This window comes from Kitasatospora sp. NPDC002522 (genome assembly GCF_053595195.1).
The window spans coordinates 7,042-62,868 of record NZ_JBSFXE010000047.1; the positions used below are offsets into that span (position 1 = coordinate 7,042).

Consider the following 55,827-nt stretch of genomic DNA (forward strand, 5'->3'; position numbering starts at 1 on the left):
CGGCGGCCCCGGCCAAGAAGGCCGCTCCGGCCCCGGCGGCCCCGGCCAAGAAGGCCGCTCCGGCCCCGGCGGCCCCGGCCAAGAAGGCCGCTCCGGCCCCGGCGGCCCCGGCCAAGAAGGCCGCTCCGACCGCGAAGGCCGCCGAGCCCGTGAAGGCGTGACGGACGGCGGGCGGGCGGTCCAGGCCGCCCGCCCCGCCCCGATCGCAAGAGTCAGAGAATTCCTCGGAAATTCCGAGGAGCGCAATGGGGATGAAGCCCGTCGCCTCGGCGGCGGGCTTTTCTCCTCGGCTGAAAGGAAAGGCCAGCGAAGATGCAGGCAATCACTCTGTTCACCTCCAGGTTCCAGGGGTACCGGCCAGGGCAAGGCGTTCCCGTTCGCATCACCCGCGGTGCGCCGCGATTCCGGCTGCCCTACCAGATCACCCACACCGTGGCCGAGCTGGCTCCGGCAGCCGCCTACTTCCACCGGCCCCGGCCAGAGTTCACCGCCAGCTACCGGGCGGACCTCGCGGCACTCGGAGCGGCGCGCATCGCGGAGCGGCTGGGGCGCATCGCCCAGCAGGAAGGGGAGCAGCGCCTCGTGCTCCTGTGCTTCGAGGACCTGGCGAAGTCGGACGTGTGGTGCCACCGTCGGATCTTCGCCGACTGGTGGCAGGACGTCACCGGGGACCAGGTCCGCGAGCTCGGGCCGATGGCCGGCCCCAGCCCCTACGAACAGGGCACCCTCCTGTGAGTGGGCGTCGGAGCTGGCTGGAGTTCACCCCCGAGGAGTTCGGCCACGAGGCGAAGCCCGTGCAGCTCCTCTTCGTGGCGGACGACGAGCCTGATCCGATGGGTACCGCCTCGCTGATCGAAGCACCAGACGACCGTAAAATAGGGTGCACGACTCGAAGCTGAGCTAGACGAACTGTGCTAGGTTCCAGCACAACGCCCGGTCCGGACCTCACCCCTCCGGACCGGGCGTTTCCACGTTCACGTCCGGAGGAGGACCGATGTTCCAGGGCACGATCCCCGGTCCGATGCGCTCGATCGTCCGCGAGACCGCGCAGCAGTGGCCGACCGGCCCGGTCTACATCCCGTGCTGCGGGAACTTCACCATCGAGAGGTCCCTCTCCAGGATGGGCTTCGCCCTCCACTCCTCCGACGTCTCGATCTATACCACCGCCATCGGCCGCTGGCTCACCCGTCAGCCCGTCGGCATCCGTCTCCGCGACGAATCCCGAGACCAACTTGGCTGGCTCGCCGACTCGCTGGACGACGGGATCGGCACCGTCGCCACCCTCATGCTCGGCACCCGCTTCCTCGCCTCCGTCGACCGCGCCGGGCTCTGGCACCAGCGGGTCGTCCACTCCTACCGGGAGCAGTGGCAGGCCAAGCACGCCGAGACCACCGAGAAGCTGAGCCGCACCGACCTCCAGCTCGCCTCCTACCAGGCCGAAGACGTCCGCTCGTGGCTCCAGACGGTCCCCAGCGACGCCCCGGTGTGCAGCTTCCCTCCCTTCTACGGCGGTGGCTACGAGAAGCTGTACGAGCCCCTGAACACCCACTTCGACTGGGACGCCCCCGAGTACGCGCCTCTGTCGGACGACGACGTGGTCAGCGTCCTCGGCGCGATCACCGACCGGCCCTACTGGCTGACCGCCTCCAACCACGACGTCGAGGAGCTGCGCCCGCACCTGCGCGGCGTCATCAAGGCCACCCCGCGCGCCGCGCCCTTCTACGTCTACGCCTCCAAGGCACCGACCCGGATCGTCGCGCCCCGCCAGCCCATCGAGCCCGTCACCGCGCCCCGCCTCCGCAAGGGAGAGCAGATCGAAGGGCCCCTGACGCTGTCGCTCTTGAAGCCTGGCCAGTTCAACGCGCTGCGCTCCCGCTACCTCAACCCCCGCATCGCCCCCGGTGCCGCGAACCTCGCCGTCGCTGTGAAGGCCGGCGGCCGGATCGTCGGCGTGTTCGCGATGTCGCCCAGCAGCTACACCCCCGACGAGGCGTACCTCCTCTCGGACTTCGCGGTGGCCCCGACCAACTACCCCCGCCTGTCCAAGCTGGTCGTCCTCGCCGCGACCAGCACCGAGGCTCAGCTGCTCTGCCAGCGCGCCTTCTCCCGCCGCGTCCGCGCCGTCTCCACCACGGCGTTCAGCAACAACCCGGTGTCGATGAAGTACCGCGGGCTGCTGCGGCTGACGAAGCGCGGTCCCTCGGCCGACGACGCCTGGAAGTTCCAACTCCAGTACCAGGGACCGATGGGCGGGCACGACCTCGCCACCGCCTTCGCCACCTGGACCGAGCGGTGGGGCACCCCCACCCCCAACAACCCGGAGACCCAGCCATGACGGTCCTGCCCGGCCAGATCTACGCCGCCTGCCACCCGATGGACGAGGGGCGCCGCATCCGGATCGAGTCGCACATCCCCGGCCACGCCACCGCCACCGTGGTCGACGCCGACACCGGTAAGCGGCCCAGGTCGATCCGCGTCACCGTCCTCCACCCCACCCCCACCACCCGGACCGGCCGCGCCCGCCGCTCCGGCTACGCCCTGGAGAACACCCCGTGACCGAACAGCTCGCCCCGCCCCGCTACGTCGAAGGCGACCCCCGGGAGCTGACCCTCCTCGACATCAACGCCCGGTTCATGCCGCACGAGCAGTTCCGCCGCCTGGTCGAGAACATCACGCAGGACGGCTGCCTCACCTCCACCCCGCTCGTGTGGAACGACGTCGACACGGGCCGCCGCATCGTGCTGTCCGGCAACCACCGCACCCTGGCCAGCATCGAAGCCGGCCTGTCCACCATCGGCTGGCTGGAGATCACCGAGCCGCTGCCCCGTCAGCGACAGATCGCCCTCCAGCTCTCCCACAACGCGATCACGGGCCAGGACGACCCGGCGATCCTCAAGGAGCTGTACGAGGAGCTGGAGGCCGTCGAGTGGCGGCAGTACAGCGGCCTGGACGACAAGGCGTTGGACCTCCTGGAGAAGGTCGACGTCACCGGCCTCGGCGAGGCGAACCTCGACTTCGCCAGCGTCCAGATCATGTTCCTGCCGGACGAGCTGGAGCGTGCCGAAGCTGCCTTCGACGCGGCCCGGAGCGCAGCCAGCGCCGACCAGCGGTGGCTGGCCGGACTCTCCCAGTACGAGCCGATGCTCGACGCGCTGGAGACCGCCCGCGCCGCGTACAAGATCGGCAACTCGGCGACCGCCCTGGGCGTGATCCTCACCGTGTTCGAACGCCACCTGGCGGAGCTGGCCGACGGCTGGTTCGACGCGGACAGCGGAGAGCCGACCCGCGGGGGCAACGCCCCGGTGGAGAGCGTCCTCGGCGTCCGGGAGCTGCCGGTCGAGACCGCCGCCACGCTGCGCCGGGCCATCAACCGCCTGGTCCGCGACGGCAGCGTTCCCGAGACCGAGCCGTGGCGGGCCCTGGACATCCTGGCCGCCGACCCGAGCCCGGCCGACACCCAGTAGACCGACCCGGAGGTGAGCGGTGGCCGCGAACACGGCAGACCCCTGGGAGCGGCAGGAAGGCGAGCCCACCAAGGCGTACGAGGCGTTCACGGCGTACCGCGATCAGGGCCCTGCGCGCAGTATCACGAAGGTCGCACAGGAGTTGGACAAGTCCAGGGCCCTGATCGGCCGCTGGTCGCGCTCGTATGCCTGGGTCCTGCGCGCCGCCGCCTGGGACCGCGACCAGGACAGGCTGTTCCTCGCCGAGCAGCGCCAGGCCCGCCGTGACCTGGCGCGCCGGCATGCCCGCCTCGCGCAGGCGTTCCTGTCCAAAGCAGTCGCCCGCCTCCAGACCCTCGACCCCCGGGAGCTGACCCCCGGGGACCTGCTGCGCTACTTCCAGGTCGCCGCCGACATCGAGCGCCGGGCCATCGGTGACGAACCCTCCGCGCTCCCGGAGCAGCAGGACAGCGATGCGCTGGACGCCGCGGACCTCACCGACGAGGAGCGACGAGCCCGCATGGACCAGCTGCGCCGCGAGCTGGAACGCCGGATCGCCGCAGAGGAGGAAGGCGCGTGAGCCGCCGGAAGACGACCGGGCGTTCCAGCGGGTGGGCACGCCGCCGGGGAGTGGAGGCGATGGCCGACCCGGCGGTAATGAGCCTGCGTCAGCTCCAGGCCGAGGTCGCAGCCCTGACCCGCGCGGACGACGAGTCCCGGCGCCGCTGGGCCTGCGAGCGGGCAGACTGCGACGGCCTCCCGCACCCGGGCTGGCTCCACAACCACGCCCGCGCGTCCCAGCGGCGACCGGCGTGGGCGTGGACGGTGTGGATGCTGCTCACCGGCCGAGGCTGGGGCAAGACCCGCACCGCAGCCGAGGCCGTCCGGGACTGGGCGAAAACCCCGGGGCTGCAGATCGCGGTGATCGCGAAGAACGCCACCCTGGTCCGCGACATCTGCTTCGACTCCCCGAAGTCCGGGCTGCTCGCGGTCATCCCGCCCGAGGACATCGCCAAGTACAACTCCAGCTTGGGCGAGACCACGATCCGGTTGAAGAACGGCACGCTCATCCGTGGCTTCGGTGCCGAGACCCCGGACAACTTGCGCGGCTGGGCGTTCGACAAGGTGTGGTGCGACGAGTACGCGGCCTGGAGCAGGAACACCGCGCAGAGCGTCTACGACATGGCGTGGTTCTGCCTCCGCGAAGCGGACGCCCCGCAGATGCTGATCTCCACCACCCCGAAGCCGCTGCCGCACGTGAAGCGGCTGGTCGAGCGTGGCCGCCGCCAGGAGCAGAAGCACCGCGACGGCGGGCCCGAACCCCGGGTGGTCCTCACCCGGGGCCACATGAGCGAGAACGACGCCAACCTGTCCGCCGTCGCCCGGGACGAGCTGGAGGAGGAGTACGCCGGGACGCGCCTCGGCCGGCAGGAGCTGTCCGGCGAACTGCTGGAGGACGTCGAGGGCGCGCTGTGGCAGGGCTGGATGCTGGAGGTCGAAGGCTTCCGCCAGCACGCCGCGAACCTGCCCGAGATGCAGCGCCTCGTCGTCTCGGTCGACCCGGCCACGAAGAGCCACGAGAACGCCGACATGACCGCCTTCACTGTGGCCGGCCGAGGCTGGCCGCTCACCACGGCGTTCGGCGACAACCGGCCCCGCGGGTACGTTCTCCACGCCGAACAGGACCGCTTCACGCCGACCGCCGCGATGCGCCGCGCCGCCGAGCTGTACCACCAGCACGAGGCAGACTGCGTCGTCATCGAGGCCAACAACGGCGGCGACTACCTCCCGGCGCTGCTGATGGAGGTAGACCCGACGGTGAACTGGCGGATCGTCCACGCGACCAGGGGCAAGCGGGCCCGAGCCGCGCCCGTGGCGCAGCTGTACGAGCAGGCCCGCGTCCACCACGTCGGCCCGGCCCGGTTGTACGCCGAGCTGGAGGAGCAGATGACCACCTTCGTCGGCCAGGGCGAGACCGAGGACTCCCCGGACCTCCTCGACTCGATGGTCTGGGCGATCTGGGACCTGTTCCTCGACCCAGCGATGCCGCCACCGCGCAAGACCGACGACCAGCGCCTCGTCGGCCGACGGTGATTCCTTGTGCGCGGACGGGTAGTTGGTGGATAGCCTGCCATCCGAAGGTACGACGGACAACAGGTGGGGACATGGAAAAGAGTGGCCTGATCGCCTCGGCGCAACGTCAGATGAGCCGAGCTTTGAGTGCCTGGTGCACTGGTGATAATGACATGGCGGTGCTCCATGGAGGCATTGGCACCGAACACCTACTCAAAGCACTCCTTGCCGCTCGCCACCCGTCCCTCCTTGTTGACGGCCGAGATTTCAACAGTCTTCTTCACGCCACTGGCCAGAGTGCCTCCGCCGCCTCTCCTCAGACTAAGATCAAGACAATTGGGGCTCTTGACGCTTTCAAGCGCGCCGCCGCCCTAATCAATATGCCGATCAAGGAGCGCGACCTCGACCCGCTTCTGACGGCCCGCAATGGGGTGGCGCACCTTGGAGCACATGACGACGCCATCACCCATGAGGCTCTAGCTGTCGCGGTCACCGTGGCGGACGCCGTTCTGATGGACCTCCAGGAAGAGGTGTCGGCCTTCTGGGGCTCGCGGGCAGAACGCCGCCATGACCTTGAAGCAATGCAGCGGGATGCTCAGATGGCGGTGGAGCAGGCTCTGACACAGGAGGGAGTCGAGGCTGCAGATGAGCGCCTGATGGAGGCATGGGAGGACGGCCTCTTGGAACCCATGGCCGAAGATTTTCGGAGTGAAGGCTTTCAGGCGGCTCAACTGGCAGTTTCAGTGAAGATCAGGTGTGCCAAGAAGCTTTACCGCATGCTCTACTACGGGATGACGCAGCAGGAAATTTTGAACGCCGATCTTGTGGAGCCGGAGGCGGATAGGTGGAGTGAATATGGGGAATGCCTTTCCCGGGACGCAAAGTGCCCGGTGTGTGGCACGCCGGGCGATGTCAGGGCATCCATTAACAGGCGACCTCGACGCTCCAAAAAGGGCGGAAATGGGGGAAGGGGTCGGCGTGCAGAGAATGTTTTCCCCGATTACTTTGACTGCTATATCTGCGGGATCGAACTCGACAACCGCTATGAACTCGAAGTCCTAGGGATGGCCGAGCCCTCCTCGGATGGGTGGTACATCGGGTGAAAGAAAGCAGCTTGAAGTCGATTGAGTCGGCGAAGGGAGGAGGTGCGCCGCTGGCGTGGGGCCTCGTCGGGGACTGCCCGTCACACCATCTATGGCAGTGCGATTCTCGTAGGAAATCTGGACAATTCTGAACAAGTTGAAGGAGCGGCAGAGGGAGTGTCAGCTGCCGCAACCCAACATGTGTGGCTCAACCGCATAGGCTGAGCCCTGGCGTGGGGCCGACTGCCTGGAGGGCACTGTGGGCCTGCGCTCCGTCCTGATCGACGCCTGGAGCTGGCTGAACTACAAGGCTCCGATGAACGACCGGCGCCCAGGGGCCCAAGTGTTCCCGGAGCTGACCGCCACGTGGCTGCCGGAGGAAGACCTCCGGCGGCTCGCCGCGTACAAGCTGCTCGCTGCCTACGACTCGAACCAGGCTGGCCAGCTCGCAGCCGCGACAGGGGACGACTCCGGGCTGGAGCGCCGTGAACTGGGCGATGCGTCGCGGCTGGTGGAGGCTGCGCTCGGCTACCTGCTCGGTGCGGAGCAGCACATCGTCGTCACCGGGGCCGAGCACGCGGACGACGAGGTCCCACCCGAGGGCGCCGTCGAGGCGGCGGCTGCGCAAGGGCGACTCCGCCAGTGGGCCGAAGATGAGCTGCTGCCGCTGCGGATGCAGCAGACAGAGCGCACCGCCGTTCTCAGCGGCGACGGCGTGTACGTCCTGGCGTGGGACCCCGCCAAGCTCCGCCCGACCGTGCGGAGTTATGACCCGGGCTTCTACTTTCCGGAGTGGCCGGACGAGTACGACAACGAGTTCCCGGACCGGGTTCACCTGGCGTGGGAGCTGCCGGAGGACCCGGCCCGGGGGGTGAAGGCCCGGGTGCGGCGGATCACGTGGGAGATCGCGCCCATCGAGCCCGCCGAGGAAGCAGGCGGCTCGGTGCGGGCGGCGGACGGCGACCAGCTCGACTCCGCGGGGCGAGCGGTCCGGCGGTACCCGTGGCAGCCGGAGCGCCTGTCCGGGGTGACGTGCTACCTGACCGACGCGGAGTGGCAGCTCGACGACCTCCGCCGAGGCGAGACGGTCTACAACCTGCCGCCGGCTAAGGCCCGCTACCGGACGCGGCCGGACGGCGTGGAGCTGGACCGGCTGGACCTGCGCATCGACTTCATCCCGGTGATCCACCTCAGCAACACCATCCCGCACTCGGGAGACCGGTGGGGGCAGTCCATCCTCGCCAAGGTCCTCCAGGGACTGGACGAGCTGGCGGCAACTGACTCCGACGGCTCGTCGGCGAGCGCGACGACCGGCACGCCGATCATTGGCCTTGCCGGTGCGCAGCTTCCGCGCGACCGCGCCACCGGCCAGCCCGTGCCGGTGGAGGTGCGCGCCGGTGCAGTGTGGCAGCTCGGCGAGAGCGGCCGGATGGACGCGCTCGACACCTCGCCGCAGCTCGCCGAGCTGCGTGCCCGGAGCGAGCACCTGATGGACCGCATCGCCGCGTCGTCGCGGCTCACGGCCGCCGGCCTGGGCACGCTCGACCCGTCCAACGTGCCGTCGGGGTACACGCTCCAACTCGCCCTCGGCCCACTGGACTCGCTGGTGGCCAGCATGCGGCTGGCGCGGGAGCACAAGTACAAGCTGCTGCTGCGCTTCGTCCAGCGGCTGTTCCAGGCCGGGCACGCGGAGGGCTGGCCCACCGGCGAGAGCGTGACGGCCCGGGTCGCGTGGGGCCCGCACACGCCGCAGGACCGGGCGGCCGTCCTGGAGGAAGTCGTCAAGGGCGTTGGCGCGAGCGTGATCTCGCTGGAGACCGGTGTGAGGATGCTGATGGACGCCGGGTACCCGATCGAGGACGCGGCCGAGGAGGTACAGCGCATCCAGGCCCGCGCGTTCGACGCGGCGGCCCGGCTCGCCGATGCCACCGGCGACAACGCCGCCGTTCGTCAGTTCCTGGGACTGCCCGAGACAGGACCGGACATTCCCGCACTGCCGTTGGTGACCGCAGCTGGCGGGAACGATCACTGATCGCGGACGGGGTGGCGGGAATTCAGGTGAGGGGCTGGGAGCGAGGGAAGGCGAGCGGTGTGCGGAAATCCGGCGGCGAGACAGGGACAACACTCGCTCCCGCCTTCTCGGCCACCTGAAGGGCCTCTGCCAGGTCACCCTGCCCAAGAGCTGTCACCCAGCACTCACTGCACTCGCCGGAAGTGTCATGCTTCGGGGAGCCGTTGAGGTAGCGCGCATGTACGAAGGCGTCCGTCGGGTAGTCGGCGCGAAGGACATGCCAGACGCCGTCCTGCTCCTCTGCCGGAAGTCCTGCGGCTACCTCGGGCCGCATCGGCAGGAAGGCCCGGCCAGCGTGCTGCCGGACCAGGAAGATGCGGTCGAGGTAGTGGCAAGTGCTGTCCTCTGGGGACTCGTTGGCCAGCCAATCCACGGCTTCCGCCTTGGAGCCGGGACCCCAGAGCAGTTCGGTCGGGTACTGGGTCGCCTCGTACCACGAGTCGAACTCGAACAGGTGCGGATCGCTGATGCCACCGGGTTCGTGGACGGTTCGAAGCACGATGAACTCGAAGTCGGAGTCGTCGCGGAAGCCTTGCAGGTTCTCTGCGTCCCCCGCGGCGATGTTTCCTGTGCGCGGGTCCCAACCCAGCCAGCAGACACGTTGGGGCAGCCCGGCCGGGTAGAGACGCCCACCTGGGGTCTTGTGGCCCCACAAGTGATTGATGATCTCGGCCAGGTCCCAGATGCGCTGCGTCGCTTCAATGGGGCTGAGCAGGGTGAAGCCGTTCGGGTGGGCCACGGCGTTTCGCAGTTCGCTGAGCATCTTCTCCATGCCGCGATTGCGCTGTCCTTGCAGCAGCCCGACGTGCCGAGCCCAGGTCTTCAAGGAGTGCAGCATGCCTCCACCGAACTTGACCCACTCGCCGCTCGGACCGGTCTTGACCTCGTTCCCCTTCTCGGCCTTGTACCTGTCCAAGAAGTGGTTGTAGCGGTCTGCCGGCACCGTGTGTTCCACCCCCCGGGGAGTGCGGAAGGTGATCAGCCCGTTGTGAAACGAGACGAACCTGTCCCGAAGCGCCTGTTCGAGGACCAGGAGAGCGGCGTCGCTGGCAGCGGTGTAGAGGTCGTAGCAGAGCAGCCCGTACGAGTAGATCCGCTGGACCTGCTCGAAGCGTAGCCGTGTCTCCTCCGAGACGTCGGGCGCGAGTTCGAAGCGGGTAACCGCCTTGTGGCGGAACTCGGCAGCGGCTTCCGGGCTCATCGGCCCGCCGAGCCCGCGCGGGGTGAAGACGAGCCCCCGAGGGTCGGGGGCCTGCATGTCACTGAACGTCTCGAACTCCACCGCTCTGTACCTCCTGGGCTTGAATGAACCTTGCATCATCACGCTCTGTCTCGTGAATGAGCAAGCAGTTTCGCCGAGTTGGTGAGTTCGCTTGCGCAGGCGGCGCGCCGTGGTGGCTACACTGGGCCACTGGCGCGGGGGCGCTGCTCCGGAGGACGTCCGCATGGCCCACCGCTCCCTGCCGCCCGTCGTGCCCGTCGGCTACCGCCGCGATGGCCGCCCGATCTTCCCCATCCTCGGTGCCTCGCCGGACGACCCGTCCAACGACCCGAACCCGGGCGACCCGCAGCTGCCCGCGGTTACGCAGGCCGACCTGAGCAGGCTCCTCGCGCGGGAGAAGTCGCAGGGAGCGCGGACAGCCTTGAAGAAGCTCGCCACCGACCTCGGGTTCCCGGACACCGACACCCTCACCACGTACATCACCGAGCGGCGTGCAGCAGACGAAGCCGCGCTGACCGAGGTACAGCGGCGGGAGCAGGCCGCGGAGCAGGCGATCGCCGCCGCGAAGGCCCGCGAGGAGGCCGCCGAGGCCGCGCTCCGCTCGGCACGGCTGCGCGCCGTCCTCGCTGGTGCTGGTGCTACGGGCGATGACCTGGCGGACGCCGAACGCCTGATCAGCCTCCCGGACGACGCCGACGATCAGGCCGTGGTCGACGCGGTCGCCGCGCTGAAGGAGCGCCGCAAGGAGCTGTTCGGCCAGCCCGCCGCCGCCCCGCCCGCGCCCGGCGGCGCACCCGCCGGAGGCCCGCCGCCGCGGGGCACCGGCGCGAGCACGCTGGGGGCCGCAGGTCTGGCCATGGCCAAGCGGCGCGGCCACATCACGCAGTAACCCGCCCCTCTGACCCGGCAGTCACCGGGACAACGGGACCACGCCCCTCCTCGTGGACGGCACCACCGCCCGGGTGAGTGCGAGAGACCGCTCTCACCCGTCCCCGAAGGAGGGGCCCCGCATGACCATCCAGCCGATCACGTCGAGCACGACGCTGACCGCCGACAAGGCTTGGCTCGTCGGCCTGCACGGCACCGACACGACCGAGACCGTGACGCTCGACGTCACCAAGCTCACCCCCAACACCCACTACCAGGCGTCCGCCGACACCCGGCAGCCCTACAGCCGGGTCCTGTCCGGCGTCCCCGTCGGCCGCATCACCGCCAGCGGCCTGTACGGCGCGTTCGACCCGACGGCCGTCGACGGCCGCCAGGTCCTCGCCGGCGTCGTGTACGCGGAGGCCCTGTTCTCCCCGAACTCCACCCGCGTCCCGGCCGCGCTGCTGTGGCACGGCGTCGTGCGCGCCGCCCGGGTGCCCGGGGGCATCGACCCGACCAAGGTGACGCCGAGCAGCACCGGCGCCCAGATCCGCTTCGTCTGAGAGGAGAGACCCATGACGATCCAGGACCTCGTGAAGGACATCACGGTCAACGACCTGACGACCTTCGCGCGCTCGATCCAGACCCCGGACGACTACTTCCTGACCCGGTCCGTCCTCGCCGAGACCCACGTCAACGAGGTGATGTGGCGGATCAAGTCCACGTCCCGCCGCCGCAACGCCGCGAAGTACCGGTCGTTCTCCGCGAGCGTGCCGTTCGCGACCCGCAAGGTCGCGCAGACCGTCACGCAGGGCCTCTTCCCGCCGCTGGGGGAGAAGCTGCTCGTGGACGAGCAGGAGCTGATCCTCCAGGAGCAGGCCCGCGGAGCCGACCAGGAGCGGCTGATCGAGACGATGTACGACGACGTGGAGCAGCACGTCGGCGCGATCAAGGACCGGCTGGAGCTGGCGGCCGGTGACCTCCTGGTCGACGGCAAGCTGACGCTGGCGGAGAACGGTCTGGTCACCGAGGCGGACTTCCAGGTGCCGGCCGCGAACCTGCCGGTCGCCGCGAAGGTGTGGTCCGACCCGACCTCCGACCCGCTCGCGGACGAGCTGCGGTGGATCGAGCTGTTGCGCTCGACCGGCAGGCCGCTGCCGGAGATCGCCCTCACCTCGTACAAGGCGCAGACCTACCTCGCGGGCAACGCGGCGTACCGGGCCGCGTACTACGGCTCCGTGGTGGGCTCCAGCACGCCCACGGCGACGCTGACGCCGACCGAGGTCGCCTCCGTCCGGGCCCGGTACAACCTGCCGCAGATCGTCACCTACGACGTGCAGATCGACGTGGACGACGTCGCCACCCGCGTGCTGCCGGAGAACCGGTGGATTCTCCTGCCCCCGAACCGGGACCGTTTCGGGCAGACTCAGTACGGCACGACCGCGCAGGCCCTCGCCCTGTCGCGGGGGTCGAACCCGCAGATCGTCCGGGAGGACGCGCCTGGGATCGTGGTCACCCGAGGTGCCCAGGACGACCCGGTCCAGATCTGGACCGCGGGCCACGCCGCCGCGATGCCGGTGCTGTACACAGCGGACGCCTACGTCTGCGCGACGGTGCTGTGATGGGCGGCCGACTCGCCGCCGCGGTGCACATCGAGCACCCGGTGAGCCACGAGCGCCTGGTGCTGGAGCCCGGCACAGAACCGGAGGCTGAGGTGGCCGCGCTGATCACCAACCCGGCGGCGTGGGAGGGCGGCCAGCCGCCCGAGCCGGAAGGGGACGGTGACGCGGAGCCCGAACGGGAGGAAGAGCCCGAAGCCGAGCCGGAGTCCGAGCCCGAGCCGGAGCCGGAGCAGGAACCAGAACCGGAGCCGGAGTCCGAGCCGGAGCCGGCCCGCCGCTCCCGGAAGCCCCGAACCACTGCCTGACCCGACCGGCGCCCGCCCCGCGGGTGCCGGTCCTTCTTCTTGGAGCTCACCATGGACAGCGGCACCCTGGCGTGGCTGCTCGCCCAACTCGGTCCCAGCACCGACCAGACAGACCTGGCAGCCCGCTACACCCGGCTCGGGTCCGCCCGCGCAGTCGCGCTGGAGGTCCTGGCCGAGCGCCGGGCCCAGCTGCTCGCCGACCCGCTGCGCCTGACTGTCGACGGCGTGGTCACCATGGACAACACGGGGAACCTCACGGGCCTGGAGCGCCAGATCGCCTCCGTCCAGGATGGCCAGGCCCCGGACGACGCGCCCACCGAGGCAGCTACCTACCTCGTCACCGCGCCGCTGCGGCCCGCGAACCGGAGGCGGTGACCGTGCCCCACCCGTGGCCCCCGCTCGTGCCGGGCGACGCGGACGAAGTCGCCCGCCGCGTTGCGGCCGTACTCGAGGACGCCTGGCAGCGGCTGGCCGACCGGCAGACGGCGGTGGCGACCGCGTTCGCCCAGCACGAGCGGACGCCGCAGGTGCTGGCCACGATCGAGGAGTTCAAGGCGGCGATCGAGGTTTTCCACAAGGCTGTGGACGGCGAGGCGCGGGCGTTCGTCCAGCGGCAGTTGCCCAGCCTGTACGCCCGAGGCGCGGCGGAGGCCGCCGACGCGGTCGGGGCCAGCTTCACCTGGACGCTCATCCACCGGGAAGCACTCCAGTCCCTGGCGGCGGACTCCTACGCGGACTTCTTGCGGCGGTCCGAGGAAGCGGAGCGGATGGCCGGAGTCTTCTACCGGGCGGCCCGGCGTGCAGCCCGCCAGGAGCTGCCGCACCTGGCCGCCGGCAACACGACGGCCCGTCAGGCGGCCCGCCAGCTGGCGAATCGCCTCCTCGCCGAGCACCAGCTCGGGCACGTCGTCTACCGCGGCGGAGCGAGGGTGCCCGTGCGCGCGTGGGCAGAGGCGGCGACCCTCGCGAAGTCCGGCGTCGCGTACAACGCCGGGACGCTCAGCGTGGGGCGCGAAGCCGGGGTCCGGGTGGTCGAGGTCTTCGACGGGGCCGACTGCGGATGGACGTCGCACACCGACCCCGACAAGGCGACCCGCAGCCTGCGCTCCCTCGAAGAAGCCGCCCAGTGGCCGATCTCCCACCCGCGCTGCGGCCGGGCGTTCGGGCTACGCCCCGACGCCGGCCTTGACCCGGTGGCGTAAGGGGCAACGCTCGGGTCACGCCGGGGGCGGGGGGCTCTTGGCGGCCACCCGCACCCCCGCGTGGTTTTCCGACTGTGTTCCGGTCGGTCAGGCTTCCTGACGCGAGGCGAAGTAGTCGCCAAGCATGTCGGTGGTCCACTGGGCCTGATGAACATCGCCGCGTGGCCCGAAGTCGATGAACCAGGGCTTCACATCGAGGATCGGCGTCCCGTCGACGGCGTCGAGGTCTTCGACGTGGAGGTCCAAGCCGTCGACCTTGATAAGGCGGCAGCGGGAGACGCCGAGCCAGTTGAGGCGGCGCATGTTGCGGTGGCCGAAGATGCCGACCTCGGGCCAGTCGGGGTTGTCGCGTGGGCGTCGGGCACCGAGGTTGAGGTCAGTGGGGTCGGTGAGGTGGAACCGGAAAACGACCTCCAGATGGGAGAAGTCTTCGAGACCCTTGGTGGCGTCGGCGGTGAAGCGGGTGCTGTCGAGGCGGATGATTGCCCGCGTGCCGCCCCAGAAATCGTCCGTGGGCTCGGTTCGGCCGCCCACTACGTGGCCCAGCGCCTCGACTTCGAAAATCTCGCGGTCGGTCATGGTCGGTTCCCCTCCTGTGGATCGGTATGTGACGGTCCATCTGTTCAGCCGGTAGCTTCCAGGTAGGCGGCCGCCCTGCTGTCGACTCGGTCGATGCTCCGGATACCGCGGTGCCGGAACGGCGACAGCGTGGCCCGCATGTGCATCGCGGTCTGCCGGGTCCGGCCCGAGCGAACGGACTCCATGGCGTCGAGGGCTGCTGACCAGACCGTGCAGCCCTCTTCGATGTTCTTCAGCCGGACGTGGACGGCGCCCAGGTATCCCAGAGTGACGGCGTGGGTTCGGGCGAACGAAGTGGCCTTCCGGGTCTCGACGCTGTGCTCGAACTCCTTCACAGCTCCCGGGAGATCACCTATGTCGCGCAGGGCTGAGGCGGTCTCGTGCGCGAGGCTGGCCTCGCCGAAGAAGAAGACCCGGGCCGGTTCGTCGTCTCCCGGTCCGGCCGCGGCGAGGTCGCGCTGGGCCTTGAGCAGGGCACCGGTCGCCGCCGTGTGCTGACCGGTCGCTGCCAGGCCGCGGGCGTGGATCACTCCGAGCAGGGCGCGTTCGCGGTGGCAGGCGAGAGCGTATCGGTTGCCGCTGATCGACGCGGTGGCGATGTCGAGCGCCTGCTTGGCGTGTCCTAGGTCGAGCGCCTGGTGGGCCATCGCCCGTAGGACATGGCCAGCCATCGCCGGGTCGTCCGCCTCTGCGGCGAGCCGGACTGCCAGGCCGAAGTAGGTCTGGGCCGCTGCGTGGTCGGTGCTGTCGAAGGCCATCCAGCCAGCTACGTAGGCGAGTTCGGAAGCTGCCGAGAACATCTGCCGACGAGTGCGTTCAGATGCGAAGGTCCCACGCAGGAACCGCGCAACGTCGCTGGTGAGGTATTGGACAACAGCAGTGCGGGCATGGCCCCCGCCGCGCCGCTGGTCGACCTGGGAGAACAAGCTGGTCATGTCGCGTACTGCTTCGACATCAGCTTCGCCCACCCGCCGAGTGCCAGCGCCACCGCGTGTTGTTCCGGTGCGCGCCATGGCGCTCCACCACTTCTCTCCCGGAAGGGCGAGCGCGCCGAGGGAGTAGGCCATCAGCTGTAGGGCGGTGCTGCGATCCACTTCCACGTCGTCCACGTCGATTCGTCGGAGATCGGCCAGGACGCTCAGCGTATCCAAGCTCCAGTCGCGGAGATCGACTGCCGCCTCAGCCAGGCCGAGATCGGCGAGGGTGACCGTGCGTCCAAGCCGGGCGGAGAGGACTGTGGCGAGGTAGTGCGGCATGTTGCCCGACGGCACCACGCTGTAGCGCACCCAGTGGCTGATCAGCGACTTGCCGGGACGTGCAGGATCTCCATTGCGACCTGCGATGATGCCCAGCTCCAACGCCAGGCGATCGTACGTCATACGAGACTCTTTGATGATCTTCTGCAGGCTCTCGTTCACGCGAACTAGCTTTGCCATCACAGTCCCTGACTGCCCGTTAAACCGGTTAAACCGCTGGGGGTGGCCAACACCTTACTCCCAGTCGCCAACCACGGTTGTCTAGATCGGGCGGGCGGTACCGCCCGAGCATCGACTCTCCCAGCCAGGGTTACGGCTCGGGATTCAACACCTGTGGTGGCGAAAGGAGCGGGCGTGGGCGCGGTAGAGCAGGAGCTCCAGGATCAGGAGTGGAAGTTCCCCGCAACACCGGACTCGGTCAGGCTCGCCCGACGCGATGTTGACCGAGCTGTCCAGGAGTGTGACTGGGAGACGGACAGTTCAGGGGCGGAAGACCTCGTGGTGATCGTGTCCGAGCTGGTCACCAACGTGTTGCGGCATGCAGCTGTACCTAACAAGAACGTGGTGGTGCGCTTGCGGTGGACGGAGGACCGCTGCCGGATCGAGGTGGTGGACGGTCGGCCGGACTTGCTGCTGCCTGCGGTTTTCCGCCCTTCTGAGGAGAGCGGCCGGGGCCTGTTGCTGGTGCAGAGGCTGTCGGCGGCCATGGGCGTCGAGAGATCGGGAGGGGACAAGATCGTGTGGGCCGAGGTGCCTTACCGGGAGCAGTTGGGGGCGGCGGCATGACGGCGCGATGGCCAGAGACAGTGAGGCGTGCCTTACGTCGCGTTCTGCGGCTTCGCCGGTCGAGCCCGCCCGCGCCGGTCGCGCCGGCGTTCTCCGGCACCGGACTGCTGCCCCGCTGGGCGACACCTCCGGTGGATCACAGCGGCACGACCCTCGTTGAGGCGGAGAGGGCGGGTGGGGCGTACTGGTGCGAGGTGACCGCGCTGACGCCAGGGGCGGGTCGCCGGATGGTGCTCGCCACGTTCGAGGCGTCCTCCGCGCGGATCGCCGTGTTGTGGATCAGGGCGCGGTTGAACGCGATGGCGGAGCACTTCGACGCGACGGACGCGCACTGGCCCCGCCTCGCCTTCTCGACTCGCGAGGAGTACGAGGCCGCGATGGCTGCCGTGGTGTTCGGCGAGGACTTCACGCTGACGCTGCTCGTTGACCAGACGGTGTACGTGCTTTCGGCCGGGGCCAGCACCGGTGCGGAGCCCCGCATGCCGGGCCGGTTGCGGACGCCCGTGGCCGTCTGACCCAGCACATAGTCTCCCGGGTCGCGCCGACTGCACTGGCCCGGAGCAGGGACGCCCCGACGTCCCCGGCACAGAAGCGCCGCGCTTGCCGCGGCAGACGAGTAGGAGTTGTGATGACCGCCACGGCGGAAACGACCAGCCAAGCGTCTCCCGACCAGCTGCGCACCGCGATGGTCGAGGCGCTGCGCTCCAGCGGCGCGATCTCTACGGACCGGGTAGCGGCCGCGCTGCTCGCCGTGCCCCGGCACGTGTTTGCCCCCGAGGTGCCGCTCGCTGAGGCGTACGAGCCGGAGCGGGCGCTGGTGACAAAGCGGAACGAGTACGGGCTGGCGGTCAGCTCGGTGTCGGCCGCGCGCATCCAGGCGCAGATGCTGGAGCAGGCGGACGTGCTGCCGGGCATGCGGGTTCTGGAGGTCGGGTCGGGCGGCTACAACGCGGCGCTGATCGCTGAACTCGTTGGCCCTGCGGGCGAGGTGGTGACGGTCGACATCGACTCGTTCGTCACCGAGCGCGCGGAGAAGTACCTCGCCGAGGCCGGATACGGGCGAGTGCGGGTGGTGCTGGCGGACGGCTCCGGGCCGGTGGAGGGCCGCCCGTTCGACCGGATCATCGTGACGGTCGGGGCGTGGGACCTGCCGCCGGCGTGGACCGGTGCTCTGGTCGAGGGCGGCACGATCACCGTGCCGCTGCGGATGCACGGGCTGACCCGCTCGATCACCTTCCGCCGGAAGGGCGAGCGGCTGGTGAGCGTGTCCGCCACGGTCTCCGGCTTCGTCAAGATCCAGGGCTCCGACGCGCACGACGAGTTCCTGGTGCTGCCGCGCGGCACGAAGGAGATCGGTCTGCGCTTCGATGAGCTGGAGCGGCCGGACACCAGCCGTCTGGGCGGCGTGCTGGAGACGCCCCGCGCGGAGTGGTGGAGCGGGGTGACGATCGGCAACCAGGAGCCTTTCGACTCGCTGTACCTGTGGCTGGCGTCCTCGCTGCCCGGCTTCGGCCTGATGTCCGTGGACCCGGAACTGGACACCAAGACGGTCGCCCCGGCGAACCGGATGGCGTGCCCGGTGATCGTGGACGGCGGCAGCCTCGCCTACCTCGCGCTGCGCAAGATCAGCGAGGACCCGGTGATGTTCGAGTTCGGCGCGCACGGCTTCGGCCCCGAAGGGGGACCCCTGGCCGCCCTGATCAACACCGAGGTGCGCACGTGGCACTGCGACCACCGCACCAGCGACGGTCCGGTCTTCACCGCCCAGCCGATCGGCACCCCCAACGACCAGCTCCCGGACGGGCTGGTCATCGACAAGACCCACGTCCGGCTCACGATCTCCTGGCCGTAGTCCGCGACCAGGTCTTGCACCACCGACTCAAGGAGGAAGCACCATGACCCAGGCCCTCACCGGCACCGCCGCCGCGAGCGACTTCGAGCTCGACGTGACGATCGTCGAGGGCGCCGACCCGGTGGCCGCGCTGCTGCGCTCCACCGACGACGGCTGCGGCAGCACCTGCTCGGGCACCGCCTGCACCTCGTTCGGCGGCAACGTCTGACAGCCCCCCTCCCCGTGTGACCGGGGCCCGGTGTGCGGCCGTCAAGCCGCCGCACGCCGGGCCCCGGCGTTTCCGAAATCTCCTTAAATCTCCCGGAATCGAGGCGAATACCCGTGTATGCCGTTGCAGGACCGGCCCTGCTGCGGGCCGCCGCCCGTCCGGCCGGGGCCGGACCGGGGTGGTGGCCCGACCTGGCCGACACTGGCCCCCACGCCACCGGGAACTGGCGGGCCTGGCTCCAGCACGTCTGGTCGGACGCCGTGTTTGCGGCGGCCGTCGAGGTCGCCGCGGGCCCGCAGCTGGCCGCCCGGGTGCGTGAGGTGGTCTTCAACTTCGACCACGTACCTCGGCGGCGGCTACGCCGGCTGACGGCCTCGGTGATGCAGTACGCGCTGCGCCAGCAGCGGGCCACGCCCTTCGGGCTGTTCGCCGGGGTGACCGCGGTCCCCTTCGGCGACTTCCCCGACGCGCCCCGCTGGGGCACGTCCCGGGCGGTGGCGCGGCCCGAGGCGCGCTGGCTGTCGTCCGTGGTTCGGGAGTTGGAGGAGGTGGTCGGGGACCTGCTGCCGGTGACGGCCAACCAGCTGCGGGTGCGCCGAGGGGGGCGCGTCGTCCTGCCGGTGACCCGGAACCCGCAGGACGGCGAACCGGCGGAGGTGTCCGTCCGCGCGACCGGCCCGGTGCTGGCCGTGTTGGAGGCGGCCGATGGCCCAATGTCGGTGACGCTCGGCGAACTCGCCGACCTGTTCGCGGCCGCCCCGCCGGACACGGTGCACGCGATGCTCGGCGAGCTGGTGCGCCAGGGCTTCCTGATCAGCATCCTGCGGCTGCCGACGACCGCGACCGACCCGCTCGGCCACCTGCTCGCCATCGCCCACACCACCGGCCTCGACCAGATCCCCGCAGCCGACGCCTCCTGGAACACCCTGCGAACGGTCCGCGAGCAGCTGACCCGGCACAACGAGCTTGACGATCCGACGGCGCAGCGGACGCTACGTTCCCGGTTGACCCGGCAGCTGACCCGCCAACAGGGCAGAGCCCCGGACGGGCCGTCGCCGCTGATGGTGGATCTGCGGCTGGACGCGGGTCCGGCGGTCCTGCCTCGGCGGGTGGCGTCGCTGGTGGCCGGCGCGGCCGAGGTGCTGACGCGGCTGTCGCCGTTCCCGGACGGCCATCCGGCGTGGGTGGACTACCATGGCCGGTTCGCGGAGCGGTTCGGACCGGGCGCGGTGGTGCCGCTGGTCGAGCTGGTGAACCCGGACACCGGGATGGGCTTCCCCGCCCGCTACCGGGACGCGGTCCTGCCCGACGTGCCGCCGCAGTTCGGACGGCGCGACGCCCAGCTGATGGCGCTGGCGCAGAAGGCCGCTGTCGAGTGCCTGGACGAGGTCAACCTTGACGGCCCCCTGCTGGAGGGCCTTGCCCCGGTGTTGGAGGGAGCGGTGCAGCCGCACGCCGAGATGACCGTGCGGCTGGCTGCGGACGGCGCCGTGGCGTTCACCCCGGTGGTGCAGGCGGTGCCGCGCGCAGCGGGCACGACCGCGGGCCGGTTCCTGTACCTGCTGGAGCCCGAACGCCGCCGCGAGCTGGAGGCGGCGATCGCCGTCGCGCCGCCGCTGCGGGCGGACGCACTGGTGGTGCAGGTCTCCGCGCCCCCGCTGTACGCCCGCGCGGAGAACGTCTCCCGCGCCCCGGCGCTGCTGCCCGTACTGACGCTGGGGGAGTACCCGCAGATCGGATCGGTGTTGCGGCTGGAGGAGTTGGGGGTGTGTGCGGACGAGCGGCGGATGTGGCTGGTGCGGCTCGCCGACCGCCGCCCGGTGGAAGTGCGGGCGCTCAACGCGGTGGACTTCCGGGCGAACACCGACCCGCTGGTGCGGTTCCTGTGCGAGATCACCCACGCCCACACCCCGTGGCTGACCGCGTTCAACTGGGGCGCGGCCGGGCAGCTGCCCTACCTGCCGCGGGTGCGCTACGGGGAGGTGGTGCTGTCGGCGGCGCGCTGGCACCTGCCCGCCGCCGACCTACCGGGCAAGGACGCCGAGTGGGAGCAGTGGCGGGCGGCGGCGGGTGAGTGGATCGCCCGCTACAACGTCCGGGCGGCGGTGTACCTGTCGCAGAACGACCTGCGGCTGCCGCTGGACGTGCGCCTGCCGGAGCACCTGGTGCTGCTGCGCGAGCACCTGCTGCGGGAGCCGACCGCCATCCTGATCGAGGCCCCCCGGGCAGACGACAACCGGTGGTGCGGCCGGGCACACGAGATCACCGTGCAGCTGCACACCACCTGCACTCCGCTGCCCGCCACCCGCCCCCGGCCCGGGAGCCCGGCCACCGTCCGGTCCGGGCACCTGCCCGGAGCGTCCGGGTGGCTGTCGGCCCGCCTGTTCGGCAACCCGCGCCGCGCCGACGAACTCCTCGCGCGCGTCCCGGGGTTGGCCGCTGGCTGGGCGGTCCCGCCGCAGTGGTGGTTCCTGCGGCACACCGACCCCGAGCCGCATCTGCGCCTGCGCATCCCCGTCTCCGCCGTCGCCGCGTGGTCACTGGCATCCGAGCGCATCGGCCGGTGGGCCGAGCAGATGCGGGAGGAGGGCCTGCTGACGCGGATGGAACTCGACACCTACCTGCCGGAGTCCGGCCGGTACGGGCGCGGGGCGGCGCTGCGGGCGGCAGAGGAGTTCTTCGCGCTCGACTCCCGGGCGGCGCTGGCCCAAATCGCCTACCAGCGCGCCACCTCCACCGACCCGGCCACCGTCACTGCGGCGAGCATGCTCGACCTCGCCACGGGCCTGCTTGGCCCCGAGGCCGGCCACGCCTGGCTTCTGGAGCGGGTGCCCAGGCGCAGCGAGATCGCGCTGCCGCGCTCCGCGTCGCGGCTGGCCGCCGAACTCGCTGCCAGGCCCGATCGGTTGGCGCTCACCGAGGAGGGCCGCGCCCTCGCCTCGGAGTGGGAGGTGCGGGCCAAGAAGCTGGCCGACTACCGCAGGGCGCTCGGCCGGGACGGGGAGTTGGAGCCCGCCGACGTCCTCGGTTCGCTGCTGCACCTGCACCACGCCCGCGCCGTCGGCCTCAACCCGGCCAGCGAGCGCACCTGCCACCGCCTGGCCCGCGCCGCCGCACTCACCCTCACCGCCCGAACCGCTCGCGCCGAGGAAGGACAACCGGCATGACCGCCGACCTGCTCGCACCGCCCACCGATGCCTCCGCCCAGTGGGGCCAGTCCCTGGCCAAGGGCGGCCTCGCCACCGCCCTGCTGCACATCGAGCGCGCCACCACCGGCCGAGGTGACTGGGACACCGCACACGAGTGGATCACCGCGTGCGTGCGCCAGCCCGTGAACTCCTTCGCCGAGGCCGGCGTGTTCTACGGCGCGCCCGCCGTCGCCCACGTCCTGCATCTCGCCGCGATTCACGGGCCGCGCGCCTACAAGCAGCCGCGCATGGGCCTGAATGCCGTGGTGGAGGACGTGGTGGAGCAGCGCCTGGCCGCCGCCCACCACCGCATCGACGCCGGGCAGCGCCCCGCCTTCCACGAGTTCGACCTCCTCGGCGGCCTGACTGGTCTCGGTGTGCACCTGCGAGCCCGGGGACGGCAGGAACTGCTGCGGGAAGTGCTGGCCTACCTGGTGCGGCTGACCGTGCCGGTGGGCGGGCGCTCGGGCTGGTGGACGCACCTCGCGCCCACCGGCGAGCGGGACGAGCGGTACCCCGACGGCCACGGCAACTTCGGCATCGCGCACGGCATCCCCGGCCCGCTCGCCCTATTGGCCCTCACCTACCTCGATGGCACCCGCGTGCCCGGCCAGCTGGAGGCGATCGAGCGCATCCTCGACTGGCTGGACGCCTGGCAGCAGAACGGCGCCGCCCGCGCCTGGTGGCCCGAGGCGCTGACCATCGCCGAGGCCGACAGCGGCCGCGCCCGGCAGTCGAAGCCGCTGCGCCCGTCCTGGTGCTACGGCACCCCCGGCATTGCCACCGCCCTGCACCACGCCGCCCGCGCCACCGGCGACCCCGACCGTGCCCGCACCGCCGAGGCCGCCTTCCTCGACGCCCTCGAAGACCCCGACCAAGCTCACAGCCTCACCGACGGCACCGTCTGCCACGGCACCGCCGGGGTCCGGCTGGCCGCCCGGCGCTTCGCAGAGCGCACCGATGACCACGCCACCGCCATGCGCATCCTCGCCGCAGCCAGCAACCTGCCCGACCCCGGCACCGACGCCACTGGCCCCGGCCTGCTCGAAGGCAGCGCCGGCATCTCCCTCACCCGCTGCTCCCTGGGCGCCAACACTCCCGGCACTGGCTGGGACGCCCTGCTGCTGCTCGTCTGACCCGAAGAAGGAGAACCCGTGCTCGCCACCGGCGACCGAGTCTGGACGCAGGTCCACCTGCACCTGGCCACCGACACCCCCGAGGAGCACGCCGTCCGGCTCCTCGGCCCCGCCCTGATAGCCCTGGAGGACCAGGGGCTGCTGGACGCCTGGCACTTCCTGCGCAAGGGCGACCGCTGGCGGCTGCGCTACCGGGAGAGTGCCGCTGGCACCCTGGAGCCCGCGGCCACTGCGTTCGCGGTCAACGAGGCCCTGGACATGTGCCGCGAGGCGGGCATGATCAGCGACTGGACCCCGGCCGTCTACGAGCCGGAGACCTACGCTTTCGGCGGCCATGCCGCGCTGCCCGCAGCCCATCGCCTCTTCCACCAGGACAGCCGCCACGCCCTCACCTACCTGGGAGCCGTTCACCGCGACGAAGTCCCCGACCAGCGGGCCGAGTTGTGGCTGCTTCTCGGCACGACCGCGATGCGCGGTGCCGGATTCGACTGGTACGAGATCGGCGACACCTGGGCGCAGGTCGCCGAGAACCGGCCCGCAGACGGTTTTCAGCTGGTCGTCCCGAACCGTCGTCTGGTCGACGCCACCCGCACCTTGCTCAAGGCCGACACCACCCCAGGCTCCGCGCTCCTGGAAGGCCGACTCGCGCACGTCGCATCCTGGTTCGGCGCGTTCGCCGTCTACGGCCTGACCCTGCGAGCCCTGGTCGACGAGGGCCAGCTGTGGCGGGGGCAGCGTGCCGTCCTCGCCCACCACCAGCTGTTCACCGCCAACCGCCTCGGCCTGCCCCACCAGCAGCAGGCCGCCCTCGCCTCAGCAGCCGCCGGCGCGGTCCTGGACCTGGTCGACGCCAACGAGGCGGTGCTGCGATGAGCGCACAGCCCACCGGCCCGCTCGGCGACGCCCTCGCCCGCCTGCCCCTCGTCCCCCGCAGGCACGCCCTTGCCGCACCGCTGGATCAGCGGGTGCACCAGCTCACCGATCTCGCCCGGCAGGCCGCCGACACCGACAACCCGGCCACCGCCACCAGCGTCCATAACCGCGCCGCGCTGCTCGCCTCCGACCGCGGCCTGCCCGGCCTGGCCCGCGTGCTGTGCCTCAACCACGCCGGCTTCTACCTCGCCCACCCGCCGCTGCCCGCCGAACTGGCTCGCCTCGCCCTCGAACCCCTCGTCAACCTCGCCCACCTCGAACTCCGCGCGGGCAACGGCACCGCCGCACTCGCCGTCCTGGACGAGCTGCTGCGCGCGGTCGCCGAAAACGACGACGCAACCTTCGGCGGTCTGATCGTTCCGCTCGCCGGGCTGACCGCCAGCAGCGCCGACCGCGCCGACGTCCACCAGTGGCTCACAGGCATCCAAGTCTTCGACGGTGCCCGTGCCCTGGTCCGCGCCGGGCGTTGGACCGAGGCACACTTCCACCTCAGACAGTCCACCGACCGCAGCCCCCGCCTGTTCGAGGCCCGCCAGGTCGCCGCCGTCGCCATGGCCCTCGACGGCCGCACCGCCCTTGCCCGGGCCCTGGTCCACGACACCCCCACCGAGGAGCCGTGGGAGAGGGCGGTCGCTGCCGCCCTGACCGTGGCGTGCACGCTGCTCGACGGCGACCCGGCCACCGATCAGGCCGAGGCGATGCTTCGCGCCCACGCCGCTGTCACCCCGCAGGAGGGCACCGGGGTGTTCGACACCCGGCTCACCCTCGCCGTCGCCGACCTCGCCACCGCCGCCGGGCGACTCCCCGATGCCGCCCGCCTGTATGTCGCCGCCGTCGGCCGGACGCTCGCTGCACCCGAGGGCTATAGCGCCCGCGATCTGGAACGCCACCGTCTCGCCGACGGTCTGCCCGCCGAACAGCGCCAGCGACTGGCAGCCATCGCCGCCGAGTGTGGCGTCGGCGGCCCGGCCACCCTGACGACCGACCACGACGACCGGATCACTGCCGCTCTCGCGCTGGCCACCGCCGTCATTACCAACGCGGCCGCCAAGTCCCTCTCCCCGTCGCAGCCGTGACCCGCCCGCCCGTACGGCTACCGGCGCGGGCACCCCCCCGCTGGTCGGTCCGGCGCAACTCCCCGGCGCCTTCCACCAGGACCCGACACCGAGAGGCATCCGCATGAGCACCGCACCACTCCCCAGCGACGTCATCGAGCACGTCAACGGGAACATCCAGCACGGCCAGAAGGTCCGAGAGTTCCTGGAGCTGATTGAGAAGCGCACCCAGGACAGCGGTATCCGCCCGCACCTGCTGACGCTCCAGGAACTCCAGGAAGGCCAGGCGCAACAGGTCGCCGACCGGCTCGGCCTGGCCTTCGTGGAGGAACCCAACGTCCGTCCCGGGTCGCGCAACGCCCTCTTCTACGACACCGCCGTCTTCCGGCGCAACGAGGAGTGGGTGCCGTACGTGGAGGGCATCCGGCACCGCCCCGCCACGGCGCGGCTGTTCATGGTCGACCCGGCCGCTGGCGACCTCAGCCACCGGAAGCTGTCGGTCGCCTCCATCCACGGGAACTTCGGCAACCCCGAGGCCCGGAGCGACCAACTCCGCTGGCTGCTCTCCAACATGGTCAAGGACAAGCGGCTCGCCCTCATCAGCGGCGACTGGAACGCCTGGCCGGAGGGACGCGCCCCGCTCACCATGAACAACGTCGCCGACCGCGCCTACGCCCTCGACCGCTCCGTCCTGGGCGACGACGGCGTCTTCCGCCCCGACGACCAGGCCGACCGGATGCTCGCCTACCGCGGCATGGTGTGGGTGGGCGGACACGCGGCCACCGTCCTCCAGCAGGCCGGCGCGGACCGGCCCAGCACCGGACACGGTCTCGACAAGGAGCGCCAGCGCATCCCGGAGGAGGACCTGCCGCCCGCGGGCCTCGGCCCCATCGACCGAACCTACGTCACCGAGGAACTGCTGACCGCGCTCGTCAGCGCCGAGATCCTGGCGTCACCGGAGGTGCAGGCGATCTCCGACCACCTCCCGGAGGTCACCCGCTGGGACCGCAGCGCGCTGTGGAACGTGATGAACGCCAAGGTCAAGACCGTCCGCCACTGATTCGAGAGGTGCCGCCCCTCCTGGTGCGGGGCGGCACCCGTCGTCGGCCGAGGCTAGCCGGGGCTGTCTTGCAAGGCTCGTAGGGTCGGCGGTATGACGACCCCTACAACCGGTTCCGTCCCGGGCCTTGACGGTGTGGCGGCCATTGTCGCGAAGAAGCTGCTCAAGGACGTCGTCCGGATCTTCCGCGCCGGACCGCTGGTGCTTGACCCGGAGAGCGGCCAGATGGTGCCTGGCCCCGACACTGTGATCTGGGAGGGGCCGGGAGCTCACAGGCCGGCCGGAGGGCCGGGGGTGGTGCTGCGGCTGGAAGGGCAGCCCTACCGCGACGACGGCGACGCGAGGTACTTGCTGTTCACCCCCCTGTCGGCGGCGGTCGCCGAGCTCGATGACCTGGTGACTGTGGTGGAGAGTGAGGACAGTGCGGCGATCGGCCGGGTCTGGCGCGTCCTCGACCCGGGGGAGACCTCGACCCTCCAGGTGGTTCGGGCCACGTACATGCGCATCGAGCGAACTCCCGGCGGTGCGGCATGACCGCCCCGGTGGACCTGGATGCAGTGCGCCAGCACCTGGAAGCGACCGTCATGGTGGACCTGGTGCGGATCTCCCGCCCGACCGGCACCGCCGTACTGGACGTGGCCACCGGCGAGGTCGGTCCGGTGCCGACCACTCCGGTGTGGGAAGGGATGGGGGCGGTGCTGTCTGCGCACGGGCTCGCCACGGTGGAGCAGCTGGTCGGCGGGAAGTGGCTGGAGGACGGCACCAGTTGGTACGGGCTGCTGACGCCACTCGCCGCTCCGATCCCGCAGAGGTACGACCTGGTGGAGGTCGTGCAGGCCGCTTCGCCGACCGCCGGGACCGCGGGCCGGATCTGGCAGGTCCTGGACCCCGGTGAGGCGAGCACCGTGCAGGTCGTCCGAGCGACACGGCTGGACGAGATGGTGGCACCGTAGGGCTCTGAACAGGTGTCTTGCACAGTTCCTAGGGTCAAGGCATGGATCAGAACAGCGATGCCGGCGGCAGCAGCGTCCGGATCAGCACCGACGGACCGACCGCCCGGGTCGAGGTGGACGGCCGTGATGTGGGCCCTGACGTCCGCGCCTACAGCCTTCAGCACGAGGCTGGGCAGCTCCCCGAGCTGACCCTCCTGCTCGCACCCCACCGCTTCGGCGGCTGGGACGGTACGGCCCGGGTCGCCATCGGCGAGGAGCCCGATCCGGGTCCGGCCGCTGCGGCGTTTCTCGCGGCGATCGATGCGGGGGAGCTGGAGCGTGCCGTCCTCAACCGGCACGACCTGATGGACGGTGGCCAGTACGAGTTCACGAGGGCGCTTCTCGTGCAGCTCGCGCAGTGGGCGCTCGGTGAGCAGATCGTCCTCGAGGACGAGAGCTGATGGCGTCGCCGGTGAACCCTAGCGGCCGCTCGGGTGCGTACAGCAACGGCGCGCAGGTCGCGGCCGCGCTGGAGGGGCGGGCGGCGGCGCTGCTTCCGGCAGCCACTGCGGTGGTGCGCCACTACGCAATGCTGCTGGAGACTGCGGTCAAGGCCGGTGCCTCTGGACGTCCCGGGCCCGAAGTCCAGACCGGTGACTACCGCCGGTCCTGGACGCATGAACTCCGGCGAACCGCGACCGGCGTTGAAGCGGTGGTCGGCACGAACAAGCCGCAGGCGCGCCGGTTGGAGTTCGGCTTCGTCGGTCGGGACGTCCTCGGCAGGGTCTTCAACCAGCCCCCCTACCCCCACGTGGGACCGGCGGTGGAACGCATCCGACCGGAGTTCCTGGCAGCCCTGGGCAGGGTCGCGGATGGTGGCCGATGACCCAGTTCGTCAAGGACCTCCACGACGCGGTGGCCGGGGTTCTGCGCTCCCATGGGGTCGGGATGATCTCGCGGGCTGTCTTCCTCATCGAGGTCCTCGATGAGGAAGACGGCGGGCTTGGCCTGTTTGTGGAGACCTCGCCCCACGACATGAGCCCCTGGGACCGGGAGGGCATGGTGCGCTACGCCTCCCTCGACCTGGCGGGGAACCTCACGGCCTCCCGCGTCGTCGCCGCACAGGACGAGGGGGAGTAGTAGTGGCTGTTCAGGCACGAGTTGTCTCCCTCGGGGTCCAGGCCGCGCTGGTCGCCAGCACCGGACGCAGCTGCGGCTATGGGGCCGCGCCGCTGGCCGCCGACAAACCGACCGGCAACACGATCCCGTACTGCGTGCTCTACCCCCTCGGCGGCACCAGCGGCGACGGACCTCCGTTCGGCGACGCCGACGGTGACGCCCGGATGATCTACCAGGTGACGAGCATCGGCACGACAGCGGAGCAAGCCGAGTGGATGGCCGACAAGGTCCGTACCGCCCTGCTCGGCAGGACCTCAGTTGGGGCCTTCGTCACCCCGATCACCGCCGTCGGACATGTGATCATCGGGCGGGAACTCGACAAGGACGAGGGGATCAGCGTCGCGTCGGGTGTATACAGTTACGTACAGCGGTTCGTCCTGCACGTCACTACGCCGGGCAGCTGAATTGCTGCCGTTGCACCAACTCACCGTGGAGACCCACACGGACGCCCGGCCACCGGCACGGGCTGACTCCTGAACGCCCAGTTGGGCGCTTCCCCAGGGGACGGGTCTCCGGTGATCTCTCCGGGCGCCCCTATCCCCGGATTGAGAGTCGAGCGTGGCGAGCACGCAGCAGCGTTTCATGCGCCGGGGCATCACCCGGATCTTCTTCCTCAAGGCCATCGCGGCGGCTACCAACGTGCCGACCCGGGCGGAACTCACCGGCGGTCCCGGCTCCACCGACCTGTCGAAGCTCATCTCCGACGTCGAAGGCTGGGCGCTGGAGAACACCCCCCTGGAAACCCCCGACCTCGGAAACACCTTCGCTTCGAGCATCCCCGGCGAGGACAAGGCGGCCACCAGCTCGCTGACGTTCTACGAGGACCTGTCGAGCGAGGTCGTGGAGACCCTGCTCGCCAAGGGAGTCGAGGGCTTCATCGTCATCCTGCGCAAGGGAGACGTCGCCGGGTCCAAGAGCCTGGACTCCTTCCCCGTCCGGGTGGCCAGCCGGGCCGCCGCGTACAGCACCGGAACGGAGCCGGCGAAGTTCAAGGTCGTCTTCGCCGTGACGGACAGCCCGACCCTGGACGCTGCGGTCCCGGCCGCCGCTGCGGGCTGAGGGGGCGGGCGATGACCACCATCATCGAGCCGCCGGCGGCGGCGGTCGCGGCGGACGCGCACTGGCGGGCGAAGATGGCCCGGCTGCGGGCCCGGAAGCTGCCGGAGCGAACCGTGCGGATCTGCGACGACGACGAGGCCAAGTTGGCCGTCACCGACGCGCAGCTCAAGCTCGCCAAGGCGCTCGCCGAAGCACGAACCACTGCCGCCGCCAACGACGTTGACGCCGGACAGGTCGACTCCTACGTGGAGTCGCAGCCCTTGGTCGTCATCGCCCGCTCCCTCCTCGCCACGGCCGAGCAGCGCCTCTCGGACGCCACGATCGCGGTGACGTTCCGGGCGCTGCCCCGGCCGGTGTGGGAGGCGCTGCTTGCCGAGCACCCGCCGACCGAGGAGCAGGCCGAGCAGAACATGGACTACAACGTGCTCACGTTCCCGGCGGCGCTGATCGCCGCCAGCCACGTCGAGCGGGACGAGGCCGGCACCGAGGTGGACGGTATGAGCGTGGAGGACGCACAGCTGCTCCTGGACGAGTGGGCGGACGCCGACGCCAAGGTGCTGTTCACCGGCGCGATGCTCGTCAACCAACACACCCGGGCTGACCTGGGAAAAGGCTGATCTCCGACCCGGCATTCAGGGCGGAGATGGAGCTGTGCGAGACGTACCGCATCCCGCACTCGCAGCTGATGGGCGCTGTGGGCGGCCGGTGGACGGCACTCGACCGGGAGAAGGCGCTGGCGTGGGCGGCGTACCAGCGGGACGTCTGCGAGGGCTGCGGTACCCGGCCGCAGGAGTGGGACCCGGACCGAGGCGGTGACCGGCAGGCGTACGTCGCGCAGACGCACCGCTGCCTGGGCTGCGAGGTCCTGGAGATGGAGATGGAGCAGGTCCCGGAAGGGGCCGACGGTCGAGGGGTGAAGATCGGGCTGCTGGCGCGGCCCAGATAAGGAGCTAGTCCGGTGGCGGGCGCCTACACCCTGTACGTCCAGCTTCAGGCGGAACTGGGCGGGTTGACGTCCGGGCTGCGCGGCGGCGGGCAGCAACTCAGGCAATTCGACGGCCAGTTGGCCTCGACCCGGGCTGAGATGGGGCGGTTGGAAGCTGCGGCGGTGCGCCTCGGCCGGGCTCAGGCCGCGGCCGCCGAGCAAGCCGCGGCATCCCAGCAGGCAGTGCGCGCGGCGGCGGAGCGGTCCGCCGCCGCGCAGCAGGCCGCGACCGCCGCTGCAGAGAAGGCCAGTCGGGCACAGGCTGTTGCGGCGCAGTCAGCCGCCCGGGCGCAGGCGGAGCAGACCGCCGCGATCGAGGCGACCACCCGCGCCACACGGGCGCAGGAGATCGCCCAGACGATGGCTGCTCGCGCCCAGGCCACCGCTGGCGCGGGGGCAGTCGCAGCGCAGCGAACCGCGGCCGCCGCCGCCGAGGCCGCGACCCGGGCCAGTGAGGCGCAGGTCGCACAAGCTGCCCGCGCTGCCGCCGCGCAGGAGGCCGCCGGTCGAGCCGCCGTCCTGGCGCAGCGCACCAGCACCGGAGCGGCACAGGCCGCCGCGGCGGCGAGCACCGCCCGCGCGACGCTGGCGACGACGGAGGAGCAGGCCGCCCGGCGAGCGGGCGCGGCGGCGATCGAACTCGGCCGGGCGCAAACCGAGGCTGCTGCGGCGGCGCAGGCCGCGACCACCGCCCGCCTGTCGAGCCTGGTCAAGGGCGGGCTGGTACTCGGTGCGATCCTCGCTGCCGGGATCGCCGGGGCGATCTCCCTGGAGCGGGAGATGGCGAACGTCCTGACCATCTCCAACCAGATCGACGGGCGCAACGTTGGCGCATTCACCGACCAGATCGTCCGGCTCTCGACTGAACTGCCACAGACCGCCAAGCAGTTGGCGGAGGGGCTGTACCAGGTCGTCAGTACCGGATTCGACGGCGCGGAGGCCCTGGGGATCGTGGAGGTGGCCGCGAAGGGCGCCTCTGCCGGTCTGACGACCACCGAGATATCGGCGACGGCGCTGCTGGGCGTCCTCAAGGCGTACGGCCTGCCCGCCAGCCAGGCCAGCGACGTGATGGACATCATGTTCCAGACCGTCAACAAGGGCGTCATCAGCTTCGAGGAGCTGGCACAGCAGCTCGGCGACGTGGTGCCGATGGCCTCCGCCGCCGGCATCAGCTTCGCCGACCTGTCGTCCGCCCTGGCGGCGATCACCCTGTCCGGCATCCCCGCGGCCGAGGCCGCCACCAGCCTCAACATGCTGATGTCCAGGCTGATGAAGCCCACCGGCGACCTGGCCGCCCTGATCAGCGACCTCGGGTACGAGAGCGCGGCCACCGCGCTCGCCCAGGACGGCCTGTACGTCGTGATGGGCAAGATCGAGAAGGCGACCGGCGGCCAGGCCGAGGCAACGGTCAATCTTTTCAAGGACATCAGGGCGGTCAGGGCCGCCTTGGCGCTGGCTGCCGCCGACGGCAAGAACTACGCCGACACCTACGGCGCGATCAGCAACGCGGTGGAGCGTGCCCAAGCCACCGAGAGGGCGTACGCCCTCCAGATGAACACGGTCGGCGGCCAGTGGGACCTGTTCCGCAACAAGGCGTCGGCCGCTGGCATGGACATCGCTCGGATTCTGCTGCCCGTCCTCCAGGAACTCGCCCGGGACGCCTCCCTGGTGGCCGGTGCCATCAACGACCTGCCGCCGGGCGTGAAGTCGGCGATCGGCGTGCTCATCGCCCTCGGTGCGGTCGCCCTCGTCACCCGCGCCGGGATCGCCCAGCTCTCCACTCAGCTCGTCGCGTTCCGTGCGGCTGTCACCGAGGCACAGGCCGGCGGGGCGGTCCTGCCTGCGCTGCTGCGCGGCACCAGCCTCGCCGTGTCCGGCCTGACCGGCATCCTCGCCCTCGGTGTCCTCGGCTACGCGGCCTACTCGGCGTCGAAGCAGAAAGCGAAGGCCGTCACCGACGACCTGACTGCGGCGCTGCGCGCCGAGCGCGAGCAGCACGACGTCGGCGCCGGCATGCGGGCGCTCGCCGAGTCGCTTGCCAACAGCGACGACATGAAGAAGCTCAAGGACGCGGGCCTCCAGATGGAGGAGGTCATCGACGGCCTGATGGACGGGGGCGAAAAGCTCGCCGCGCTGAACGACAAGCTCGACATAGGCAAGGCCGCCTCCTGGACTCCCGAACTCCAAGGATTCGACCAGAAGTTCGACGTGGCGAAGAAGATCCTCTCGGAGCGCCGGAAGTCGTGGGATGCCGCGGTCAAGGCCGACGCGGAGAGCGCCGCAGCGATGGACATCGTCACCGCCAAGGTGAAGGGTTCGGTGCAGGCCAACCTCGCCGCGTGGACGCCCGACATGGCACTGCCCGTCGACAAGAACGGCAACCCCAAGTACACGGAGCAGATGAAGGCCCTCGCGAAGGCGCTGGGCGACGTCGTCCAGCCTGCCGATGCGTGGAAGGCCGCGCAGGACAGGATCGCCTCGTCCAGCCGCGCCGGTGCGGCTCAGCTCGACGTGTCGAAGCTGTCGGTCGGCGGCTACATCGAGGCGCTCACAGACCAGGGCAAGGCCGCCCGGCAGTTCCAGTCTGACCTGGACGAGCTGACGGCCCACGGGTATGGGCCGCTCGCCGAGCACTTCGCCAAGCTGGGCGACGCCTCCGCGAACATGGCCCGCGACCTCGTCAACAACCTCAAGAAGGGCAAGACGGGGGCAGCTGATCAGCTCGCCGATCTCACCAAGGTCACCCGCGCCGGACTCGACGACTACATGGCCGAGCTGCGCCGCCAGCTCCAGGCCCAGCGCGACTTCCAGCACAACCTGAGCGAACTCGCTGTGACTGGCCGCACCGAGCTGGTCGACCACTTCGCGCAGCTCGGGGTGAGCTCGGCCGGGATGCTCGATGAGCTGGTGAAACAGCTCCAGTCCGGCAACAGCAAGGTCGCTGACGAGCTGACCTCGGTCATCGATGAGAGCACCAGCCGGTCGACGGCTGCGTACCGGGCCGGGCTGGAGCAGGTTCCGCAGATCGCGGCCAAGTACGGGCAGGCGACGGCCAGGGCGTGGGCAACTGCGGCCGAGACCAACGACATCGCGGCGTTCGGAAAGATCATGCAGCAGATGGCGGTGACCGACATGTCGACGGCCGTCACCGCCGCCAGCGACACCGCACGGCGCGACCTCGGCCGTGGCCTCGACCTGATCAACCAGCTCGCCAAGGCGCGCGGCCTCGACGCAGCGAACGCACTCGCGTCGGCCCTCCTCTCGGGTGACGTGGACAAGGCCATGGTGCAGCTCAAGACGTTGTGGGGCGACACCCCGGCGATGGATGCGCCCGATCTGACCAACGTGGTCAGCGCGTTCCGCAACGCCGGCATCACCTCCAAGGACGAGTGGAGCGGCATGCTCACCCTCATCGCCCAGGTCTCCCAGGCGAAGGGCAGCGAGGCCGCGACCAACCTCACCAAGGCCCTCATGTCCGGCGACATGAAGGCCGTCAACGACCTGCTCGGCCAGATCGGCATGTCGGTGAAGGAGATCCCGGGGCAGAAGACGATCAACGTGTCGGTGAACGCCCCGTCCAGCGTCGACATCCCCGTGCACTTCTCCTACGACGGCCTCAACTCCGACGGCTCCCGGCACATCGCGGGCATGGGCAGTTGGAAGGACGGCGGCGTCGTGGACTTCTTCGCCGACGGTGCGCTGCGGCCCCCGCGTGGGGAGCGCCACGTCGCCCAGATCGCCCGGGCCGGGGACTGGCGGGTGTGGGCGGAGCCGGAGACCGGCGGCGAAGGCTACATTCCGCTCGCCGAGTCCAAGCGCGCCCGTTCGAAGGAGATCCTGGGCCAGATCGCGCACCGGTTCGGCGGGACCGTCCTGTACGGCACCCCCGGGCAGCTGCACTTCGCTGACGGTGGAGTAGTCAGCGCCCGTGCCGCACAGCCGAACCGGGCTGTCGCCAAGCTCGTCCCCGGCCGCAGCACCTCAACGACGACCGTGATCGTGCGCGAGAGCGCCCCGCCAGGCCCCCTGGTCGGTTCGATGCCGATCACCGTGACTGGCTCCGCCGTCACCGGCGAGCAGGTCGCCGACGCCGTGATGCGCCGCCTCCGCCACCTCCAGCGGGGAGGGCGGGCCTGATGACCACCACCCTTGCCGACTGGCAGATCGACGTGGCAGGTGTGCTCATCGGCCATGGCACCGACGTCCTGATCGGCGACATCGACGGCATCGGCACGCCCGACAAGCACGTCGGGGACCGGGCGATCCCGGGGGAGGACGGCTCCTACCCGGGCCGCGACACCCTCGCGCCGCGCTCGATCCGGATCACCGCAGGCATCCGCACGCCCGGCGACCCGGGCGCAGCGTTCGACCGGCTCGCGCAGCTGGAGGAGGCCGCCGACACGCAGGTGCGCTTCACCCCCGGGGCGACGGACGTCCTGCGGGTCCAGCGACCTGGGCAGCCGACCCGCCGCCAGTACGGGCGGCTGATCAGTGCCCGCGCGATCAGCCTCGCCGACGCCGCGCACGGCTGGATCCCGGTCGAGATCACCTTCGCCGGGTTCGACCCGGCCTGGTACGCGGACACCACCTCTGGTTTGACCCTGTCCCTGGACACCTCCGCCCACAGCGGCGGAGGGTTCACCGCGCCGCTGCGCGCCCCGATCACCACCGGCACCCCCGGCGCGGCGGCCCGGCCCGGCTGGGCCGTCAACACCGGTAACCGCCCGGCGTGGCCGACACTGCGGATCACCGGACCCGTCATCAACCCGCGGATCTGGGTCGACGGCCAGCCCGACGCGGTCTTGGAGTTCACCGTCGCCCTCGGCCCGGGGGAAACCCTCGACGTCGAGACCCGGCCCGGTCTGCGCAACATCGTCCGCAACGGGCAGGGCACCTACGCCGGCGCCCTGGCCAGGACGAGCCGCCTGGACCTGTTCCGGCTCCCGGCGGGCCGCTCCGAGATCCGCTGGTCCGCGCAGGACGCCACCGGCACCTCCCGCCTCGCCATCACCTGGCGCGATGCGCACTCCGCCCTCTGACCCCCACCCCACCGGAGAACACCATGACGCTCATCCAGCCGCCGCTGATGGTCACCGGCGGCACCCACCCGGCCCGCAGCATGCGGATGATGATCCGGGATCTGTCCCACGGCTCCCAGGGCATCACCGAGGGCGGCGACCTTCGGGTCTCCCCGACGACCACCCCCGGCCCGGGGGTCCGCGTCGGCACCGGCTCGGCCGTCGTCGCTGGAGCGACCTGGGGACAGGGTTCCTACACCCAGGCCAACTCCGGCGACCAGGTCGTGCCGATCGCCCCGACGGGCGGCACCGGCCGCACCGACTTGCTGTGCCTGAGGGTCGAAGACCCGGAGTTCGAGGGCAGCCGCGACCCGGCCCGCGACGACATCGGGTACTTCCACGTCATCCCCGGCGTCTCGGCCACCACGGTCGCGCCGCCGGCGGGCATGAGCGCGATCCCGCTCGCGCGGATCACCCAGCCGCCGAACTGCGCCACCGTCACGGCGGCGATGATCACCGACCTGCGGAAAATCGCCAACCCCCGCCGTGACCGGCAGCTGAACACCATCATCGGGTTCCCCTACAGCGCGCTGCCCGAGCAGTCCGGCGTGTGGCAGGACAACTGGCCGCCGAACGCCGTGGTGCAGACCGACGTGCCTGCCTGGGCGACGCGGGCCAACCTGGTCGCGACCCTGACCGGCGCCCAGGTCAGCGGCGAGACCTTCTTCGGCCTGCGTCTCAGGTGGGGGGCGTCGTGGATCAGCAACGAGTACCCGGTCGACACGGACACCATCACGTGGGCCTCGCGGATCACGGCCGTGGTCGCCGACAGTCCTGCCCTTTCCCCGGACTTCCGAGGCAAGCGGCAGGAGTTGCGCCTCCAGGGCGGCCGCTACAACAACGTGCAGGGCGGCGCGAACGTCAACAGTTCCACCGCGGTGGTCTTCGACGTCGAGTTCGTAGAAGGCACGTACTGATGGCGGCGGTCTACCGGTACTTCACGACGCACGCGCTGACCGGCGAGGTCCTGGCCCACGACCTGCCGCTGTCGGGTGTCGCGTTCGGGCCGGAGCTCAACGGGCCGGGGCGGATGAGCGGCACCCTGGCCCCGCGGTTCGCTCACCTTGCGCCAGCCCAGGCGGACGCCGGGTCGGTGCTGCTGTGGGCGGAGCGCAACCGGAAGCTGATGTGGGGCGGCCTGATCTGGTCGGCCGAGCCGCAGGACGACGAACTCCCGATCGAGGCAGCCGGGTTCGGGTCGTACCCGACCCGGCGGTACGCCCTGCACGACAACCTGGGCGGGCGCGGCCCGTACACCGGGGTCGACCCGTGCCAGGTCATCGCGGACACGTGGGCGTACCTCCAGGAGCAGCCGGACGGCGACCTCGGCGTGCGCGTCAAGGTGCTGTCCGGCGGCTGCCCGGCCCGCCTGGGCACCGCTGAGCAGCCCTACACCGTCAACTCGTGGGAGGCCACCGCGCTGTCGAGCGTGATCCGCGACGCCACGACGATCGACAACGGCCCGGAGTGGACGGAGACCGTCGCCTGGGACGGGGAGCAGCCGACCCGGACCATCGCCCTGAACTGGCCCAGGCTCGGCACCCGCCGCGACGACCTGTGGATCGCCACCGGCATCAACGTTGCTGAGAAGCCGAAGATCACCTCCAGCGCCGACGAGTACGCGCAGGTCGTCATCGCCCTCGGCGCGGGCACCGGCTCGGTGAAGATCCGAACCGTGGACGCGGTGCGCAACGGTCGGCTCCGCCTGGAGAGCGTTCTCGACCGGCCGTCCGTCACCAGCATGCCGACCCTCGCCGCCCTGGCCCGCACCGAGCGGGCCCGCCGCCAGCAGCCCGCGCTGGTCGAGGAGATCACCGTCTACGACCACCCGGCCGCGCCGATCGGCTCGTGGCAGGTCGGGGACGACGTGCGGCTCTCCATCCACGACCAATGGGCGGACTACGAGGGCTGGGCGCGCATCACCGGCTGGACCCTGCACCCCCCGGAGGGGGAGCAGCCCGAGACCGCCACCCTGCGCCTCGCCCGCGCCTACACCACCGGAGCCTGACCGTGCCCAACGCCCTGGACGAACTCGCGCGGCGCATCGCCGCCCTGGAAGCAGCTCTGCCCGAGCTGTCCCGCGCGTCCCCGCTCGCCTACTCCTCCGTGGACGACGGCGCGCTGACCGTCACCGCCGACGGGAAGCTGCGCGCCATCATCGGGCAGCAGCCCGACGGCACCACCGCAGTCAACGTCGTCAACGGGCCGCCGCCGCCGACCCCGACCACCCCGACGGCCGCCGGCGTACTCGGCGGTGTCCGTGCGTCCTGGGACGGACAGTTCGATGGTGGCGAGCCGACGCCGCTGGACTTCACCCGGGTCGAGGTCCACGCCTCCACGACGGGGACCGACTTCACGCCCGGCCCCGAAACGCTGGCCGGCACCATCGAGTCCCCGCAGGGCGGCAGCGTCCTGGTGCCCACGACGGTGCCGGTCACGGTGCTCCTGGTGGCCCGCTCCAGTTCCGGCAAGCCGTCCGAGCCGTCGGGCCCGGCGAGCGCGGCCCCGGCCAAGGTCGTCGCGGACGAGGTCCTGGCCGGGATCGTCACCGAACTCGCCCTCGCCGACGACGCGGTGACCGCCGCGAAGGTCGCCGTCGGCGCGATCGACGCCAACGCCATCGCCGACGCTGCCATCATCGCCAGCAAGCTCGGAGCGGCAGCCGTCCAAGCCGCCGCCCTCGCCCCGGGCGCGGTCACCGGGCCCGCTATCGCCGCCGACTCGATCACCTCCCGCGAGATCGCCGCCGGCGCGGTGACGGCAGCGGAACTCGCCGCAGGCTCGGTGAGCACCACGAAGCTCGCGGCCGGGGCCGTCACGGCGAGCCAGATCGCGGCGGGGGCGGTCACCGCCACGGCGCTGGCCGCCAACTCCGTCAGCGCCGGGAAGATCGCAACGGATGCGATCACGGCCGGGAAGCTCGCCGCAGACGCGGTGACCGCGCGCGAGATCAAGGCCCTGTCCATCACCGGCGACCGGCTCGCCGCGAATTCGATCACGGCGGCGCAGCTTGCCGCCGGAGCGATCACGACCAACGCCCTCGCCGTCGGCTCTGTCGGCCCGGCCCAGTTGAACACCGGCACCGGCAACAACCTGATCCCCGACCCGTCGTTCGAGGGCCCGCAGGCCGCCGCGCTCGTAGGCGGGGGCTGGGACCGCACCGCACCCGGCAACAACTCCGGCTGGGCGCTGACGCTGACCGTGCCCGCCGGGACGACGGTAGCCACCAGCTTCGCCAAGCAGCTGACCACCGTGCCGGTCGTGCCGGGGGAGCGGCTGTGGCTGGCCGTCGACATGAAGACCGACGCGGCGTGGCCTGCCGGGCAGCAGGCCAAGTTCTTCTGCCGGTGGGAGGACTCGAAGGGGGCGGTCCTCAAGTACGAGGGCCCGACCGCCACCCCGGGCCCGTCCTCGCCGTGGACCCGCTACGCCAGCAAGTGCACTGCCCCCGCCCAGGCCGTCCGCGCCACGGTGTGGGTGCAGGCGTACCAGGCTCTCGCCGGCGCGCTGTCCTTCGACAACGCCGAGATCAGGCCGATCCTGTCCACCCCCGGCACCGGCCAGCGCGCCGAACTGTCCCCGGAGGGCCTGCGGCTGTTCGACAACGACGGTCAGGAGGCGGTCAGCCTGGTCACCGGGCAGCCGACGTACCTGTCCATCTCGGACGGCACCAGCCGCGTCGCCTCGATCAGCGAGCGCGGCGACGCGGGTTTCCAGCAGGTCTCCGTCGCTGGGCTGAGCGTGGCCGGCGAGGGCCTGGACCGCATCCTCGACCGGCGTCCGCGCGGCGTCGTCGCCTGGGCGTCCGGTGCGAAGGACGTCTCCACCAGCGGCGGCGTCGAGATCGGTATCTACGAGCTGCCGTTCGTCGCTGAGGCCGGTCGGCACTACCGCATCACTTGGGACCCGATCCTGTGGGCGTCCGCGACCGGCGGGTCCGTCGTCACCGCTGTCCGCAACGGCGGCGCCGGTGCGCCGCTGGTCTCCTCGCCGATGCTGCGTTCCCATGCCAGCCCCGCCGCCTCTCCCGTCGGGCACGGCTTCCAGGTGCCGGTGCGGGCCTCCGCCGCCGTCGGCCGGGGCCTCGCCGTTGGACTCAACCGGCTGCTGTTCACCATCGCCCAGGTCGGCGCGCCCTCGGGTGCGGTCCTGCACCACGACGCCAACCAGCCCACGATCGCGGTAGTGGAGGACATCGGCGCGGAGAAGCCCGCGTCCGGGGTGTGGAACACCGGCGGCGCGTCCGCCCCGCCGCCGCTCGTCACCTACTCCACCATCTACCAGGCCACCTGGTCCGGCACCTACAAGACCCGCAGCGCCTTCAACTCGTATTACAACAACGAGATGCTGCAAGGGAACTACCCCGATGCCGGGTGGGGCATCCAGGCGTCCCTGGTCGGATTCGATAGCAACGCCATCGGCAGCGACCTCAACGGCGCGACCCTCAACAGGGCCGAGGTCTACCTGTACCCGACGCACTGGTACTACAACTCGGGTGGCAACGCGGCTATCCGCGTCCACGGCTGGACCGCCCGACCCGGCTCGTTCTCCGCCGACGGCGACACCCTGTGGCAGAACGGTTGGCCCCCCAACCAGGGTCGCTGGGTCGACATCAGCTCGATCTTCCCGACTTGGGGCCGCGGCATCGCCCTCGACCCCAACTCGAACGACCTCACGTGCTACGGCCGGTTCAACGGAGCCGGCATGGCCAACCCGCCGCTGCTGCGCCTCACCTACACCAAGTAGCCAACCCGGAAGGGAAGATCCATGGCCGACCTCCCCCTTATCGCCGAGCACCGCCTTGGCGGGGACGCCGACTTCGCCGCCCGCGTGCAGGCCGCCGTCCGTCGCGTCGCCCGCGACGTCCTCGGCGAAGACCCCTCAACTCCCGGCCAGCCGATGCGGATTCAGCTGGCCGTCCGCTCCCTCGGCCCCCAGGTCGGAGGCGACCCAGGCTACGGACCGGCCGCCGCCGGAGACCCCGAGATTCGCGCCGCCGCCAGCACCGCCACCGGCACCGACGTGCAGGCCGCCATCGGCGACGACCTGATCCTCGATGCGGTCCGCCGCCTCTGGAACCCGTTGTGCGGCTGGACTGGCTGACCCGGGGCGACGGCATGAAGCGGGTCAACGGTGACTTACATCTCGTGTCGTCCCTGAGTGCCCGTAGGATGGGCTGCGGCGCGGGGGCGCAGTTCAGGAGCAGTCCGTGAGCGTCCCGCCGACCGCCGAGCCCACCCTGTGGGAACTCCAGCGATCCCTGACACAGCTCCGCGAGGACCAGCGCGATTCGATCGCCGGTCTTCGGGAGGATCTTCGTGGTGACCTCCGGGCACTCACGATCAGGCTGGAGCAGTCGGTGTCCAAGGACGTGTATCTCGCAGACCAGCGGCTCATGGCGCAGCGCATCGACATGGTCGAGCGCGACATCGCCAGTGAGCGCCAGGCCCGGGAGGACGCTGAAACGGCGGCGGCCGTCAGCCGTCGGTGGCTGATCGGGGCGTTCGTCGCGCCGGTCGTCGTCGCGATCCTCCAACTCTGGCTCCTGGCACAGGGGAGGAGCACGTAGCCCGTTCGCGGGCCAGCAGTACCCAGGCAGGCGCGGGGGAGAACAGTGCGCACGCCATGCAGCTCATCACCCGGGACCAGTGGGGCGCTCGCCCTCCGAAGGCCCAGTTCACCCAGATCTCCGGCACCCAGGGAGTCAAGATCCACTACGAGGGCACGGCCGTGCCCTCCACCCTCGCGGACCCCGACCAGCACGGCCGGTGCGCCGCCCGGATGCGCGACCTCCAGGCGTCACACCAGGCCAATACACAGGAGAAGTACATCGATCTCGCGTACAGCGCGGTCGTGTGCCCGCACGGCTTCGTGTTCGAGGGGCGCGGGCCGGGGCACCTTCAGGCGGCCAACGGGCCGGGACTCAACAGCGCGCACTACTCGGTGTGCGCGATGCTCGGCGACGAGGGCCTGACCGCGCCGACCACCGCGCAGCTCGGCGGCCTGCGCGACGCGATCGAGTGGCTGCGCTCCGCCGGAGGCGCGGGCAGCGAGATCAAGGGCCACCGGGACGGGTACGCCACCGACTGCCCGGGGGAGCCGCTGTACCGGTGGGTGCAGGCCGGCGCGCCGCGCCCCGACGGCACCTCGACGGCCCCGGCGCCGGTGACGCCGCCCCCGGCTGCGGGCTGGGCCCCGGCCTGGCCCGGCCGCTACCTGCGCAACGGCAGCTCCGGGTCGGACGTGCGGACCTGGCAGCAGCAGATGGCCCAGCGCGGTTGGGCGATCAGCGTCGACGGCCAGTTCGGGCCGCAGTCCGAGCGGATCGCCCGCGCCTTCCAGCAGGAGAAGGGTCTCCAGGTGGACGGCGTGATCGGCCCCGTGACGTGGGCGGCGGCCTGGACCGCGCCCGTCACCTGAGCCCCGGCCGCCCGTCGAGTGAAGGGAGTTCGCGATGCGCCTGATCCGACGCCTCGTGGAAACCGCCCTACGGCGTCTGGCCGAAGCCAGCGTCGACCATCAACCCCCCACCCCGTAGCAAGGACTGCCCGTGAACCTGTTCGTGTCCCTCATCCGGACGGGCGTGCCGGCCCTCGCTGGCTGGCTCGTCGCGCTCGCCGCCAAGTACGGCCTCGGCCTCGATCCGGCGGCACTGTCCGGCCTGCTGACCGCGGTCGTCGGCTTCGTCTACTTCGCGGTGTTCCGCGTGGCCGAGGAGCACCTGAGCTCTAAGTTCGGCTGGCTCCTCGGCTACGCGCGGCCGCCGAAGTACGACACCGGCAAGGCGCAGCTGCCCGATACCCGCTGATCCCGGTCAGCGCCTGAACAAGTGAGGCCCCCGTCCCTGCACAGGACGGGGGCCTCAGGGCTCTTGGAAACCCGTCGATCACGATAGCAGCGGGCCCGGGCCGGTAAGACGCCTAGAGTGGCCTCCTCGCCAACAACGCGGAGGGACGACGGTGGTGGGTCGCGGGAAGCCGTACCTGGTCGGCACGCAGGAGTTCGCTGCGCTGTACGGGGTGGAGAAGCAGATGCCGCGCCAGTGGATCAGCCGCGGCGCGCTCGACCGGGAGACCGCGGTAGTGATCTCCGGGCAGATGTACTGGCCGCTGGGCGTCGCCGTCGAGTTCGGCAAGCAGGGGCGCGGCAAGGCGCTGGACGAAGAGGTGCTGGCGCGGTTGCGGGAGTCCCAGGGGCCTGGGTGGACGCCGGCTGCGAAGGCCGAGCTGCCGCCGATCGTCGGCCAGCAGGAGCTCGTGGAGGTGTTCCGCCTGCCGTCGCAGCCGACGCTGGTGACGGCGATCGACAGCGGACGGTTCCCACCGGCGGACTGGCAGCTCGGTGGATCGGGGGGGCTGTGGCTGCTGGACACGGTGCTGGGCGAAGAGGCGTTGGCCCGGTTGCGGGAGACTGCTCGGAGCCTGCCGTGGGTGCCGGACGAGGAGGTCGTCCGTGCGCTGCGGGAGGGGCGCTACGACGGCCCGGGTGCGGTGGTTCTTCCGCGCGGCCGCATGGCGTCAAAATAGGACATTAGTGTACCTAGGGGCCATCTGCGACTAAGATATAAGCAACCCCACAGGGGGGTTTGTATCCGAGTCGAGGAGGCTCTGCGCATGATGGAGTACAGGATCGAGGGGGACCGTGCGATCCTCGCCGTGGATCGCTGGGAGAAGCTGCCGGTCGAGTCGCACCACTGCGGCAAGGTGCACCGTCCGGACGTCGACTGCTGATTGGGATTGATCTCTAGCGCACTCCACCCCCAAGATAGGTCACACGACTGAAAACCGAGTCGATGGGGGTGGATGCGTGAAAGTCAGCCAGGACGAGATCCCGGGGCTGTGGATCGAAGAGATCCACGAGCCCGACGGGAATCCCGGCGCGACGATCCAGCAGCAGTTCGAGGCGTTCCACCAGCTCAACCCCTGGGTGCTCGACGCCCTGGAGGAGCTGACGGCCGACTGCCTGACCAGGGGATTTCCCCACGTCGGCATCGGGATGCTCTTCGAGATCCTGCGCTGGCGCTACGGGCTGCACACCCGTGGCGATGCCTTCCGCCTCAACAACAACTTCCGCTCCCGGTACGTCCGGCTCCTCATAGACCGGCACCCGGAGTGGATCTCCGTGTTCGAGGTCCGCGCCCTGCGCGCAGCCTGAACCACACACATCTTGGAGACCCACCGTGAGCGCACCCGCGCCCAAGACGCCGGCACCGTCCGGCCCGAAGCTCAAGACCCGACGCCCAACCGGCATCGTCCCGTGGCCTCTCGTCCTCATCGAGGGCGAGGAGGGGGCGGGCAAGACCTGGTCGGCCGCCGAATTCAGCGCGTCCGAGAAGATCGGCCAGATGTACTGGATCGACCTGGACGAGGGGTCGGCCGACGAGTACGCCGCCATCCCCGACACCCGCTACCTGATCATCGAGCACGACGGCACCTACCGGGACATCCTGGAGCAGATCGAGGCGGTGCATGCCGAAGCCCGGCGGGCTGCCCTCGCCGGTGAGCCACCGGTCGTCCTCACCATCGACAGCGGTTCCGCGCTGTGGCGGATGCTCACCAACTGGACCCACGAGCGGGCCCGGCGCGCCAACGCGAACAAGAAGCGGCTCTTGGCCGACCCGGACGCCGCGATCGACATCGGCATGAACCTCTGGAACGACTCGGTCGAACGCTGGCAGCGCATCATGTGGCTGCTGCGCACCCTGCCCGGCATCGCGATCGTCCTGGCCAGGGGCAAGGAGATCAGCGCCCTTGACGACAACGGCACCCCGATCCGGGGCAAGAGCGAGTGGCGGGTCCAGGGCCACAAGGACCTCGGCTTCGACTCCACGGTCTGGGTCCGGATGCGCCGGGACGAGGACCCGCAGGTCATCAAGGTTCGCTCCCTGCGGCTCCGGGTGGAGAAGAGGCGCCCGCTGCGGCTGCCTGACTTCTCGATCGAAGACCTGATCTTCAACCTGCTCGGCTGCTCCCAGGACTCCCAGCCCCGGGTGATGCCCGCCCTGGCCGGGGACCGCGTCCAGCCGTGGCTGGAGCGGGTTACCCGAGTCTCCGACCGAGCGCAGCTTGGGGAGATGTGGAAGACCGTCGGCAAGCCGGACGTCCAGCTGTCGCGCGACGAGGTACTGACGGTGCGGGCCGCGATCGAGCAGCGTGTTGCTGAGATCGACAACCCGCAGAACGAGATGGGCAGTTCACCGACCACCGACGCGGAGAAGCTGCGTGCGGCGGCGGAGCGTGCGGCAGCATCTGGTGTGGAGGCGGCCGCATGACCGCACTGACGGACAGCGCATCCACTACCCCTTCCATCTGGCAGGCAGCCCACAATGCCGACCGGCGCCGACCGCGCTCGCGGCAGACCGAGCTGGGGGCCTCCGACACGGTCTGCTCCCGCCGCGCGGCGTACATCGTCACCGGAACCCCCCGCACCAACTTCCCCGAGGGGAAGGCCGCGATCCTGGGCACCTACATCCACGCCGGCCTCCTGGAGGACGCGCGCAAGGAGTTCGGCTGGCAGGTGGAGCGGACGGTGGTCGGCGACGGCGTGCGGGGCCACGTCGACGCTGTCCAGCTGGACGAGGCCACGGCCGCCCGGCTGCCGAAGGCCCTGCGGCCCAGCGCCCCGGCCCAAGCCGTCACCGTCGAGGACGTGAAGACGAAGTCCACGTGGAAGTGGGACCAGGTGCTGCGGTACGGCGCTACCAGGGCGGAGCTGCGGCAGGTCTACCTCTACGCCGCGATCCTGCGCAAGTACGGCTTCGCGGACGTCCAGGGCCAGAAGGCGCTGGCTCGGCTCGGCCCTATCGACGTCCAGCGCATCCGCTTCCGGTTCGTGTGCAGGGACAACGGCGAAGAGCACGTCCAGGAGTTCGCCTATGACGACCTGGAGGCCAGTGCGGCCCTGTTCTGGGTGGAGCGCGTACTCGAGGTCACCGATCCCGAAGAACTGCCGCGCGACCATGACGGGCCCGGGCTTGCGGCAACGTGCGACTTCTGCCCGTGGCTCACGGCCTGCTGGGGGCAGACCGGTCCGGGTATCCCGGTCCAGACGCTCCTGGTCAAGGACGACGACGACCGAGTCCGGGCACTGGCCGACTACGTCCGCGGCCACGAGCTGGAGACCGCTGGCAAGAAGGTGAAGAAGCTCGCGCGGGCCATGCTCGACCAGACCAAGGCCGACACCTACGGGGCCAACGTCCTGTCGTGGAGCGGCGGGAACCCGATCAAGGAGCCCGACAAGGAGGCCATGGTCGACCTCTACGACGACGCCAGCGTGCCGGTGCCAATGGTGCCCGACGTGGACACGATGGTCGCGTTCCTCAAGCAGGAGGGCATCGCCGTCCCGATGAGGCTTACGGGCAAGAGGACTGCCCGGTCCATCAACGTCAAACCGGCCCGTACCTGACCCCAGTGCACCGTCCCGGGGCCTGCGAGGTGCGGGCCCCGGGGCTGCTCTGGATGCCACTCAAGGGGAATCGTGAGCATCCAACTTCTTCTCGTTGCAGGCTACTTGGAAGAGGAGGTGGTGGGCGGGAAGACCAACAAGCTCGTCCTGATGAAGCTCGCCGACTCGGCGGACGACCAGACTCGCATCTCGCACCCCGGCCTCACGCGGCTGATGGCGTGGGCCATGGTCAGCGATAAGACCGTGGTGAGCACCATCACCGACCTGATCGGCCGGGGCCTGGTCGAGCGGGTCAAGGTCGGCCGGGCGGGGCAGCGCGCCGAGTACAGGGTCTTCCCTCTCGGCGTGCCGCCGATCCCCACCACGGAGGAGCTGGAGGCCCTTCGTGCGGCCAAGGCGCGTGCCCCGAAGAACGGGAGGCTCGCGCGGGTGCCGGCGTCGAGGGGCAGGCCGGATGTTCCCGCCCGGACGCACGCGGACGTCCAGGCGAGGGTGGAGCGGCTGGCGGCGCAGGCGCCGAAGACGCGCCGGGAGCCGTCAGGGTCGCCAGCGGGGAACCCCGACGCTGGCAGCCCGTGGGGTCGGAGCGAGGGGGGAGCAGGGTTGCCGAAAGGAAACCCTGCTCAAGCAGGGTCGCCGAATGGGAACCCTGAAGTCAGGGCCTCCAGGGTTTCCGATCCGGAACCCCCGGGGTCGCCAGACGGGAACCCCGGGGGTTCCGGATCGGGAACCCCTGTTCTTCCTGTTCCTTCCTCTTCCCTTCCTTTCCCCCCTACCCCCACGGCTGACGCCGCGGGGGAGCCCGCTGCGCACCCCGGCGAAGGTCAAGCCTCCGGCTGCCCGAAGCACGCGAGTCCGGCCGCCAACTGCCGGGGCTGCGGAACGAATGCGCGGGCTCAGCGCGACGCGCAGCGAAAGGAGCTGGCGGAGGCCGACCGGCGGAACCGGGAGGACTGGGTGCGGGCCTTCGTCCAGGACCAGGAGGAGCGTGCCCAGCTCAGGGCCGCCGATCCCGACAGGGTGGCCACTGCGTTCAGCACCGCGCGGGAGATCGCGGCGCGAGCCGCACAGGAGCGGCGCGAACGCGGGCGACCTTGATCGACAACCATTGACCCAGGTCGCTTTGCGACTAAGATATAAGTAACGGATTCGTCGGAATCCCTCACTCTCTGGAGGCAGTGCGTGAACCTCGACAGGAAGTACCTGGTGCAGATCGCGGCCGTGGGCTGCGGCTGTTCCCGTTGTGAGCCCACGTTCGTCGGCGAGCCGCTCTCGCTGCCGCGGGCGGCCGCCGAACTCGTCCGCATGGCGTACGGCGTGGGCATGGGCGGCGACGTCCAGCTCTCGACCCGTCACGGCCTCCCCGAGGCGATCTGCACCGGCGCGCCGGGCAGCCGGTCCCCCCTGCGACTCACGCTACAGGCGGTCATCGTGCTTCCCGACCTCACGATCTTCTCGCTCTAGAGATAGGTCACACGACTCGAAGCAATCAGGCTCCGTTTCTCGTGAACGGTGCCCTCACCTCTTGGAGCCCACGTGTCACACCCGCTCAAGCTCGCCCCTCTGCCCGACCACGGCAACATCACCGACCCGACGTGGCAGACGTACTACGCCAACTACGCCCACGTGATCACCCCGCTGCGCCAGTTCGGATGGACCACCGACATCCAGCTCAGCTTCGGCGTCCGCATCATCCGCGCCATCGTCGGCGACGGCACCGAACTGCACATCGGTTCCGTCGCCGGACTGCCCCTCGACCCCCGGCAGGTCAAGAGCTGGGTGGTCACCCGCGTGGCCGAGGACCAGACCCGCCCCGGCCTCACCGTCCTGTACGACTCCACCGAGGACGGCGCACAGCGCCACCACGGCGCGGAGATCGGCCCGATGCTCGGCCGGGTCCGCAGGGTCCTGCGAGTTGCACCCCCGGAGGGCCGCTCCTACCAGATCGTCAGCACGGCCTACCGCGCGGCCGGAGCCACCACGGACCACTACCCGGCCGGGTCGCGCGCCGAAGCTCTCTCCGTCTACGAGACCTGCGCCGAGGCGCTGGCCACCGAGCTGTGGACGCGCATCTACGCGCCGAGCTGGCCGGAGCCCTCCGACCCGGACCCCGCCCCGGACTCGGAGCCGCCCGCCCTTGCCCTCTCCGTCTGGGCGCTCGGCCCGGACGTCACCGTCCTTCGGATCGCCGCCGTCTGACCCCGCGCCGGGCCGCAGGCGCGGCCCGGCGCTCCTCTTGGAGACCTCATGAACCTCGCACCCATCCCTGCCGGTCGGGACGCCGACCCGACCTGGCTACTCGTGCACCAGCACTACGTGCGGCTGATCACCCCGCTGCGCGCCCGCGGCTACGTCGTGGACATCAAGAACGCCGCCAAGGCCGCCGCGCGCACCATCACTGCCGCACTGCCCGACGGCACCCGCCTGACGATCACCACGGGCAACGGACTCCCGCTGCACCCTGGCCGCGTCCGCTGCTGGGTGGTCGAGCACAAGCCGAAGAGCGAGGACGCCACGGTCCTCGTCTACGACTCGACGCCCAGCGGCCTCGACCGGTCGGCCAACGCCATCCTCTCCCCGCTGCTCGTCGCGCTGGACAAGCACATCGCGGCGTGGGGCCTGGGAGAACTGCCGCCAGGCGGGCACCCGGTGGCGATCCACTACAGCCACGCCACCGACGCCCGCTTCGGGCCGGTCGAGCACGCCGGCGAGTACGCCGACCTCGCGACCGCCCTCGTCGCCTACCAGGGCCACGAGGAGAGCCTGACCCGCGAGGGCTGGCGGCGGCTGTGGACCCACCCCTGCTCCGACTGGCCCCGGACCATGTGGGGCCGGGAGGGGACGGTCATGCACGTCTGGACCGACCTGGCCGAGCTGTGCCCGCTCTCGCTCGCCGCCCCGGGGGAGACCCCGTGATCTCTCTCGCCTTACTCGCCGTCGGCCTGGTCGAACTCGGCCTGATCGTCGTCGCCGGAATCGAGCAACTCGCATGGGAGAGCAGGACCTTCCAGCCCGTCGGCATCCATCGCCGAACCCGCCGCCCCTGACCCGCATCCCGGCCAGCCGCCCGGCTGGCCGGGACCACCCCCGGAGACATCCATGACCGAAACCCCTGACTGGGCCTTCCAGTTGGTCCGGCCGCCGGTACCCCGCGAACGTCCCGTCCGTCGCCGCCCCGCCGTCCGCCCGGCGGCCACGCCCCTGGTCCGCCACATGCAGGCCGCGCAGCAGGCGCTCGCCAGCGCCATCCGGCAGGACCGGCCTGCACCCGGCCCCGCCCTCTGCCCCTGCGCCTTCCCGCACCCGGCCGTGCGCGACGACCTCGCGGCCAACGTCGAGCGGTTGCGGCAGGCCGGAAGCCCCGACCTGCATCACCAGCTCGTCCTCCTCGCGCGCGTCGACGGCTGCCCGTCCCTGCGCTGACCGCCCGCTGGCCCGCCGCACCGGCGGGCCAGCCCACCCCTCTTGGAAGCCACATGCTCACCTTCACCGATCTGTTCTGCGGAGCAGGCGGGTCCAGCACCGGCCTGGTGGAAGCCGGGTTCGAACTCGTCCTGGCCGTCAATCATTGGAGAACGGCCCTGGAGACCCATGCGTCGAACCACCGCCTCGCCGATCACCTCCTTGCCGACACCAGCGGCCTCGACATGCGGCGCCTGCCGCGCACCCGCGTGCTCTGGGCCTCCCCGATCTGCACCGAGATATCGCCCGCCGGCGGCCGCCGCCGCATCCCTGAGAACCAGCTTTCCCTGCTCGAAGACGGCCCGGTCGACGCCGAGGCGTTCGTCCGGACCCGGGTCACCGCCACCGACGTGATCCGTGCCGTCGAAGTCCACCGCTACGACGCGGTCATGGTCGAGAACGTGGTCGAGTTCGTCACCGACTGGCCCCTGTTCGACTGGTGGCTGTCCGGTATGACGCTGCTCGGCTACAACCACCAGATCGTGTCGGCGAGTTCGGCTCATCTCGGCGGCCCGGACAACCTGCCGGCCCCGCAGTGGCGCGACCGGATCTACGTGGTCTTCACCCGCAAGGGCATCCCGCTGCCGGACCTGCGGATCACGCCCCGCGCCTACTGCGCCGACTGCGGCATGGACGTGGACGCCGTCCAGAGCTGGCGCAACGGCCGGAAGGTCGGCAAGTACCGAGTCCAGTACGACTTCCGCTGCCCGCGTACCCAGTGCCGACACGCGGTGGTCGAGCCGTACGTCCGCCCGGCCGCCGACATCATCGACTGGTCGAACCTCGGGCAGCGCATCGGCGACCGGCCCCGGCCGCTCGCCGCCAAGACCATCGAGCGCATCCGCCGCGGCCTGGAGCTGTTCCCCGACCGTGCCTCGGTGCTGACCCTCAACCACGCCGGCCACGACGGAAGGGCGATGGCCGCTGACGAAGCCCCCGTGCCGGTGCGCTGCGCCAAGCAGGGCGAGGGCCTGCTCGTCCCCGTGGGTGGCACCTGGGCCGACTCCCCGGAGAGCACCCAGGACCCGATGCGCACCCGGATGACCCGGGACACCGAGGCCCTGGTGACGCCGCCGTTCATCGTGGACATGCGCCGCAACGGCTCCGCGCGGTCCCTCGGCGTCCCGCTGTCCGCGCTCGCCACCGCCCGGCACCACGGGCTGACCGTCCCGGGTGCGGCGCGGTATGTCGCCCAGCGCCGCGCCAGCTCCACGCTGGTCATCCCCTATCGGCGCGCGGCCGTCCGGACCGCCGCCGAGCCGGTCCACACCCTCTCCACCCGTGACTCCGCCGGGCTTGCCTCCCTCGCCGAGATGGTGGACGACTGCCACTTCCGCATGTTGCAGCCCGGCGAGCAGCTTGCCGCGCAGCGGTTCCCCGCCGAGTACATCGTCAAGGGCACCAAGGGGGAGCGCACCAAGCAGGCCGGGAACGCGGTCAGCGTCAACGCGGCCGCGTTCCTGGGCCGCCGGTTGATGGAGGTCCTGAGCTGACCTCCGTGACCGCCGCCGGAAACGGCTGGATGAGGGACGCCCCCTGCTTCGGCGATCTGCGCTTCGCGCCCGCCGAGGGCCCCGACTCCAGCCGCTTCGTCCTGCTCGCTCGGGCCCACGAACTCCTGCGCCTGTGCCAGGGCTGCCCGTTCCGCGTCGACTGCGTGGTCCGGGTCAAGCCCAGCCGGAGCGGGCTGGACGGGGTGTGCGGCGGTCACCTGTGGATCGACGGCGTGCCCGTCGCCTCCGCCTACGGGATCGGCCCCGATTCCGACGAGCCGCCCCTCAGGGCTTCCTGCGGCACGCCTGCCGGTGCCCGTGCCCACTCGCGCCACGGGGATGGACGGGCTTGCGATGCCTGCCGCGAGGCGCAGCGTGTCTACCAGCGGGAACGCCGCCGCCGCCTGGCTCTCGAAGCAGCGGAGAAAGAAAGCCGGGAAATGCAAGGAAATCGGTAAATCAATTCCGTCCATTTCTTGATCAGGTGGTAATTGCGACTAAGATATAAGTAAGGAATTCGGGAAACCCCGAATGCGACGAGAGGGGAAATCAAATGACTGCCTGCCCGTGCGAGTGCAACCGAGGCGGATTCTGCGGCGGCTGCGGCCACGCCGGCTGCGGCGGCCGCCGCCCCCGCCGCTGACCCCAAGCGCCCCCGGCCAGCCGGGGGCGCACCCCACCAACCCCTCCGCCCCGGCCAACCAGCCGGGGCGGACCCATGAGCGAAGGAGAAACCGTGACCGCCCGCGCAAGCGCCGTCCAGCGCCTCGCCGAACAGCTAGACCTGCCCGCCGAAGCCGTCGCCATCAGCTACCGCACGGTCCGCCAGGCGCTCGACCGGCACCGCCAGCAGTACCACCCCACCATGCCCGCCGAGACGTACGTCCGCCTCGCCTTCGCCGACGGCTACGCCCTGGCCCTCATCGCCGCTGCCTCCTTCCGGCTCCTCCACCGGGACGAGGACGCCGCCCGAGTGGAAGCGATCCGCGCTGCCGCCCACCCCGAGCCCGGTGCCCCGCGCATCCGCCCGACTGCGGGCTGCGCCCCCGAGGACGCGGACCACCCCGACGTTCAGGCCGCCGTCGCCATTCTCGCTGCTGCCGGCCTGCCCCCGATCGAGACGCCACGCGGAGACGGCTTCCAGGTCGTCCCCGCCGGACCCGAGCTGCCTGGCTGGCTGTTCATCGCCCGCGACAGCCAGCACGCCGAACGGACCGGCTTCGCGGGCGGCCCCAGCGGCTACGAGCGAGTCATGCGCTTCGCGGGCTGGCTCACCCGCCCCGAGCCCGACACGGGCCTGCTCGCCATCTGCCTGCCCGACCACATCCGCCAGGCCCTCGGTTCCTCGCCCGCCCGCTGACACCGGTGCCGCCCGGACCGGACGCGCGAACACGGACCGGCCCGGGCGGCACCCCGCCCGACTCCAACGAACCGGAGACACCCATGCCCTTCCTTCTCCAGGACGCCCTGATGCCAGGGGCGACCCCGCTGCTCCCGGCCCCCCTGTGGCAGGCCGGAGTACCCACGAAGCTCCGATCCTTCTCATTCGGGGGAGGCGTCCAGAGCGTCGCCGCGCTCGTCCTCGCCGCCCGGAAGGAGATCCCCTACACCTCCTTCCTGTTCGCCAACGTCGGCACGGACTCCGAGAACCCCGCCACCCTCGCCTACGTCGAGCAGTACGCCCGACCCTTCGCGAAGGCGCACCGCCTCGAACTGACCACCCTGGACCGCGTCATGGTCAGGACCGGAGAAGTCCGCACCCTGTACAGCGAGTTGACCCGGGAAGGCTCGCGCTCCCTGAAAATCCCGGTCCGCATGTCCAACGGGGCCCCCGGCACCAGAAGCTGCACGCTCGACTGCAAGATCAGGGTCATCGGCCGCGAGCTGCGACGCCGAGGAGCCACCAAGGACACCCCGGCCACCGTCGGCATCGGCATCAGCCTCGATGAGATCGAACGCGCCAACGACAGGCGGTGCGAGCCCTACGAGCGCATCGCCTACCCGCTCCTTGAACTGGGACTGCGCCGCGCCGACTGCATGCGCATCATCAACGACGCCGGCCTGCCCGTCCCACCGAAGTCGGCCTGCTGGTTCTGCCCGTTCAAGCGCGTCGAAGGCTGGCTCGACATGAGGCGGACCAACCCGGACCTCTTCGAACGGGCCTGCCAGCTCGAAGACCTGCTGAACGAGAGGCGCGACCGCCTCGGCCGCGACCACGTCTACCTCAGCGCCTTCGGCAGGCCCCTGCGCAGCGCCATCCCCGACGGCGTCGACACCCTCTTCGACTCCGAGACGGACGGGGCCTGCGACTCCGGATGGTGCATGACATGACTGCCCCCCTGCTCCCCGGAGCCGCGCCCGTCGTCGTCCCCCGCCCCCTGCCTTCCTGGGTCGTGACGGCCCAGCAGGCCGCAGCCGAACCGCCCAAGCCCGAGATCCACATGGGCCAGCGCCGACGGGCTCCGTTCGCCAGCCACCGAGAGATCGCCAACCGGCTCGCAGAAGACGTCACCGACGCCTGGTTCAAGGCCCGCGGCGGCTCCCAGCACGCCATCCCCATCGGCGTCGTCGCGGCCCTCGCCCTGGTAGTCGTCAAGGACGAGGCCGGGCCCGACCTGGGTGACCAGTTCCTTGCCCTGGACCCGGCCGAACTCGGCGCCGTCCTCAAGGACATCTGGGGCATCACCTGGTACCGGCACCCCTACCTCATCCAGTGCGCCCTGCCGCTGCACGAGTGGCTGACCGTGCCGGAGCCGGACCCCGAGATCCTGCATGCCGTCCACAAGACCGCGCACGCCGCGATCAACAGCGGCCTGTTCCAGATCACCAGCCACCAGGACCCCGGTCTCCGCACAGACACCGACGTCCTCTCCCGGCTCATCATGGACATGAGCACCAAGGCCAAGCGCCTCGCGGACGGCGAGTTCCACACGCCCGACCCCGCATGCGACCTAATGGCCCAAGTCCTGCTCGGGCAAAAGGACTTCACGCCCGGCATGAGCTTCATGGACCCCGCCGCAGGCAGCGGCGGCATGCTCCGCGCCGCTGCCGCCCACCTGCGCGACCACGGCCACGACCCGGCCGACTACGAGTGGTACGGCAACGACATCAACGAGATCGCCGTCGCCTGCCTCGCGGTCAACTCCATCATCTGGGGCCTCGGGCCCAACGTCGTCATCGCCAAAGCCGACTCCCTGGCCGACCCCGGCTGGCCCACCCGCGCCCGCGCCGAACGCGCCGAGGTCATCGCCCACCGCAACCGCGTCGTGGAGCTGGCCGCCACCGAAGCTGCCCACCGCCGAGCCATCCGGCTCCTCACCCAGCTCACCGAACCCCTCGAAAGGACAGCATGACCCTGCCCAACGCCCACACCTACACGGCACAACTCGCAGACCAGCTGCCCGACTGGACCCGCTACGACGACCCCGCCGGCACCCCGGGAGCGGCCTACCTCGCCCACCCAGACGGTCACCGCCTCGGCCTCCGCCTCCAGTCCCACGGCACCATCCAGACCTGGATCACCGCCGGGCCGCTCCCCGAGCTGCCTGCCGCCTCCACGCCGGACGAGGCCGCGAAGGCGCAGACCGCACTCGACGCGCGCTTGCAGCCGAACCGGACCCGACACGCCGTCATCAGCCTGGAGCGCGTCAGGGACCCGCACAAGGCCCTGCTCACCCTCGTGACCAGGCACCTGATCCCCGCGCTCACCAACAAACCCCGCTACGCGGCCAAGTCCGACACTGCCTCCTGGGACCCGGGGCAGCCCCTGCCCCGGCTCCGACTGACCCGCCTCCCCAGGCGCACCACCACCAAGAAGGACGCACAGTGACCGAAAGCACGTTCATCGCGACGCTCCACGGGCCCGCCGACGTCGTGGCCTTCGTCCCGTACCACCTGGGCTATCACCCCAAGGACGCGGTTGCCCTGGTCGGCATCAGCGAGGGGAACCGCGTCGGCGGGGTATTCCGCGTCAGCATCCCGCAGCCCGAGGAGCCCAAGGCCGTCGCCTCCGCAGGCATCGGCATGCTCACCCAGATGCACGCCAACCACCACGAGCCGATCGAGAAGATCGCCATCGTTCTCTACAGCGAGCCGGACACCGGTGAAGACCACGCCGGCGTGAGGACCAAGACGGCCACCCTCGTCCAGCACTTCGTGCAGGCAGCCTCCGAGGCGGACCTTCCCCGGCTGGAGGTCCTGCTCGTGTCCAACGACTCCTGGAGCTCCTACCTCTGCGCGGAGAACTCCTGCTGCCCGCCCAACGGCATCCCCCTCCAGGGCACCGCGGCGAGCCCGGTAGCTGTCGCCTACACGCTCGTCGGCAGGGCGCCCTTCCCCAGCTTCCAGGAAGTCCAGCGCCAGCTACAACCCGCCGACGGACTCCACCAGAAGGAGATGGAGGTCGCCATCCCGGCCGCCATCTTCCGCCCCATCGGAATGACTGCCGCGCACGCCCTACTCCTCGAACTGCTCAAAGAGGACAAGATGCCCGCCGCCGACCGGACCGCCACCCTGCTTGCCGCGCTCCAGAACCGCGACTTCCGGGACGTGGCCCTCGGCTACTGCGAAGAGAGCGAACGCAGCCGGGCCATCGCCCTGTGGCGGCACCTCGCCGTCAGCAGCGTGCCCCCGTACCAGAACTTCGCCGCAGCTCCCTTGACCCTTCTCGCTTGGAACAGCTGGCTGCTCCACGAGGACGTCGTGGCCCGGGCCGCACTCGCCCAGGCCCTGGAAGTCGATCCCGCCTACGAGCTGGGCCTCAGCATGCGGGAGCTGTTCATGCTGCCGGCGGAGGCTGCGGCAAGGGTCCAGGAGAAGCTTCGGGGCTACCGGCAGGAGTTCGAGGCCGGTTCCGGCAACACCCGCTCCGACAACGGTGAGCCCGGCGTAGACTAACCAAGGAATCTGACCCGCTCCGGCGGGTACTGCGGCTCCGCCCCCGGGCAGTGGGGGCGGAGCCGTTTTGCTCCTGAATGGTAGAGCCCTGGTCGCCCTTTCGGAGACCTGCGCTGGGCTGGGGTGTCGGCCCCGGACCCCTTCGCGCAGGCTTCTGGGCGGGGCCGGGTGGGGACACGATGGGGACACAAGGATCGTGAAGGCTCGTGATGCTTCCAGATCACCCGACTAGGCACATGCCCTCTGACCTGCGAGGGAGTGTCGAAGCGGGACGGTCGGCGACAGATCGTGTGTCTTCTCGGTCCTCTTGTAAAGCGGGGGTCGTCGGTTCGAACCCGACAGGGGGCTCAGTGAACCACCCCGGATGAGCTGCAGGTTTGGCCTTCTAGGGGCTTCATC

The 55,827-nt window shown here is 70.8% G+C and carries 61 protein-coding genes; 58 read left to right on the top strand and 3 right to left on the bottom strand.

The annotated features are described in order from the left end of the window. The first annotated feature begins 312 nt into the window (after positions 1 to 312). The 8 genes from ACWD4U_RS29755 to ACWD4U_RS29790 all read left to right on the top strand — a co-directional run bounded on the left by ACWD4U_RS29755 (position 313) and on the right by ACWD4U_RS29790 (position 8,630). Entirely contained in the window at positions 313 to 735 is a 423-nt protein-coding gene (locus tag ACWD4U_RS29755) for a DUF488 family protein (RefSeq protein WP_363452255.1), read from the top strand. 259 nt (positions 736 to 994) lie between these two features. Then, on the top strand, positions 995 to 2,335 hold the full coding sequence (locus ACWD4U_RS29760; RefSeq protein WP_363452257.1) for a putative antirestriction adenine methyltransferase: 1,341 nt from the start codon (positions 995 to 997) through the stop codon (positions 2,333 to 2,335). After that, on the top strand, positions 2,332 to 2,556 hold the full coding sequence (locus ACWD4U_RS29765) for a hypothetical protein (RefSeq protein WP_363452259.1): 225 nt from the start codon (positions 2,332 to 2,334) through the stop codon (positions 2,554 to 2,556). The genes ACWD4U_RS29760 and ACWD4U_RS29765 overlap by 4 nt, the downstream gene beginning before the upstream one ends. Then, positions 2,553 to 3,464, top strand: a complete 912-nt coding sequence (locus ACWD4U_RS29770; RefSeq protein ID WP_363452261.1) for a ParB N-terminal domain-containing protein — start codon at positions 2,553 to 2,555, stop codon at positions 3,462 to 3,464. Before ACWD4U_RS29765 ends, ACWD4U_RS29770 begins: the two co-directional genes overlap by 4 nt. Positions 3,465 to 3,483: 19 nt before the next feature. Beyond that, positions 3,484 to 4,023 carry a hypothetical protein gene (locus ACWD4U_RS29775; protein WP_363452263.1) on the top strand — a complete coding sequence of 180 codons (540 nt, stop codon included), beginning with the start codon at positions 3,484 to 3,486 and terminating at the stop codon, positions 4,021 to 4,023. 77 nt (positions 4,024 to 4,100) lie between these two features. Continuing rightward, complete coding sequence (locus ACWD4U_RS29780; RefSeq protein WP_363452265.1) at positions 4,101 to 5,537, top strand: terminase large subunit domain-containing protein; 1,437 nt, start codon at positions 4,101 to 4,103, stop codon at positions 5,535 to 5,537. 71 nt (positions 5,538 to 5,608) lie between these two features. Continuing rightward, entirely contained in the window at positions 5,609 to 6,619 is a 1,011-nt protein-coding gene (locus ACWD4U_RS29785) for a hypothetical protein (RefSeq protein WP_363452267.1), read from the top strand. Positions 6,620 to 6,857: 238 nt separating this feature from the next. Beyond that, positions 6,858 to 8,630 (top strand): hypothetical protein, encoded by a 1,773-nt coding sequence (locus ACWD4U_RS29790; RefSeq protein ID WP_363452270.1) that lies wholly within the window; start codon positions 6,858 to 6,860, stop codon positions 8,628 to 8,630. 22 nt (positions 8,631 to 8,652) lie between these two features. On the opposite strand, the gene ACWD4U_RS29795 is transcribed toward ACWD4U_RS29790, so the two are convergent. After that, on the bottom strand, positions 8,653 to 9,951 hold the full coding sequence (locus ACWD4U_RS29795) for a hypothetical protein (protein WP_363452272.1): 1,299 nt from the start codon (positions 9,949 to 9,951) through the stop codon (positions 8,653 to 8,655). Between the two features lie 163 nt (positions 9,952 to 10,114). On the opposite strand from ACWD4U_RS29795, the gene ACWD4U_RS29800 reads away from it, so the two are divergent. The 6 genes from ACWD4U_RS29800 (at position 10,115) to ACWD4U_RS29825 (ending at position 13,887) form a co-directional block, all read left to right on the top strand. After that, the gene (locus ACWD4U_RS29800) at positions 10,115 to 10,780 is read left to right on the top strand and encodes a hypothetical protein (RefSeq protein ID WP_363452275.1); all 666 of its coding nucleotides are present in this window, start codon (positions 10,115 to 10,117) and stop codon (positions 10,778 to 10,780) included. Positions 10,781 to 10,901: 121 nt separating this feature from the next. Then, the gene (locus ACWD4U_RS29805) at positions 10,902 to 11,321 is read left to right on the top strand and encodes a head decoration protein (RefSeq protein ID WP_363452280.1); all 420 of its coding nucleotides are present in this window, start codon (positions 10,902 to 10,904) and stop codon (positions 11,319 to 11,321) included. Between the two features lie 12 nt (positions 11,322 to 11,333). Next, entirely contained in the window at positions 11,334 to 12,380 is a 1,047-nt protein-coding gene (locus ACWD4U_RS29810) for a major capsid protein (RefSeq protein ID WP_363452282.1), read from the top strand. Beyond that, a complete protein-coding gene (locus tag ACWD4U_RS29815; protein ID WP_363452283.1) occupies positions 12,380 to 12,685 on the top strand; it encodes a hypothetical protein in 306 nt (101 codons plus the stop codon). Before ACWD4U_RS29810 ends, ACWD4U_RS29815 begins: the two co-directional genes overlap by 1 nt. A gap of 51 nt (positions 12,686 to 12,736) precedes the next feature. Beyond that, a complete protein-coding gene (locus tag ACWD4U_RS29820) occupies positions 12,737 to 13,060 on the top strand; it encodes a hypothetical protein (protein WP_363452285.1) in 324 nt (107 codons plus the stop codon). Then, positions 13,057 to 13,887, top strand: a complete 831-nt coding sequence (locus tag ACWD4U_RS29825) for a hypothetical protein (RefSeq protein ID WP_363452287.1) — start codon at positions 13,057 to 13,059, stop codon at positions 13,885 to 13,887. The genes ACWD4U_RS29820 and ACWD4U_RS29825 overlap by 4 nt, the downstream gene beginning before the upstream one ends. Positions 13,888 to 13,974: 87 nt before the next feature. On the opposite strand, the gene ACWD4U_RS29830 is transcribed toward ACWD4U_RS29825, so the two are convergent. After that, positions 13,975 to 14,466, bottom strand: coding sequence for a TrmO family methyltransferase domain-containing protein (locus tag ACWD4U_RS29830; protein WP_363452289.1), 492 nt, complete (start codon positions 14,464 to 14,466; stop codon positions 13,975 to 13,977). 44 nt (positions 14,467 to 14,510) lie between these two features. Continuing rightward, positions 14,511 to 15,884: a Tat pathway signal protein gene (locus tag ACWD4U_RS29835; RefSeq protein ID WP_363452291.1), complete on the bottom strand. Its 1,374-nt coding sequence runs from the start codon at positions 15,882 to 15,884 to the stop codon at positions 14,511 to 14,513. Between the two features lie 192 nt (positions 15,885 to 16,076). On the opposite strand from ACWD4U_RS29835, the gene ACWD4U_RS29840 reads away from it, so the two are divergent. The 44 genes from ACWD4U_RS29840 (at position 16,077) to ACWD4U_RS30055 (ending at position 55,428) form a co-directional block, all read left to right on the top strand. Continuing rightward, positions 16,077 to 16,508, top strand: coding sequence for an ATP-binding protein (locus ACWD4U_RS29840; protein ID WP_363452293.1), 432 nt, complete (start codon positions 16,077 to 16,079; stop codon positions 16,506 to 16,508). 194 nt (positions 16,509 to 16,702) lie between these two features. Further along, positions 16,703 to 17,023, top strand: a complete 321-nt coding sequence (locus ACWD4U_RS29845; protein ID WP_363452295.1) for a hypothetical protein — start codon at positions 16,703 to 16,705, stop codon at positions 17,021 to 17,023. 113 nt (positions 17,024 to 17,136) lie between these two features. Continuing rightward, positions 17,137 to 18,360 (top strand): methyltransferase, FxLD system, encoded by a 1,224-nt coding sequence (gene fxlM / locus ACWD4U_RS29850; protein WP_363452297.1) that lies wholly within the window; start codon positions 17,137 to 17,139, stop codon positions 18,358 to 18,360. 43 nt (positions 18,361 to 18,403) lie between these two features. Then, positions 18,404 to 18,568 carry an FxLD family lanthipeptide gene (locus ACWD4U_RS29855; protein ID WP_363452299.1) on the top strand — a complete coding sequence of 55 codons (165 nt, stop codon included), beginning with the start codon at positions 18,404 to 18,406 and terminating at the stop codon, positions 18,566 to 18,568. Positions 18,569 to 18,681: 113 nt separating this feature from the next. After that, positions 18,682 to 21,735, top strand: a complete 3,054-nt coding sequence (locus tag ACWD4U_RS29860; RefSeq protein ID WP_363452301.1) for a lantibiotic dehydratase — start codon at positions 18,682 to 18,684, stop codon at positions 21,733 to 21,735. After that, complete coding sequence (locus tag ACWD4U_RS29865; protein ID WP_363452303.1) at positions 21,732 to 22,892, top strand: lanthionine synthetase C family protein; 1,161 nt, start codon at positions 21,732 to 21,734, stop codon at positions 22,890 to 22,892. Before ACWD4U_RS29860 ends, ACWD4U_RS29865 begins: the two co-directional genes overlap by 4 nt. Positions 22,893 to 22,910: 18 nt before the next feature. Beyond that, complete coding sequence (locus ACWD4U_RS29870; protein ID WP_363452305.1) at positions 22,911 to 23,765, top strand: thiopeptide-type bacteriocin biosynthesis protein; 855 nt, start codon at positions 22,911 to 22,913, stop codon at positions 23,763 to 23,765. Beyond that, entirely contained in the window at positions 23,762 to 24,901 is a 1,140-nt protein-coding gene (locus ACWD4U_RS29875) for a hypothetical protein (RefSeq protein WP_363452307.1), read from the top strand. The genes ACWD4U_RS29870 and ACWD4U_RS29875 overlap by 4 nt, the downstream gene beginning before the upstream one ends. Before the next feature lie 103 nt (positions 24,902 to 25,004). After that, complete coding sequence (locus tag ACWD4U_RS29880; RefSeq protein ID WP_363452309.1) at positions 25,005 to 25,940, top strand: hypothetical protein; 936 nt, start codon at positions 25,005 to 25,007, stop codon at positions 25,938 to 25,940. Positions 25,941 to 26,075: 135 nt separating this feature from the next. Continuing rightward, positions 26,076 to 26,474, top strand: a complete 399-nt coding sequence (locus ACWD4U_RS29885; RefSeq protein ID WP_363452311.1) for a DUF6093 family protein — start codon at positions 26,076 to 26,078, stop codon at positions 26,472 to 26,474. 8 nt (positions 26,475 to 26,482) lie between these two features. Beyond that, on the top strand, positions 26,483 to 26,893 hold the full coding sequence (locus ACWD4U_RS29890; RefSeq protein WP_363452313.1) for a DUF6093 family protein: 411 nt from the start codon (positions 26,483 to 26,485) through the stop codon (positions 26,891 to 26,893). A 41-nt stretch (positions 26,894 to 26,934) separates the two neighbouring features. Next, complete coding sequence (locus ACWD4U_RS29895; RefSeq protein ID WP_363452315.1) at positions 26,935 to 27,333, top strand: hypothetical protein; 399 nt, start codon at positions 26,935 to 26,937, stop codon at positions 27,331 to 27,333. After that, positions 27,333 to 27,758 carry an HK97 gp10 family phage protein gene (locus tag ACWD4U_RS29900; RefSeq protein WP_363452317.1) on the top strand — a complete coding sequence of 142 codons (426 nt, stop codon included), beginning with the start codon at positions 27,333 to 27,335 and terminating at the stop codon, positions 27,756 to 27,758. Before ACWD4U_RS29895 ends, ACWD4U_RS29900 begins: the two co-directional genes overlap by 1 nt. Further along, entirely contained in the window at positions 27,755 to 28,012 is a 258-nt protein-coding gene (locus ACWD4U_RS29905) for a hypothetical protein (RefSeq protein ID WP_363452319.1), read from the top strand. Before ACWD4U_RS29900 ends, ACWD4U_RS29905 begins: the two co-directional genes overlap by 4 nt. Positions 28,013 to 28,014: 2 nt before the next feature. Then, positions 28,015 to 28,455, top strand: a complete 441-nt coding sequence (locus ACWD4U_RS29910; RefSeq protein ID WP_363452321.1) for a hypothetical protein — start codon at positions 28,015 to 28,017, stop codon at positions 28,453 to 28,455. A 154-nt stretch (positions 28,456 to 28,609) separates the two neighbouring features. Continuing rightward, the gene (locus ACWD4U_RS29915) at positions 28,610 to 29,110 is read left to right on the top strand and encodes a phage tail tube protein (RefSeq protein WP_363452323.1); all 501 of its coding nucleotides are present in this window, start codon (positions 28,610 to 28,612) and stop codon (positions 29,108 to 29,110) included. A gap of 11 nt (positions 29,111 to 29,121) precedes the next feature. After that, positions 29,122 to 29,727 (top strand): hypothetical protein, encoded by a 606-nt coding sequence (locus ACWD4U_RS29920; RefSeq protein WP_363452325.1) that lies wholly within the window; start codon positions 29,122 to 29,124, stop codon positions 29,725 to 29,727. A gap of 26 nt (positions 29,728 to 29,753) precedes the next feature. Continuing rightward, complete coding sequence (locus tag ACWD4U_RS29925; protein WP_363452326.1) at positions 29,754 to 30,056, top strand: hypothetical protein; 303 nt, start codon at positions 29,754 to 29,756, stop codon at positions 30,054 to 30,056. Positions 30,057 to 30,068: 12 nt separating this feature from the next. Then, the gene (locus tag ACWD4U_RS29930) at positions 30,069 to 34,232 is read left to right on the top strand and encodes a phage tail tape measure protein (RefSeq protein ID WP_363452328.1); all 4,164 of its coding nucleotides are present in this window, start codon (positions 30,069 to 30,071) and stop codon (positions 34,230 to 34,232) included. Beyond that, on the top strand, positions 34,232 to 35,134 hold the full coding sequence (locus ACWD4U_RS29935) for a phage tail family protein (protein WP_363452330.1): 903 nt from the start codon (positions 34,232 to 34,234) through the stop codon (positions 35,132 to 35,134). The genes ACWD4U_RS29930 and ACWD4U_RS29935 overlap by 1 nt, the downstream gene beginning before the upstream one ends. A 23-nt stretch (positions 35,135 to 35,157) precedes the next feature. Further along, positions 35,158 to 36,090 (top strand): hypothetical protein, encoded by a 933-nt coding sequence (locus tag ACWD4U_RS29940; protein WP_363452332.1) that lies wholly within the window; start codon positions 35,158 to 35,160, stop codon positions 36,088 to 36,090. Further along, positions 36,090 to 37,181 (top strand): hypothetical protein, encoded by a 1,092-nt coding sequence (locus ACWD4U_RS29945; RefSeq protein WP_363452334.1) that lies wholly within the window; start codon positions 36,090 to 36,092, stop codon positions 37,179 to 37,181. The genes ACWD4U_RS29940 and ACWD4U_RS29945 overlap by 1 nt, the downstream gene beginning before the upstream one ends. 2 nt (positions 37,182 to 37,183) lie before the next feature. Beyond that, on the top strand, positions 37,184 to 39,919 hold the full coding sequence (locus ACWD4U_RS29950; RefSeq protein WP_363452336.1) for a phage tail protein: 2,736 nt from the start codon (positions 37,184 to 37,186) through the stop codon (positions 39,917 to 39,919). 21 nt (positions 39,920 to 39,940) lie between these two features. Next, the gene (locus ACWD4U_RS29955) at positions 39,941 to 40,276 is read left to right on the top strand and encodes a hypothetical protein (protein ID WP_363452338.1); all 336 of its coding nucleotides are present in this window, start codon (positions 39,941 to 39,943) and stop codon (positions 40,274 to 40,276) included. 106 nt (positions 40,277 to 40,382) lie between these two features. Further along, positions 40,383 to 40,742 carry a hypothetical protein gene (locus ACWD4U_RS29960; RefSeq protein ID WP_363452340.1) on the top strand — a complete coding sequence of 120 codons (360 nt, stop codon included), beginning with the start codon at positions 40,383 to 40,385 and terminating at the stop codon, positions 40,740 to 40,742. 56 nt (positions 40,743 to 40,798) lie between these two features. Then, positions 40,799 to 41,593: a peptidoglycan recognition protein family protein gene (locus ACWD4U_RS29965; RefSeq protein WP_363452342.1), complete on the top strand. Its 795-nt coding sequence runs from the start codon at positions 40,799 to 40,801 to the stop codon at positions 41,591 to 41,593. A 130-nt stretch (positions 41,594 to 41,723) separates the two neighbouring features. Beyond that, complete coding sequence (locus ACWD4U_RS29970; protein ID WP_363452344.1) at positions 41,724 to 41,981, top strand: hypothetical protein; 258 nt, start codon at positions 41,724 to 41,726, stop codon at positions 41,979 to 41,981. Positions 41,982 to 42,132: 151 nt separating this feature from the next. Continuing rightward, positions 42,133 to 42,699 carry a hypothetical protein gene (locus tag ACWD4U_RS29975; RefSeq protein WP_363452346.1) on the top strand — a complete coding sequence of 189 codons (567 nt, stop codon included), beginning with the start codon at positions 42,133 to 42,135 and terminating at the stop codon, positions 42,697 to 42,699. Between the two features lie 280 nt (positions 42,700 to 42,979). Next, positions 42,980 to 43,327, top strand: a complete 348-nt coding sequence (locus ACWD4U_RS29980; protein WP_363452348.1) for a hypothetical protein — start codon at positions 42,980 to 42,982, stop codon at positions 43,325 to 43,327. 25 nt (positions 43,328 to 43,352) lie between these two features. After that, a complete protein-coding gene (locus ACWD4U_RS29985) occupies positions 43,353 to 44,444 on the top strand; it encodes an AAA family ATPase (protein WP_363452350.1) in 1,092 nt (363 codons plus the stop codon). Then, positions 44,441 to 45,577 (top strand): PD-(D/E)XK nuclease family protein, encoded by a 1,137-nt coding sequence (locus tag ACWD4U_RS29990; RefSeq protein ID WP_363452352.1) that lies wholly within the window; start codon positions 44,441 to 44,443, stop codon positions 45,575 to 45,577. The genes ACWD4U_RS29985 and ACWD4U_RS29990 overlap by 4 nt, the downstream gene beginning before the upstream one ends. Positions 45,578 to 45,649: 72 nt before the next feature. After that, entirely contained in the window at positions 45,650 to 46,675 is a 1,026-nt protein-coding gene (locus ACWD4U_RS29995; RefSeq protein ID WP_363452354.1) for a helix-turn-helix domain-containing protein, read from the top strand. A gap of 84 nt (positions 46,676 to 46,759) precedes the next feature. Beyond that, on the top strand, positions 46,760 to 47,041 hold the full coding sequence (locus tag ACWD4U_RS30000; protein WP_363452356.1) for a hypothetical protein: 282 nt from the start codon (positions 46,760 to 46,762) through the stop codon (positions 47,039 to 47,041). Positions 47,042 to 47,113: 72 nt separating this feature from the next. Next, the gene (locus ACWD4U_RS30005) at positions 47,114 to 47,776 is read left to right on the top strand and encodes a hypothetical protein (protein WP_363452358.1); all 663 of its coding nucleotides are present in this window, start codon (positions 47,114 to 47,116) and stop codon (positions 47,774 to 47,776) included. A gap of 48 nt (positions 47,777 to 47,824) precedes the next feature. Next, on the top strand, positions 47,825 to 48,493 hold the full coding sequence (locus ACWD4U_RS30010) for a hypothetical protein (RefSeq protein WP_363452360.1): 669 nt from the start codon (positions 47,825 to 47,827) through the stop codon (positions 48,491 to 48,493). Beyond that, positions 48,490 to 48,624: a hypothetical protein gene (locus ACWD4U_RS30015; RefSeq protein WP_363452362.1), complete on the top strand. Its 135-nt coding sequence runs from the start codon at positions 48,490 to 48,492 to the stop codon at positions 48,622 to 48,624. Before ACWD4U_RS30010 ends, ACWD4U_RS30015 begins: the two co-directional genes overlap by 4 nt. A 52-nt stretch (positions 48,625 to 48,676) precedes the next feature. Further along, a complete protein-coding gene (locus ACWD4U_RS30020) occupies positions 48,677 to 49,000 on the top strand; it encodes a hypothetical protein (RefSeq protein ID WP_363452364.1) in 324 nt (107 codons plus the stop codon). A gap of 53 nt (positions 49,001 to 49,053) precedes the next feature. Continuing rightward, positions 49,054 to 50,532, top strand: a complete 1,479-nt coding sequence (locus tag ACWD4U_RS30025; RefSeq protein WP_363452366.1) for a DNA cytosine methyltransferase — start codon at positions 49,054 to 49,056, stop codon at positions 50,530 to 50,532. A gap of 5 nt (positions 50,533 to 50,537) precedes the next feature. Then, positions 50,538 to 50,990 (top strand): hypothetical protein, encoded by a 453-nt coding sequence (locus ACWD4U_RS30030; protein WP_363452368.1) that lies wholly within the window; start codon positions 50,538 to 50,540, stop codon positions 50,988 to 50,990. Positions 50,991 to 51,268: 278 nt separating this feature from the next. Next, a complete protein-coding gene (locus tag ACWD4U_RS30035) occupies positions 51,269 to 51,892 on the top strand; it encodes a hypothetical protein (protein ID WP_363452370.1) in 624 nt (207 codons plus the stop codon). An 83-nt stretch (positions 51,893 to 51,975) separates the two neighbouring features. Beyond that, positions 51,976 to 52,863 carry a phosphoadenosine phosphosulfate reductase gene (locus ACWD4U_RS30040; RefSeq protein ID WP_363452372.1) on the top strand — a complete coding sequence of 296 codons (888 nt, stop codon included), beginning with the start codon at positions 51,976 to 51,978 and terminating at the stop codon, positions 52,861 to 52,863. Further along, positions 52,860 to 53,885, top strand: coding sequence for an N-6 DNA methylase (locus tag ACWD4U_RS30045; RefSeq protein WP_363452374.1), 1,026 nt, complete (start codon positions 52,860 to 52,862; stop codon positions 53,883 to 53,885). The genes ACWD4U_RS30040 and ACWD4U_RS30045 overlap by 4 nt, the downstream gene beginning before the upstream one ends. Then, positions 53,882 to 54,361, top strand: a complete 480-nt coding sequence (locus ACWD4U_RS30050; protein WP_363452376.1) for a hypothetical protein — start codon at positions 53,882 to 53,884, stop codon at positions 54,359 to 54,361. The genes ACWD4U_RS30045 and ACWD4U_RS30050 overlap by 4 nt, the downstream gene beginning before the upstream one ends. Then, positions 54,358 to 55,428, top strand: coding sequence for a DUF4192 domain-containing protein (locus ACWD4U_RS30055; protein ID WP_363452378.1), 1,071 nt, complete (start codon positions 54,358 to 54,360; stop codon positions 55,426 to 55,428). The genes ACWD4U_RS30050 and ACWD4U_RS30055 overlap by 4 nt, the downstream gene beginning before the upstream one ends. Positions 55,429 to 55,827 lie beyond the last annotated feature (399 nt).

Bases quoted from the DNA above. Each gene is read 5' to 3' on its own strand.
- ACWD4U_RS29905 (WP_363452319.1), top strand. From the start codon at position 27,755: ATGACCCAGTTCGTCAAGGACCTCCACGACGCGGTGGCCGGGGTTCTG.
- ACWD4U_RS29865 (WP_363452303.1), top strand. From the start codon at position 21,732: ATGACCGCCGACCTGCTCGCACCGCCCACCGATGCCTCCGCCCAGTGG.
- ACWD4U_RS29785 (WP_363452267.1), top strand. From the start codon at position 5,609: ATGGAAAAGAGTGGCCTGATCGCCTCGGCGCAACGTCAGATGAGCCGA.
- ACWD4U_RS29895 (WP_363452315.1), top strand. From the start codon at position 26,935: ATGGATCAGAACAGCGATGCCGGCGGCAGCAGCGTCCGGATCAGCACC.
- ACWD4U_RS29800 (WP_363452275.1), top strand. From the start codon at position 10,115: ATGGCCCACCGCTCCCTGCCGCCCGTCGTGCCCGTCGGCTACCGCCGC.
- ACWD4U_RS29810 (WP_363452282.1), top strand. From the start codon at position 11,334: ATGACGATCCAGGACCTCGTGAAGGACATCACGGTCAACGACCTGACG.
- ACWD4U_RS29920 (WP_363452325.1), top strand. From the start codon at position 29,122: ATGACCACCATCATCGAGCCGCCGGCGGCGGCGGTCGCGGCGGACGCG.
- ACWD4U_RS29900 (WP_363452317.1), top strand. From the start codon at position 27,333: ATGGCGTCGCCGGTGAACCCTAGCGGCCGCTCGGGTGCGTACAGCAAC.
- ACWD4U_RS29875 (WP_363452307.1), top strand. From the start codon at position 23,762: ATGAGCGCACAGCCCACCGGCCCGCTCGGCGACGCCCTCGCCCGCCTG.
- ACWD4U_RS29815 (WP_363452283.1), top strand. From the start codon at position 12,380: ATGGGCGGCCGACTCGCCGCCGCGGTGCACATCGAGCACCCGGTGAGC.
- ACWD4U_RS30020 (WP_363452364.1), top strand. From the start codon at position 48,677: ATGACCGAAACCCCTGACTGGGCCTTCCAGTTGGTCCGGCCGCCGGTA.
- ACWD4U_RS29925 (WP_363452326.1), top strand. From the start codon at position 29,754: ATGGAGCTGTGCGAGACGTACCGCATCCCGCACTCGCAGCTGATGGGC.
- ACWD4U_RS29935 (WP_363452330.1), top strand. From the start codon at position 34,232: ATGACCACCACCCTTGCCGACTGGCAGATCGACGTGGCAGGTGTGCTC.
- ACWD4U_RS30045 (WP_363452374.1), top strand. From the start codon at position 52,860: ATGACTGCCCCCCTGCTCCCCGGAGCCGCGCCCGTCGTCGTCCCCCGC.
- ACWD4U_RS30010 (WP_363452360.1), top strand. From the start codon at position 47,825: ATGAACCTCGCACCCATCCCTGCCGGTCGGGACGCCGACCCGACCTGG.
- ACWD4U_RS29755 (WP_363452255.1), top strand. From the start codon at position 313: ATGCAGGCAATCACTCTGTTCACCTCCAGGTTCCAGGGGTACCGGCCA.
- ACWD4U_RS29780 (WP_363452265.1), top strand. From the start codon at position 4,101: ATGAGCCTGCGTCAGCTCCAGGCCGAGGTCGCAGCCCTGACCCGCGCG.
- ACWD4U_RS29990 (WP_363452352.1), top strand. From the start codon at position 44,441: ATGACCGCACTGACGGACAGCGCATCCACTACCCCTTCCATCTGGCAG.
- ACWD4U_RS29820 (WP_363452285.1), top strand. From the start codon at position 12,737: ATGGACAGCGGCACCCTGGCGTGGCTGCTCGCCCAACTCGGTCCCAGC.
- ACWD4U_RS29830 (WP_363452289.1), bottom strand. From the start codon at position 14,466: ATGACCGACCGCGAGATTTTCGAAGTCGAGGCGCTGGGCCACGTAGTG.
- ACWD4U_RS29880 (WP_363452309.1), top strand. From the start codon at position 25,005: ATGAGCACCGCACCACTCCCCAGCGACGTCATCGAGCACGTCAACGGG.
- ACWD4U_RS29765 (WP_363452259.1), top strand. From the start codon at position 2,332: ATGACGGTCCTGCCCGGCCAGATCTACGCCGCCTGCCACCCGATGGAC.
- ACWD4U_RS30050 (WP_363452376.1), top strand. From the start codon at position 53,882: ATGACCCTGCCCAACGCCCACACCTACACGGCACAACTCGCAGACCAG.
- ACWD4U_RS29965 (WP_363452342.1), top strand. From the start codon at position 40,799: ATGCAGCTCATCACCCGGGACCAGTGGGGCGCTCGCCCTCCGAAGGCC.
- ACWD4U_RS29760 (WP_363452257.1), top strand. From the start codon at position 995: ATGTTCCAGGGCACGATCCCCGGTCCGATGCGCTCGATCGTCCGCGAG.
- ACWD4U_RS30025 (WP_363452366.1), top strand. From the start codon at position 49,054: ATGCTCACCTTCACCGATCTGTTCTGCGGAGCAGGCGGGTCCAGCACC.
- ACWD4U_RS29855 (WP_363452299.1), top strand. From the start codon at position 18,404: ATGACCCAGGCCCTCACCGGCACCGCCGCCGCGAGCGACTTCGAGCTC.
- ACWD4U_RS29945 (WP_363452334.1), top strand. From the start codon at position 36,090: ATGGCGGCGGTCTACCGGTACTTCACGACGCACGCGCTGACCGGCGAG.
- ACWD4U_RS30040 (WP_363452372.1), top strand. From the start codon at position 51,976: ATGCCCTTCCTTCTCCAGGACGCCCTGATGCCAGGGGCGACCCCGCTG.
- ACWD4U_RS29805 (WP_363452280.1), top strand. From the start codon at position 10,902: ATGACCATCCAGCCGATCACGTCGAGCACGACGCTGACCGCCGACAAG.
- ACWD4U_RS29940 (WP_363452332.1), top strand. From the start codon at position 35,158: ATGACGCTCATCCAGCCGCCGCTGATGGTCACCGGCGGCACCCACCCG.
- fxlM (WP_363452297.1), top strand. From the start codon at position 17,137: ATGACCGCCACGGCGGAAACGACCAGCCAAGCGTCTCCCGACCAGCTG.
- ACWD4U_RS29955 (WP_363452338.1), top strand. From the start codon at position 39,941: ATGGCCGACCTCCCCCTTATCGCCGAGCACCGCCTTGGCGGGGACGCC.